The organism is Mycobacterium parmense, assembly GCF_010730575.1.
In the GTDB taxonomy this organism is placed as follows: domain Bacteria; phylum Actinomycetota; class Actinomycetes; order Mycobacteriales; family Mycobacteriaceae; genus Mycobacterium; species Mycobacterium parmense.
Map to the genome: position 1 here is coordinate 4,452,316 of NZ_AP022614.1, position 53,233 is coordinate 4,505,548.

The 53,233-nt window shown below is 69.7% G+C and carries 61 protein-coding genes and 4 tRNA genes (2 of these 65 running past the window's edge); 35 read left to right on the forward strand and 30 right to left on the reverse strand.

The window, feature by feature from the left end; translation table 11 throughout:
* Positions 1–779, reverse strand: the 5' portion of a protein-coding gene (locus G6N48_RS20490) for an NAD(P)H-quinone oxidoreductase (protein ID WP_085270891.1). The gene continues 196 nt to the left of window position 1, outside the view; 779 of the gene's 975 nt are visible here — the first part of the coding sequence; the start codon lies at positions 777–779; its stop codon lies beyond the left edge, outside the window.
* A 38-nt stretch (positions 780–817) separates the two neighbouring features.
* Here G6N48_RS20490 and G6N48_RS20495 point away from each other — a divergent pair.
* A tRNA-Ser gene (locus tag G6N48_RS20495) sits at positions 818–904 on the forward strand.
* A gap of 17 nt (positions 905–921) precedes the next feature.
* Here G6N48_RS20495 and G6N48_RS20500 read toward each other — a convergent pair.
* The 4 genes from G6N48_RS20500 to G6N48_RS20515 are packed head-to-tail and all read right to left on the reverse strand — an operon-like array spanning position 922 to position 4,382.
* Positions 922–2,028, reverse strand: coding sequence for an Rv2629 family ribosome hibernation factor (locus G6N48_RS20500; RefSeq protein WP_085270850.1), 1,107 nt, complete (start codon positions 2,026–2,028; stop codon positions 922–924).
* A 50-nt stretch (positions 2,029–2,078) separates the two neighbouring features.
* Entirely contained in the window at positions 2,079–2,270 is a 192-nt protein-coding gene (locus G6N48_RS20505; RefSeq protein WP_085270851.1) for a hypothetical protein, read from the reverse strand.
* Positions 2,271–2,299: 29 nt separating this feature from the next.
* Positions 2,300–3,538 (reverse strand): lipase LipE, encoded by a 1,239-nt coding sequence (gene lipE, locus G6N48_RS20510; protein ID WP_085270852.1) that lies wholly within the window; start codon positions 3,536–3,538, stop codon positions 2,300–2,302.
* A gap of 19 nt (positions 3,539–3,557) precedes the next feature.
* A complete protein-coding gene (locus tag G6N48_RS20515) occupies positions 3,558–4,382 on the reverse strand; it encodes a crotonase/enoyl-CoA hydratase family protein (protein WP_085270853.1) in 825 nt (274 codons plus the stop codon).
* Between the two features lie 23 nt (positions 4,383–4,405).
* Between G6N48_RS20515 and G6N48_RS20520 the strand changes: the two genes are divergently transcribed.
* A complete protein-coding gene (locus tag G6N48_RS20520; protein ID WP_179969893.1) occupies positions 4,406–4,990 on the forward strand; it encodes a TIGR03086 family metal-binding protein in 585 nt (194 codons plus the stop codon).
* 8 nt (positions 4,991–4,998) lie between these two features.
* Here the strand turns inward: G6N48_RS20520 and G6N48_RS20525 are convergent, their stop codons facing one another.
* Positions 4,999–5,460, reverse strand: a complete 462-nt coding sequence (locus G6N48_RS20525; RefSeq protein WP_085270855.1) for a DUF4334 domain-containing protein — start codon at positions 5,458–5,460, stop codon at positions 4,999–5,001.
* Entirely contained in the window at positions 5,457–6,536 is a 1,080-nt protein-coding gene (locus G6N48_RS20530) for a pyridoxal phosphate-dependent aminotransferase (RefSeq protein WP_085270856.1), read from the reverse strand. Before G6N48_RS20530 ends, G6N48_RS20525 begins: the two co-directional genes overlap by 4 nt.
* 88 nt (positions 6,537–6,624) lie before the next feature.
* Here G6N48_RS20530 and G6N48_RS20535 point away from each other — a divergent pair.
* From G6N48_RS20535 to G6N48_RS20545, 3 genes are all read left to right on the forward strand, one after another.
* Positions 6,625–6,713, forward strand: a tRNA-Ser gene (locus G6N48_RS20535).
* A gap of 42 nt (positions 6,714–6,755) precedes the next feature.
* A tRNA-Arg gene (locus G6N48_RS20540) sits at positions 6,756–6,828 on the forward strand.
* Positions 6,829–6,924: 96 nt separating this feature from the next.
* Entirely contained in the window at positions 6,925–7,092 is a 168-nt protein-coding gene (locus G6N48_RS20545; protein WP_179969894.1) for a hypothetical protein, read from the forward strand.
* Positions 7,093–7,132: 40 nt separating this feature from the next.
* Here the strand turns inward: G6N48_RS20545 and G6N48_RS20550 are convergent, their stop codons facing one another.
* Genes G6N48_RS20550 through G6N48_RS20560 form a run of 3 tightly spaced genes read right to left on the reverse strand, consistent with a single transcriptional unit; the run spans position 7,133 to position 9,199 of the window.
* On the reverse strand, positions 7,133–7,666 hold the full coding sequence (locus G6N48_RS20550) for a GNAT family N-acetyltransferase (RefSeq protein WP_085270892.1): 534 nt from the start codon (positions 7,664–7,666) through the stop codon (positions 7,133–7,135).
* A gap of 11 nt (positions 7,667–7,677) precedes the next feature.
* Entirely contained in the window at positions 7,678–8,151 is a 474-nt protein-coding gene (locus tag G6N48_RS20555; RefSeq protein ID WP_232066671.1) for a hypothetical protein, read from the reverse strand.
* A 49-nt stretch (positions 8,152–8,200) separates the two neighbouring features.
* Complete coding sequence (locus tag G6N48_RS20560; protein ID WP_085270893.1) at positions 8,201–9,199, reverse strand: phosphotransferase family protein; 999 nt, start codon at positions 9,197–9,199, stop codon at positions 8,201–8,203.
* A gap of 240 nt (positions 9,200–9,439) precedes the next feature.
* Here G6N48_RS20560 and G6N48_RS20565 point away from each other — a divergent pair, with 240 nt between their 5' ends.
* Positions 9,440–10,384, forward strand: a complete 945-nt coding sequence (locus G6N48_RS20565) for a class I SAM-dependent methyltransferase (RefSeq protein WP_085270858.1) — start codon at positions 9,440–9,442, stop codon at positions 10,382–10,384.
* 16 nt (positions 10,385–10,400) lie between these two features.
* Here G6N48_RS20565 and G6N48_RS20570 read toward each other — a convergent pair whose 3' ends face one another.
* Positions 10,401–11,351: a zinc-binding dehydrogenase gene (locus G6N48_RS20570; protein WP_085270859.1), complete on the reverse strand. Its 951-nt coding sequence runs from the start codon at positions 11,349–11,351 to the stop codon at positions 10,401–10,403.
* Positions 11,352–11,430: 79 nt separating this feature from the next.
* Here G6N48_RS20570 and G6N48_RS20575 point away from each other — a divergent pair, with 79 nt between their 5' ends.
* From G6N48_RS20575 to G6N48_RS20590, 5 genes are all read left to right on the forward strand, one after another.
* Complete coding sequence (locus G6N48_RS20575; protein WP_179969895.1) at positions 11,431–11,841, forward strand: MarR family winged helix-turn-helix transcriptional regulator; 411 nt, start codon at positions 11,431–11,433, stop codon at positions 11,839–11,841.
* A 210-nt stretch (positions 11,842–12,051) separates the two neighbouring features.
* Entirely contained in the window at positions 12,052–12,279 is a 228-nt protein-coding gene (locus G6N48_RS28360) for a hypothetical protein (RefSeq protein ID WP_085270861.1), read from the forward strand.
* Between the two features lie 27 nt (positions 12,280–12,306).
* Positions 12,307–12,462, forward strand: coding sequence for a DUF6131 family protein (locus G6N48_RS27750; protein WP_169718455.1), 156 nt, complete (start codon positions 12,307–12,309; stop codon positions 12,460–12,462).
* A 156-nt stretch (positions 12,463–12,618) separates the two neighbouring features.
* Positions 12,619–13,323, forward strand: a complete 705-nt coding sequence (locus tag G6N48_RS20585; protein ID WP_085270862.1) for a response regulator transcription factor — start codon at positions 12,619–12,621, stop codon at positions 13,321–13,323.
* A complete protein-coding gene (locus G6N48_RS20590; RefSeq protein ID WP_085270863.1) occupies positions 13,301–14,848 on the forward strand; it encodes a sensor histidine kinase in 1,548 nt (515 codons plus the stop codon). The genes G6N48_RS20585 and G6N48_RS20590 overlap by 23 nt, the downstream gene beginning before the upstream one ends.
* Positions 14,849–14,857: 9 nt before the next feature.
* Here the strand turns inward: G6N48_RS20590 and G6N48_RS20595 are convergent, their stop codons facing one another.
* Positions 14,858–15,334 (reverse strand): lipoprotein LpqH, encoded by a 477-nt coding sequence (locus tag G6N48_RS20595; RefSeq protein WP_085270864.1) that lies wholly within the window; start codon positions 15,332–15,334, stop codon positions 14,858–14,860.
* Between the two features lie 181 nt (positions 15,335–15,515).
* On the opposite strand from G6N48_RS20595, the gene G6N48_RS20600 reads away from it, so the two are divergent.
* On the forward strand, positions 15,516–17,390 hold the full coding sequence (locus G6N48_RS20600) for an alkyl/aryl-sulfatase (protein ID WP_085270865.1): 1,875 nt from the start codon (positions 15,516–15,518) through the stop codon (positions 17,388–17,390).
* 8 nt (positions 17,391–17,398) lie between these two features.
* Here the strand turns inward: G6N48_RS20600 and G6N48_RS20605 are convergent, their stop codons facing one another.
* Genes G6N48_RS20605 through G6N48_RS20625 form a run of 5 tightly spaced genes read right to left on the reverse strand, consistent with a single transcriptional unit; the run spans position 17,399 to position 22,065 of the window.
* Positions 17,399–18,367 carry an NADPH:quinone oxidoreductase family protein gene (locus G6N48_RS20605; RefSeq protein WP_085270866.1) on the reverse strand — a complete coding sequence of 323 codons (969 nt, stop codon included), beginning with the start codon at positions 18,365–18,367 and terminating at the stop codon, positions 17,399–17,401.
* Positions 18,367–18,987 (reverse strand): TetR/AcrR family transcriptional regulator, encoded by a 621-nt coding sequence (locus G6N48_RS20610; protein WP_085270867.1) that lies wholly within the window; start codon positions 18,985–18,987, stop codon positions 18,367–18,369. The genes G6N48_RS20605 and G6N48_RS20610 overlap by 1 nt, the downstream gene beginning before the upstream one ends.
* Positions 18,968–20,251, reverse strand: coding sequence for an acyl-CoA dehydrogenase family protein (locus tag G6N48_RS20615; RefSeq protein WP_085270868.1), 1,284 nt, complete (start codon positions 20,249–20,251; stop codon positions 18,968–18,970). The genes G6N48_RS20610 and G6N48_RS20615 overlap by 20 nt, the downstream gene beginning before the upstream one ends.
* Before the next feature lie 13 nt (positions 20,252–20,264).
* Positions 20,265–21,023, reverse strand: coding sequence for an SDR family NAD(P)-dependent oxidoreductase (locus G6N48_RS20620; protein WP_085270869.1), 759 nt, complete (start codon positions 21,021–21,023; stop codon positions 20,265–20,267).
* Between the two features lies 1 nt (position 21,024).
* Positions 21,025–22,065: a phosphotransferase family protein gene (locus tag G6N48_RS20625; RefSeq protein ID WP_085270870.1), complete on the reverse strand. Its 1,041-nt coding sequence runs from the start codon at positions 22,063–22,065 to the stop codon at positions 21,025–21,027.
* Between the two features lie 111 nt (positions 22,066–22,176).
* On the opposite strand from G6N48_RS20625, the gene G6N48_RS20630 reads away from it, so the two are divergent.
* A complete protein-coding gene (locus G6N48_RS20630; RefSeq protein WP_085270871.1) occupies positions 22,177–22,797 on the forward strand; it encodes a histidine phosphatase family protein in 621 nt (206 codons plus the stop codon).
* A gap of 45 nt (positions 22,798–22,842) precedes the next feature.
* Positions 22,843–23,895, forward strand: a complete 1,053-nt coding sequence (locus G6N48_RS20635) for a phosphotransferase family protein (protein ID WP_085270872.1) — start codon at positions 22,843–22,845, stop codon at positions 23,893–23,895.
* Positions 23,896–23,905: 10 nt separating this feature from the next.
* On the opposite strand, the gene G6N48_RS20640 is transcribed toward G6N48_RS20635, so the two are convergent.
* Positions 23,906–24,286: a LapA family protein gene (locus tag G6N48_RS20640; RefSeq protein ID WP_085270873.1), complete on the reverse strand. Its 381-nt coding sequence runs from the start codon at positions 24,284–24,286 to the stop codon at positions 23,906–23,908.
* A 99-nt stretch (positions 24,287–24,385) separates the two neighbouring features.
* Here G6N48_RS20640 and G6N48_RS20645 point away from each other — a divergent pair, with 99 nt between their 5' ends.
* Genes G6N48_RS20645 through G6N48_RS20665 form a run of 5 tightly spaced genes read left to right on the forward strand, consistent with a single transcriptional unit; the run spans position 24,386 to position 28,449 of the window.
* Positions 24,386–25,336, forward strand: coding sequence for an ABC transporter substrate-binding protein (locus tag G6N48_RS20645; RefSeq protein WP_085270874.1), 951 nt, complete (start codon positions 24,386–24,388; stop codon positions 25,334–25,336).
* On the forward strand, positions 25,333–26,424 hold the full coding sequence (locus G6N48_RS20650; RefSeq protein ID WP_085270875.1) for an ABC transporter ATP-binding protein: 1,092 nt from the start codon (positions 25,333–25,335) through the stop codon (positions 26,422–26,424). Before G6N48_RS20645 ends, G6N48_RS20650 begins: the two co-directional genes overlap by 4 nt.
* A 1-nt stretch (position 26,425) precedes the next feature.
* Positions 26,426–27,112 (forward strand): ABC transporter permease, encoded by a 687-nt coding sequence (locus G6N48_RS20655; RefSeq protein ID WP_085270876.1) that lies wholly within the window; start codon positions 26,426–26,428, stop codon positions 27,110–27,112.
* The gene (locus G6N48_RS20660) at positions 27,109–27,789 is read left to right on the forward strand and encodes an ABC transporter permease (protein WP_085270877.1); all 681 of its coding nucleotides are present in this window, start codon (positions 27,109–27,111) and stop codon (positions 27,787–27,789) included. The genes G6N48_RS20655 and G6N48_RS20660 overlap by 4 nt, the downstream gene beginning before the upstream one ends.
* Before the next feature lie 60 nt (positions 27,790–27,849).
* Positions 27,850–28,449 (forward strand): putative glycolipid-binding domain-containing protein, encoded by a 600-nt coding sequence (locus tag G6N48_RS20665; protein WP_139825924.1) that lies wholly within the window; start codon positions 27,850–27,852, stop codon positions 28,447–28,449.
* Here G6N48_RS20665 and G6N48_RS20670 read toward each other — a convergent pair.
* Complete coding sequence (locus G6N48_RS20670; protein WP_085270894.1) at positions 28,412–29,356, reverse strand: prephenate dehydrogenase; 945 nt, start codon at positions 29,354–29,356, stop codon at positions 28,412–28,414. The two genes, G6N48_RS20665 and G6N48_RS20670, sit on opposite strands and share 38 nt — an antisense overlap.
* Before the next feature lie 142 nt (positions 29,357–29,498).
* Here G6N48_RS20670 and G6N48_RS20675 point away from each other — a divergent pair, with 142 nt between their 5' ends.
* From G6N48_RS20675 to G6N48_RS20685, 3 genes are all read left to right on the forward strand, one after another.
* Complete coding sequence (locus G6N48_RS20675; protein WP_085270878.1) at positions 29,499–30,020, forward strand: tRNA adenosine deaminase-associated protein; 522 nt, start codon at positions 29,499–29,501, stop codon at positions 30,018–30,020.
* A 12-nt stretch (positions 30,021–30,032) separates the two neighbouring features.
* The gene (locus G6N48_RS20680) at positions 30,033–30,491 is read left to right on the forward strand and encodes a nucleoside deaminase (protein WP_085270879.1); all 459 of its coding nucleotides are present in this window, start codon (positions 30,033–30,035) and stop codon (positions 30,489–30,491) included.
* 29 nt (positions 30,492–30,520) lie between these two features.
* Positions 30,521–30,610, forward strand: a tRNA-Ser gene (locus G6N48_RS20685).
* Positions 30,611–30,999: 389 nt separating this feature from the next.
* Here the strand turns inward: G6N48_RS20685 and G6N48_RS20690 are convergent.
* Both G6N48_RS20690 and G6N48_RS20695 read right to left on the reverse strand, forming a co-directional pair.
* On the reverse strand, positions 31,000–31,572 hold the full coding sequence (locus tag G6N48_RS20690) for a DUF732 domain-containing protein (protein WP_232066672.1): 573 nt from the start codon (positions 31,570–31,572) through the stop codon (positions 31,000–31,002).
* Between the two features lie 23 nt (positions 31,573–31,595).
* Complete coding sequence (locus G6N48_RS20695) at positions 31,596–32,729, reverse strand: cellulase family glycosylhydrolase (RefSeq protein WP_085270880.1); 1,134 nt, start codon at positions 32,727–32,729, stop codon at positions 31,596–31,598.
* A 237-nt stretch (positions 32,730–32,966) separates the two neighbouring features.
* On the opposite strand from G6N48_RS20695, the gene G6N48_RS20700 reads away from it, so the two are divergent.
* Positions 32,967–33,353: a DUF2237 family protein gene (locus G6N48_RS20700; protein ID WP_085270881.1), complete on the forward strand. Its 387-nt coding sequence runs from the start codon at positions 32,967–32,969 to the stop codon at positions 33,351–33,353.
* On the opposite strand, the gene G6N48_RS20705 is transcribed toward G6N48_RS20700, so the two are convergent.
* The gene (locus tag G6N48_RS20705; RefSeq protein WP_232066673.1) at positions 33,343–34,242 is read right to left on the reverse strand and encodes an IclR family transcriptional regulator; all 900 of its coding nucleotides are present in this window, start codon (positions 34,240–34,242) and stop codon (positions 33,343–33,345) included. The two genes, G6N48_RS20700 and G6N48_RS20705, sit on opposite strands and share 11 nt — an antisense overlap.
* 82 nt (positions 34,243–34,324) lie before the next feature.
* On the opposite strand from G6N48_RS20705, the gene G6N48_RS20710 reads away from it, so the two are divergent.
* The 5 genes from G6N48_RS20710 to G6N48_RS20730 all read left to right on the forward strand — a co-directional run bounded on the left by G6N48_RS20710 (position 34,325) and on the right by G6N48_RS20730 (position 39,311).
* Positions 34,325–35,611, forward strand: coding sequence for a sulfotransferase family protein (locus G6N48_RS20710; RefSeq protein WP_085270883.1), 1,287 nt, complete (start codon positions 34,325–34,327; stop codon positions 35,609–35,611).
* On the forward strand, positions 35,604–36,860 hold the full coding sequence (locus G6N48_RS20715) for an MBL fold metallo-hydrolase (RefSeq protein WP_232066674.1): 1,257 nt from the start codon (positions 35,604–35,606) through the stop codon (positions 36,858–36,860). Before G6N48_RS20710 ends, G6N48_RS20715 begins: the two co-directional genes overlap by 8 nt.
* Positions 36,861–36,900: 40 nt before the next feature.
* Positions 36,901–37,872, forward strand: a complete 972-nt coding sequence (locus tag G6N48_RS20720) for an LLM class flavin-dependent oxidoreductase (protein ID WP_085270884.1) — start codon at positions 36,901–36,903, stop codon at positions 37,870–37,872.
* Positions 37,873–37,943: 71 nt separating this feature from the next.
* Positions 37,944–38,225: a hypothetical protein gene (locus G6N48_RS20725; protein WP_163670885.1), complete on the forward strand. Its 282-nt coding sequence runs from the start codon at positions 37,944–37,946 to the stop codon at positions 38,223–38,225.
* Positions 38,226–38,327: 102 nt separating this feature from the next.
* Complete coding sequence (locus G6N48_RS20730) at positions 38,328–39,311, forward strand: D-2-hydroxyacid dehydrogenase family protein (protein WP_085271461.1); 984 nt, start codon at positions 38,328–38,330, stop codon at positions 39,309–39,311.
* Here G6N48_RS20730 and G6N48_RS20735 read toward each other — a convergent pair.
* Genes G6N48_RS20735 through G6N48_RS20745 form a run of 3 tightly spaced genes read right to left on the reverse strand, consistent with a single transcriptional unit; the run spans position 39,242 to position 41,757 of the window.
* Positions 39,242–39,880 (reverse strand): TetR/AcrR family transcriptional regulator, encoded by a 639-nt coding sequence (locus G6N48_RS20735; protein WP_085271462.1) that lies wholly within the window; start codon positions 39,878–39,880, stop codon positions 39,242–39,244. The two genes, G6N48_RS20730 and G6N48_RS20735, sit on opposite strands and share 70 nt — an antisense overlap.
* Positions 39,877–40,659, reverse strand: coding sequence for an SDR family NAD(P)-dependent oxidoreductase (locus G6N48_RS20740; RefSeq protein WP_085271463.1), 783 nt, complete (start codon positions 40,657–40,659; stop codon positions 39,877–39,879). Before G6N48_RS20740 ends, G6N48_RS20735 begins: the two co-directional genes overlap by 4 nt.
* Positions 40,660–40,677: 18 nt before the next feature.
* Entirely contained in the window at positions 40,678–41,757 is a 1,080-nt protein-coding gene (locus G6N48_RS20745) for an NAD(P)H-dependent amine dehydrogenase family protein (RefSeq protein ID WP_085271464.1), read from the reverse strand.
* A 96-nt stretch (positions 41,758–41,853) separates the two neighbouring features.
* Between G6N48_RS20745 and G6N48_RS20750 the strand changes: the two genes are divergently transcribed.
* From G6N48_RS20750 to G6N48_RS20770, 5 genes are all read left to right on the forward strand, one after another.
* A complete protein-coding gene (locus tag G6N48_RS20750) occupies positions 41,854–42,711 on the forward strand; it encodes an SDR family NAD(P)-dependent oxidoreductase (protein ID WP_085271465.1) in 858 nt (285 codons plus the stop codon).
* Between the two features lie 17 nt (positions 42,712–42,728).
* Positions 42,729–43,115 carry a DUF1330 domain-containing protein gene (locus G6N48_RS20755; RefSeq protein WP_085271466.1) on the forward strand — a complete coding sequence of 129 codons (387 nt, stop codon included), beginning with the start codon at positions 42,729–42,731 and terminating at the stop codon, positions 43,113–43,115.
* Between the two features lie 80 nt (positions 43,116–43,195).
* On the forward strand, positions 43,196–44,554 hold the full coding sequence (locus G6N48_RS20760) for a WS/DGAT/MGAT family O-acyltransferase (RefSeq protein ID WP_163670887.1): 1,359 nt from the start codon (positions 43,196–43,198) through the stop codon (positions 44,552–44,554).
* 6 nt (positions 44,555–44,560) lie between these two features.
* On the forward strand, positions 44,561–45,058 hold the full coding sequence (locus tag G6N48_RS20765; RefSeq protein WP_179969896.1) for an NUDIX domain-containing protein: 498 nt from the start codon (positions 44,561–44,563) through the stop codon (positions 45,056–45,058).
* Between the two features lie 71 nt (positions 45,059–45,129).
* Complete coding sequence (locus G6N48_RS20770) at positions 45,130–46,389, forward strand: cytochrome P450 (protein ID WP_085271469.1); 1,260 nt, start codon at positions 45,130–45,132, stop codon at positions 46,387–46,389.
* A 77-nt stretch (positions 46,390–46,466) separates the two neighbouring features.
* On the opposite strand, the gene G6N48_RS20775 is transcribed toward G6N48_RS20770, so the two are convergent.
* The gene (locus G6N48_RS20775) at positions 46,467–47,531 is read right to left on the reverse strand and encodes an ATP-dependent DNA ligase (RefSeq protein WP_085271470.1); all 1,065 of its coding nucleotides are present in this window, start codon (positions 47,529–47,531) and stop codon (positions 46,467–46,469) included.
* Between the two features lie 26 nt (positions 47,532–47,557).
* Between G6N48_RS20775 and ligD the strand changes: the two genes are divergently transcribed.
* Positions 47,558–48,604 carry a non-homologous end-joining DNA ligase gene (gene ligD / locus G6N48_RS20780; protein ID WP_085271471.1) on the forward strand — a complete coding sequence of 349 codons (1,047 nt, stop codon included), beginning with the start codon at positions 47,558–47,560 and terminating at the stop codon, positions 48,602–48,604.
* A gap of 10 nt (positions 48,605–48,614) precedes the next feature.
* Here ligD and G6N48_RS27865 read toward each other — a convergent pair whose 3' ends face one another.
* Positions 48,615–49,361 carry a hypothetical protein gene (locus tag G6N48_RS27865; RefSeq protein WP_179969830.1) on the reverse strand — a complete coding sequence of 249 codons (747 nt, stop codon included), beginning with the start codon at positions 49,359–49,361 and terminating at the stop codon, positions 48,615–48,617.
* A gap of 185 nt (positions 49,362–49,546) precedes the next feature.
* On the opposite strand from G6N48_RS27865, the gene G6N48_RS20790 reads away from it, so the two are divergent.
* A complete protein-coding gene (locus tag G6N48_RS20790) occupies positions 49,547–51,580 on the forward strand; it encodes a glycoside hydrolase family 172 protein (protein ID WP_085270302.1) in 2,034 nt (677 codons plus the stop codon).
* Here G6N48_RS20790 and G6N48_RS20795 read toward each other — a convergent pair.
* The 3 genes from G6N48_RS20795 to G6N48_RS20805 form a co-directional block, all read right to left on the reverse strand.
* Positions 51,577–51,801, reverse strand: a complete 225-nt coding sequence (locus G6N48_RS20795) for a hypothetical protein (RefSeq protein WP_139825868.1) — start codon at positions 51,799–51,801, stop codon at positions 51,577–51,579. The genes G6N48_RS20790 and G6N48_RS20795 overlap by 4 nt on opposite strands.
* Before the next feature lie 63 nt (positions 51,802–51,864).
* The gene (locus G6N48_RS20800; RefSeq protein ID WP_085270303.1) at positions 51,865–52,680 is read right to left on the reverse strand and encodes a rhomboid-like protein; all 816 of its coding nucleotides are present in this window, start codon (positions 52,678–52,680) and stop codon (positions 51,865–51,867) included.
* Positions 52,677–53,233, reverse strand: partial view of a diaminopimelate decarboxylase family protein gene (locus tag G6N48_RS20805; RefSeq protein WP_085270304.1) — the 3' end only. Its footprint extends 775 nt past the window's final position; only the last 557 of its 1,332 coding nucleotides appear in the window; its start codon lies beyond the right edge, outside the window; its stop codon occupies positions 52,677–52,679. The genes G6N48_RS20800 and G6N48_RS20805 overlap by 4 nt, the downstream gene beginning before the upstream one ends.

Here is a 53,233-nt window from a genome sequence, read left to right on the forward strand (position 1 = left end):
CCCCGCAGCGTGGTGCCGATGACGCGCGCCCGCTTGACGAGCAGCTTGCCGATGTTGAGTTCGCCCGTCACGCCGCCCTGCATGCCGATGATGACCAACTGCCCGTCGGCGGCCAGGGCGTCGATGTTGCGGTCCAGGTAGGCGGCGCCGATGATGTCGAAGATCACATCGGCGCCGCCGCATTCCTGCAGCCGTGCCACGAAATCCTCGTCGCGGTAGTTGATCAGGATCTCGGCGCCCAGTTCGCGACAGAACTCGAGCTTGTCGGCCGATCCGGCGGTGACGGCCACCTTCGCGCCCAGCGCCCGCGCGATCTGGATCGCGTGGGTCCCGATGCCGCTCGCGCCGCCGTGCATCAACAGCAGCTGGCCCTTGCCCAGGTGCGCGGTGAGCACCAGGTTCGACCACACCGTGCACGCCACCTCCGGCAGCCCCGCAGCGTCGATCACATCGACGCCCTGCGGGACCGGCAGCACCTGCCCGGCGGGAACCGCGACGTACTCGGCGTACCCTCCACCCGCCAGCAATGCGCAAACTTGTTGTCCCACGGTCCATTCGGTCACACCGGCGCCGCGCTCGGCGACCGTCCCGGACACCTCCATGCCGATGATCTCGCTGGCTCCCGGCGGCGGCGGGTACTTACCGGCGGCCTGCAGCACGTCGGCGCGGTTCACGCCGGCCGCGGCGACCTTGACCAGGACCTCTCCGGGCCCGGCGGAGACGTCGGGCACCTCCTGCCACAACAACCGGTCGGAGGATTCGGCGACGATGGCGCGCATGTCGGCCACGCTACTAGGGCCCCGTTACCCTTAGCAGCGGTGGCGTGGCAGAGCGGCCTAATGCACTCGCCTTGAAAGCGAGAGACGGCTAACACCGTCCGGGGGTTCAAATCCCTCCGCCACCGCCGGTTCGGCCGCAGGGCTAGTGCAGCGCGGGCGCGTAGCGCAGCACCGCTGCGACGCCGTCGGCCGGGGCGATCCGCTCGTCGGTGCGCACCAGCGAGGCCCCCACGGAGATCGCGAACATGGGCAGCGCCTCGTCGGCCCGCAACGTCTTGTCGGGAGCGGCGCCCTGCTCGGACAGCACGTTCTCGTTGGGGGCGACGGTCGTGAGCCTGGCGTCGGCGACCACGGTCGCATCACCGATGTCGCCGATGATCAGCGTGTCCACCGCGCCCTGGCGCAGCGCCGAGCAGACGGCGTCGAGACCCTCGGCGGCCAGCCCGGACTGCCGGCCGATCTCCGCGGTGAATCGCTGCGCCGCATCGTCGATGGTGCGCAGCTGGCGCTTGACGAACTCGGCCTCGATGGCCTCCTCGACCTCGCCGAAGTCGTGACCACTGTGCCGCGCGCCGACCTCGAGCGGCACGGCGAGTTCCCGCAGCCGTTCGGGTAGCGACGCCAGGAGGTCAGAGCGCGACCGCACCTCACCGACCACGAAGACCACCTCGATGGACTTGTCGTCGACGAGTTCGGCCACGCGGTCGGCGACGGCGCGCATGTTCTTGCGGCCGGCTTCCTCGGTGCGCAGCTGAGGGTCACCGTAGCCCGCGTTCTCGGCACCGGCGGCCTTGTGCACCGGGTGACCTTCGCCGTCGACGGTTTCCGCGCGCAGCGTGCCGCCGACCTGGGTGGTGATGTCGGCGCCGCTGTGATCCACGATCACCAGCACGTAATCCGGGTGGTCGTAGCTCAGTTCGAGGATCGGCACCAGATAGGGCAGTGGGGAGACACGGACCACCGCGGCCGCGACGGGCCGGGCCAAATGCTCGTTGATCATCACTTTGTCGGCGCTGGCCACCACCGCGCGCCCGCTGCGGCCGATCGGCGGCCGCAGGTTCATCACCGCGTCGTGGATCTGGCTGACGACGTCGGGCCCGGCGCCCTGCTTCTCGAGGTCCTCTTTGGCCGCCCGCCACCTGAGGTCGAGCTGCGCCTCGGCGTCGTGGGTGTCGCGCGAATCGTCGAAGTACACCGACGCGAACGGTGCCGGCGCATCCATCAGTTTGCGGAAGCGTTGAGAGTCCATGACTTTTCGGGTTGCCCCGCGGGGGCGGGCACAAACCCCGGTCGGGGTTCCTAGTAGCTCCGGTCCCCTTCGCTGTCGTCGAAGAAGTGCCATTCGCCGTCGTGCTCGACTTCGATGCGCCAGCCCAGTTCGTTGCCCTCGACCTTGTTGTCGACGAACCAGGCGTGCGCCTTGTCGGCGCTTTCGATGTCCTCGGTCGCGACGACGTCACCCTTCGGATTGAGCACTCGGTATGTAGCCATTGCCGCAGTGTTCCCACCGAAAGGCATTGTCAACCGGTGGGTATTTCGGCGGCGATCGTGTCCATCAGGGCGGTGTACCGCCGGGCTTCCGGGTCCCGCCCCGGCTTGCCGCTGCTGATCACTCCGGCGGCCAGGCTGCGCGCCGGGTCGGCCCACAACGCGATGTTGACCAGGCCCAGATTGCCGAACGCGTTCGGCGCGTTGCGTCCGAAGGGCCCCCACCTGTTCGTGCCGAGGATGTATCCCGTGCCCCAGCGGGCGGGCTGCAATCCGACCGCGAAATCCGGTCGCAGGCGCCGGCATTCGGTGACGGCGTTGTACATGGTCTCCGGGCTGACCACCCGCACGCCGTCGAGTTCGCCTCCCCGGCGCCAGATCTCGGCGAACCGCGACATCTCGTGCGCGGTCGATACCGTGTTGGACGACGGGATGATCGTGGTGAGGAACAGCGGGGTGTTGGTGATCGGGATCATCTCGTGCACGGTGCCGCCGATCGCCTTGCGGAAGATCTGGGCGACCACGGGCGGCAGCGGGCGCCCGGTGGCGTGGCTGGGCGCGACCAGCGGCAGATCCTGTTGCGCGACACCGAAATTGGTCCACCGAAAGCCCAGCGGGTCGAGGATCTCGGTGGCCAGGATCTCGCGAATCTCCTTGCCGGTGGCCGCGTAGACGATCTCGCGGACCAGCGGGCCCCATGTCAGCGCGTGGTAGATGTGCACCAGCCCCGGCCGGTACAGCGGCCGCAGCTCACTCAGCTTCTGTTGCGCGTATTCGTGGTCATCGGCGCGCCTGACGTCCGGCTTCGGGCCGGTGGGGAAGGGCAGGCCGGCGCTGTGGGTCAGCACGTGGCGGATGGTGATCCGGTGCTTGCCGTGACTGGTGAAGGTGGGGATGTAGTCGCAGACCCGGTCGTCGAGGGAGAACACCCCGCGCTCGACGAGCATGTGGATCACGGTCGCCGCGACGCCCTTGGCCGCCGAGTACACGCAGAACGGGGTGTCCGTCGTCGCCCGGACCTTCTCGGCGTCGGGCGCGTCGGTCGGGGCGTTGCCCCAGCCGTGTCCGATCGCGCGGTTGAGCACCACCCGCCCGCGGTGGCGTAGGCACAGCTGGATCGCGGGGTGAAAGCCCGCCTGGTACCAGTGTCGGGCGGCCCGCCAGATCCGCTCGACGGCCGCGGGGTCGATTTCGCAGTGGTCCTCGTCGGCGATCGCCGTCACCGAGTCCAGGTCGGATGGAACGCGGATCCTGCCGTCGGGTGTCGTCACGTCAGCGAGGGTACGTGTCTCACTCGCCCGTGAACCGTGGCGGACGCTTTTCGAACGTGGCCGTGATGCCCTCGGTCAGGTCCTTGGACGGCAGGAAGGCCGCGTTCCAGGCGGCGACGTAACGCAGACTCTCCGCGACGGCCGAGGCGCGCTGCTGGTCGAGCACGTCCTTGATGCCGTGCACGGTCAGCGGGGGGTTGGCCGCGATCTCCGCTGCGGCGGTGTGGGCGGCGGCCAGCGTCGTCTCGGGGTCCTCGAACACGGCGTTGACCAGGCCGATCTTCTCGGCGCGCGCCGCGTCGATGTCCTTGCCGGTCAACGCGAGCTCGCGCAGGTGCCCGTCGCCCAGGATCATCGGCAGCCGCGCCAGGCTGCCCACGTCGGCGACGATTGCGAGTTTGACCTCGCGCACCGAGAACTTGGCGTCGGCGCTGGCGTAGCGGAAGTCCACCGCTGAGATCAGGTCCACCCCGCCGCCGATGCACCAGCCGTGCACCGAGGCGATGGTGGGGGTTCGGCAGTCCGCCACGGCGGTGATCGCGCCCTGCATCCGCTTGACCTCGGCGTGGAAGCGGGCGCGTGGACCGGCCAGCGCGTCGCCGCCCAGCAGCGGGGTGAACGAACCCCCCATCGCGGGCACGTCCAGGCCGTAGCTGAAGTTCCTGCCGGACCCCGTGATGACGATGGCCCGCACGTCCGGGTCGGCGTCGAGCGCCGCGAACACGTCGGGCATCTCCGACCAGAACGCGGGCCCCATCGCGTTGCCCTTGCCCGGTCCGATCAGCGTCACCTGCGCGACGTGGTCTTTCGTGTCGACGGTGACCGATTCGTATGTTTCGCCCATAGCGAGACCGTAGCGTGGCAAACATGCCTCGTGATCTGCGACCCGGACCTGATTCGCCGCCCACCGACGAGCTGCACAGCGCCGAGGACACGCTCGGGGTGCTGCAGCAGGTGCTGCACACCATCGCCGCCGACGAGATGTCCAGGCAGACCCCGTGCCGGGAGTTCGACGTGACGCAGTTGACCGGCCACCTGTTGGGCTCGATCGCGGCCGTCGGGGGCATGGTGGGCGCGGAGCTTCCGCAGCGCGACGAGAGCGACTCCGCGGAACGGCAGATCATCACCGCGGCGCGCCCCGTCCTGGACGCCTGGCATCGCCGCGGGCTGGACGGCACGGTGCCGTTCGGTGACGGCGAGCTGACCGCCAAGGCCGCGTGCGGTCTGTTGTCGGTCGAGTTCCTGGTCCACGCCTGGGATTACGCCAGTGCCGTGGGCCGCGAGGTGGACGCACCGGAGTCGTTGGCCGAATACGTGCTGGGGCTGGCGCGCAAACTCATCCGTCCCGAGATGCGCGGCCCGGCCGGCTTCGACGCCCCGGTCGACGTGTCGGGCGACGCCGGCGCGCTCGAGCAGCTCGTCGCGTTCACGGGCCGCAACCCGGCGCGCTGAGCGCGCCGCTACACCCGTTCCAGGTAGAAGTAGTAGTACCGGCCGTTGTCGAGCACGCCCTTGCCGTTCATGATCCCCATCACGGCGTCGTCGTCGATCTTCTTGAAGTGGTCGTGCACGGGCTGGCCGTCGTAGACCATCGTGGCGGTGACCTCGCCGCGGAAGCTCTCCAGCCAGAGGCTGGCCTCGCCCTTGCCCATGGCGACGTTGGAGAACTTGTTGCCGTCGGCGTCCACGCAGACCAGCGGCTGCACGTCGGCCACCGACTTGAAGTTCTTGCCGAACCAGCCGGCCTTCTCGAGCTGGCCGTTCATCTTGTGCCCGGTGGCGAACTCGCCGCCCTTCCACTCGCCCAGCATGCCCTCGATGGTCGCCGGCTGCAGCGTCGCCCAGAAGGCGTCGAGCTCGGCGTGCGGAATCTCACCAACGCGTTCCTTGAGCTCGGTGAACTGCTTGCGGGCCAGGTTCATTGAGCACTCCTCACGGTTTGGTGGGCGATCCAGTCGCGGGCGAACCGCAGCAGCGCGTCGTTCTCGTCGGGCGCACCGATGGTGACCCGGACGCCCTCGGGCGCGAACGGGCGGACAATCAGCAGTGCCTCGGCGGCGCGCCGCACAAAGTCCGCGGTCCGGGTTCCCAGCGGCAGCCACACGAAGTTGGCCTGGGTCGGCGGCATGTCGTAGCCGGCGTCGCGCAGGTCGGCCGCGACCCGGGACCGTTCGGCCACCAGGGCGTCGGTGCGGGCCATCAGCTCGTCGGCGGCTTCCAGGGATGCGATGGCGGCGGCCTGCGAGATGCTGGCCACCGAGAACGGCACGTAGACCTGGTCCAGCGCCGTGATCAGGTCCGGGTGACCGACCGCGTAGCCGATGCGCAGCCCCGCCAGCCCGTAGGCCTTCGAAAAGGTCCGCAGCACAACGATGTTGCCGCGGCTGCGGGCCAGCCGCAACGAGTCGGGCGCCATGCCGTCGCGGATGTACTCGACGTAGGCCTCGTCGATGGCGACGACGATCTGCGGCGGGACGGCCTCGACGAAGCGGCTCAGCGCGTCGGGGTCGACGACCGTGGACGTCGGGTTGTTGGGGTTGGCGATGAAGATCAGCCGGGTCCGCTCGGTGATCGCGGCGAACATCGCGTCGAGGTCGTAGGTGTGGTCTGTCAGCGGGACCTTGACGGGGATCGCGCCGGATATCTGGACCATCGGCGGGTACAGCTCGAAGCTGTGCCAGCCCATCACGACCTCGTCGCCGGCCGCTGAGGTGATCTGGACGAGCTGCTGGCACAGGCTGACCGATCCGCAGCCCACCGCGACGTGCTCGGGGCCGAAGCCTTGGCCGAGGTGTCCGGCCAGGGCGGCCTTGAGTTGCACGCAGGCGTTGTCGGGGTAGCGGTTGACGTGGTCGGTGCCCCGCTCGATGGCCGCGCGGACGCTGGGCAGCGGGCCGAACACAGTCTCGTTGCTGGCCAGTTTGATTGAACCCGGCGCGCTCTTGCCGGGCACGTAGACGGGAAGCCCGACCAGCTCGGGGCGCAGGCGGGCGGTCACTTCGACAGCATATGTCGGGGCTGTGTACGCTATCCCTCCGGCGGTCCGGGAGACCGGGAAGGGGTCGGGTACCCTCAGAAAGTCCAATGGAGGCGTGCCAGAGCGGCCGAATGGGGCTCACTGCTAATGAGTTGTCCCCCTCAAAGGGGACCGGAGGTTCAAATCCTCTCGCCTCCGCTGAGTTGGTTTGACAGATGTACGAACGACAACTGAACACAAGCGCCCGTAGCTCAACGGATAGAGCATCTGACTACGGATCAGAAGGTTAGGGGTTCGAATCCCTTCGGGCGCGCTCATCACCAGCGCCTTTGCTGCATCTCCGAGAAGTCCCGAATAGTTCATGCGGCGTGTGTTGCTGTCTGCACGGGACGGGGATAATGTGCGGCGCATGACCTCGATCAGCAGCGCGCAAACAACGGTGACTCGTCTCGGCGGCGGCGGTGGCCGCTTCGGTGGCGGTGGCGGCTTCGTCGGCGGCGGCGGCGGTTTCGTCGGCGGTGGCGGTGGATTCGTCGGCGGCGGCGGCGGTTTCGTGGGTGGCGGCGGCGGCCGCTAGGTCCCCGCGCCCTCTCATCGCCGGCGCAACGACAGCGCCTCTAAACGATGGGGCCGGGTGCGATCTGCTCGGCGCTGCCCAGCAGATCGAGTTGCATCCACGCCACGTCGTGCCATTTTCCGTGCTTCCATTCGACGCTGCGGTACAGGCCGGCGTCGGTGAAGCCGAATGACCGGTGGAATCCGTTGCTGGCCTCGTTGGGCTGGGTGATGCCGGCGAAAGCCTGCCGGTAGCCCCGCTGCGCCAGCCGGTTCATCAGCTGCGCATAGAGCGCGCGGCCGCAGCCGCCGCGTTGGTGGCCGCCGTCGACGTACAGGCCGGTCTCCACCGACCATCGGTAGGTGGCGAGAGATCTCATCGCGTGGGCGTACGCGAAACCGACGATCTGATGGTCGCGTTCGGCGACGAGCCACTCGTGCGCGACGCGGTGCGCGGCGATGCGTGCGGCCATCTCGTCGACGGTGGGGGCCTCGAGTTCCCAGCTGACCGCGGTTTCCAGGACGTAGGGGCGGTAGATCGCAACGCAGCCCTCCGCATCGTCGGGGGAGGCCGGACGCACGTTCCAGGCGCCCACCGCCGGCACCGCTACGGGCGCGGCTGGAACGGGCCGCGACGGGGCGGCTCGGTCACGGTCTGGGTCACGGTGCTGGTTTCGGTGCTCGGCGCGACCGTGGACGTGCTCGGCGCGACCGTCGTGCCGGTGTCGGTGCTCGGGGGCGGAGCCGTTTCGGTGACGGTCTGCGTCGGCGCACCGCCACCGCCGCCCCCGCCGCGGTGTCGCGGCGCCTCTTCGGCGGTGGTGGTGGGCGCCACGGTGGTGGTGGGAGCCGGCGTGGTGGTCGCGGGGCTTTTCGCCGGAGCTCCGGCCGTGAGCTTGACCACGGCGAACACGACGGCGGCCAGCACGATGACGCCGATCGCACCGGCGGCGATCAGCGCCGCCGGACGGCGGTACCAGGGCGTCGGCGGCTCGGGCCCGGGCTGGGGTTCGGAGTACCCGCCATACCGCGCGGCCGCGGTTGGCTCGGAGTAGTAATCGGGTTCCTCGGGGTACGGCACGACAGCAAATCGTAGTGCCTCACCGCGCACAGGCAACCGCGTGGCCGCGTCAGCCTTGGCCGTCGATCAGGCGCAGCGCGCGTTCGAACAGGTGCACCGTGGCGGCGTGCAGCTGGTCGCCGACGGTCTTCTCGGCCTTGCCCGCGCAGGCCCGCGCCAGCGTCCCCTCGATCACGATGCCCAGCTTGAAGCAGGCCAGCACGGTGTACCAGGTGAGCTGCGAGAGGTCGCGGGTGGTGTTGGCGGCGTAACGCTCGAGCAGCTCGTCGGTGCCGGCCAAACCGTCGTGACCGCCCAGCGCGTGGCTGAACACGCTGGACCCGTCGGGCTGGCGCCAGGTGGCCAGCAGCCAGCCGAGGTCCAGCAGCGGGTCGCCGATGGTGCACATCTCCCAGTCGACGATGGCGACCACGTCCGGCCCGGTGCGGGAGAACATGACGTTGGCGGCGTGGTAGTCGCCGTGCATGATCCCCGGCGTCCAGGCCGTAGGCCGGTGGCGCTCGAGCCAGTATGCGACCCGGTCTACCCCGGGGATGTCCGGCCCGGGGTAGTTCTCGTATTCGCGATAGGACTCCAACTCTGAAAGCCAGCGCGGCACTTGGCGTTCGAGGAAGCCGTCCGGTTTCCCGAAATCGCCGAGCCCGACGGTGACATGGTCGACGGCCCCGAGGTTGGCCAGCGCGTCGGCCATCGACAACCCCATCCCGTGCCGCACGCCGGCGTCGCCCGCGTGCAGCGCGGGCAGCCCCTCGCCGGCGTTGAACCCGTCGACCGGCTCCATGAGGTAGAACACGGCGTCACCGAGCACACCGGGGTCGTCGCAGGTGGCAATGAGGTGCGGGTGGGGCACGTCGGAGCCGGCCAGTGCGGCAAGGACTTTCGTCTCCCGCAGGATCACGCTGTTGCTGCGCGGACGCAGGTGGCGCGGGCCTCGCCGCAACACGTAGGGCCGCCCGGCCCGCGTGAATCGCAGCATGACGTTCTGCGTCCCCCCGGTGACGGCGCCGACGTCGTCCAGGGGGCCCTCGCCGAGCCCCTGGCCCGTCATCCACTCCGCGACGGCCTCGAGGTTCACCCCATCCACGGTCGGCCCCTGGTCTGCGCGGCGCTGCGCGGACACTTCCTGCGGCGTGCGTGTCATCGCGGCACTCCTCTGCCAACCCGGAGGTCTGGCGACCTGTGGGGCGTCTGGGAAAATGGTAGGTCACCGGCTGCGCGCCGCCGGGCCCCGGCCGGGCCTGGAACAATAGTGTGCGGAACTAACTGTCGCGCTGGGAAGGAAACTGCGATGCCGCGGACCGACAACGACTCCTGGGAGATCACTCAAAGCGTGGGAGCCACCGCGCTCGGTGTCGCCGCGGCCCGCGCCGCGGAGACCGAAAGCCCGAACCCGCTGATCAAGGACCCCTTCGCGCGGGTCTTCGTCGACGCCGCGGGCAAGGGCATGTGGAGCATCTTCGCCGATCCCAAACTGCTGGCCCAGGCGATCGAACTCGAACCGGACGTTCAGTCGCGCGTTCAGCTCATGATCGATTTCATGGCCACCCGGACGGCCTTCTTCGACGAGTTTTTCCTCGGCGCGGCCGGCTCGGGGGTCAGGCAGGTGGTGATCCTCGCCTCCGGCCTGGACGCACGCACCTGGCGGCTGCCGTGGCCCGACGGGACCGTCGTCTACGAACTCGATCAACCCAAGGTGCTGGACTTCAAGATGAACACGCTGCGCGAGCACGGCGCGCAGCCCAGGGCCCGCCTGGTGAACGTCGCGATCGATCTGCGTCAGGATTGGCCGAAGGCCTTGCAGGAAGCGGGTTTTGATCCGTCGCTGCCGGCGGTGTGGTCGGCCGAGGGGTTGGTGCGGTACCTGCCGGCGCAGGCGCAGGACCTGCTGTTCGAGCGCATGCACAAGCTGAGCGTCCCCGGAAGCTGGCTGGCCTCCAATGTGCCCGGCCAGGGTTTCACCGATCCCAATCTGATTGAGCGGCAACGCCAAGACGAACAGCGCCTGCGGGCGGCCGCCGCGAAGCTGGTCGACGCCGAGGTGACCGACTTCGGCGACCTGTGGTACCCCGAGGAGCGCACGCCGGTCGACGGCTGGCTGCGCGACCACGGCTGGGACGTCTCGGTGGCGACCTTCCCGGAACTGATGGCTCGCTACGGACGGAGCATTCCGGCCGCGGTCGAGGGCGCGATGCCGCCAACGCTGTACGTGTCCGCGCAGCGCCGCGCGGACTGAATCGGGCGCCCCGCGCTCACGGCGTGATCACCACCCGTGCGTCGGTGGCGGTGCCGTTCCACACCGCTCCGACGTCGGTGAGCGGCACTACGCGAACGTCCACATCGAAAGCGCCTTTGGTGATCTCCTCGATCATGCCCGGCATTTCGGCCAGCATGTCGACGCCGGACACCGATCCCTGGCCGCTGCCCAGGATCTGTAGACGCGCGGCACGCAAAGCTGCGGAAGGGATTTCGGCCGTGGAGCCGGCGACCGAACCGACCTCGATCCATGCGAGCGGTTTTGCCGGGTCGGTTCGCTTGCCGGCGATGCCGGCCATCAGGGCCGACGTGATCGGACCCCAGAGGTAGTCGATCACGACGTCGACGTCGCGGGCCAGTTCGGCGAGATCGCCTGTGTTGGAACCTCCATCGAGTCGGAAGGTGTCATCGGCGCCCAGGCCGGCGAGTGTCGCAAGCCGCTGGGCGTCGCGTCCGGCCCCGATGACGCGGCCGGCGCCGAGGTGTCTGGCGACCTGCACTGCCATGCGGCCGGCGCTGCCGGTGGCGCCGAGGATCAGCACCGTCTGGCCCGGCTGGAATTCGATGCGCCGGCGCAACGCGATCCACGAGGACATCACCGGGTTGACGGCCGCGGCCACCAGGACGGGGTCGGTGTCGCCGCGCAGAGCGAGGCTGCGGCGCCGGTCGACGACGGTCTGCTCGGCCATGGCGCCCATGGTTGTGTCGGGCAGGACGAAGTAGAGCAGGGTGCCGTCGGGCGCGCGTCCCACGCCGTCGATTCCGGGCACCAGGGGGAGTTCACCGCGGCTGGTGTAATGCGAGCCGTCCGCCTGGGCACGAACGCGCGGGTGCAGTCCGGTGGCAATCACGTCGACGATCACCTCGTCGGCGCTCCGCGGGGTGGGACTGGGGAATTCGCGATAAGCCGGGGGGCTGTCGAATGCGGTGACGACGGCTGCGTGCATGGCGGCCCCTCCTCAAAATAGATGGTATTACGAACTAATCTAGATGGCACTACGAACTAACGCAAGTTATGGTGGAGCCATGGATCTCGCGGACGAACTCATCGACGACCTGGTGCAGGTGTCATTTGCGGTGACCGCCGCGCTCAGCCGCGTTGCCGCCGAACACGATCTGTCACTGACGCAGCTGCGCGTCCTGGGGATCCTGCGCGACCGTGAGCCGACGATGGCCGAGCTGGCAACCCACCTCGGGCTCGAACGCTCGACCGTCAGTGGGCTCATCGATCGCGCTGTGCAGCGTGGCCTGGCGCGCAAGACGACGCATCCCGGCGATGCCCGATCCGTACGCGTCAGCCTCACGACAGAGGCAAGGCGGCTGATCCCCCCGATCGTCGCCGACATCGGCGCGCTGATGGAACCGCTGACCGGCCGGCTCACCGCGAGCGAACAAAAGCGCCTGATCGCCCTGCTGGACAAAGCGCTCGACCACTAGGGTCTTCGGACCGCGACAATCTGGCTCTCGCGGGCGTCGGCGAGGCGGGCCGCTGCATGGCTTGACGAGCATTCCCGCGGTGAGCCGCGTCGCCGCTCTATCGCAACGACGCGCGGAGGAGTTGAATTAATGGGGCCGATGTTTAGACATGAGTCAAATGGGAATAGTTAGGCCCACGGGAAGTCCTTCCCGAGCACAACGGAGGTCACGATGCGTGGTCGCGGAATAATCGGCGTGATTGTCCTGGTGTGGTTGCTCATCGGAGTCATCGCGGCTTGGCAGCGCGATTACTTCAAGGGCGGTCCGCAGAACTGCGTGACAGCGGGAAACATCGCCTTGACTGTCGTCGCAGGGCCTTTGAATTACGCGGGTGTCAACCCGAAGATCAAGGACTGCCATGTTCCCCAACCCAGTTCAATGCCGGCAGTTAGCTATTAACCAACCTCTCACATAAAGGAAGTTGACATGATCGTCGTAGGTGCAATCCTTCTCGTCCTGGGATTTGTCTTCGGAATTCACTTGTTGTGGGTGCTTGGCATCGTCTTGCTCGTCATCGGCGCGGTGCTGTGGATCATGGGCTCGGTCGGGCGCCCGGTCGGCGGCCGCCGCTACTGGTACTAACGGCCGACGGGCCGCAGCGAAGCGCGTGACTGCCCGGCAGTCACGCGCTTCGCTGCGTTTCACAGGACACGCATAGTAATGGCATAGCCTCGGCCCATCCGGCCGCGGATACTGGATCTTGTGACGCAATCTCGAGCCTCGACGGAGCGGGTGGTCATGTGCCGCGCCGACGGAAAACCCATCAACGTCCTCGTCGTAGACGACGAAGCAGTCCTCGCCGAGATGGTCTCCATGGCACTGCGATACGAGGGCTGGAACATCGCCACCGCAGGGGACGGCTCGGCGGCGATCGCCTCGGCACGCGCCCAGCGTCCCGATGTGGTGGTTCTCGACGTGATGCTGCCCGACATGAGCGGGCTCGACGTGCTGCGCAAGCTGCGCGAGGAGAACCCGCAGCTGCCGGTGCTACTGCTGACCGCCAAGGACGCGCTGGAGGACCGCATCGCGGGGCTGACGGCCGGCGGCGACGACTATGTCACCAAGCCGTTCAGCATCGAGGAGGTCGTGCTGCGGCTGCGGGCGCTGCTGCGCCGCACCGGCATTGCTACCGTCGACAGCGGCGCGCAACTGGTGGTGGGCGACCTGGTGCTCGACGAGGACAGCCACGAGGTGACGCGCGCCGGCGAGACGATCTCGTTGACCTCCACCGAGTTCGAGCTGCTGCGGTTCATGATGCGCAATTCCAAGCGAGTGCTGAGCAAGGCTCAAATCCTCGACCGGGTGTGGAGTTACGACTTCGGCGGCCGCTCCAATATCGTCGAGCTCTACATCTCGTATCTGCGCAAGAAGATCGACAACGGTCGCGAACCCATGATCCACACGCTGCGCGGCGCGGGTTATGTCCTCAAGCCCGCCCGCTGAGAGCGGGTCGCGACTTCCGGCCAGAACACCGCGGGCCTGGTCCCTGCGGCTGCGGCTGCTCGTCGGGCAGGTCGTGGTGCTGGCCGTCGTCTGCGTCGGGATCACCGCCGCAACCGAATTGGCGCTGCTCCATCACCTGGTGGCGCAGCTCGACGGCCAGCTCGCCGGCACCTCGTTCCGCTCGGCCCTGATGTATCCGGAGCCGAATCGGCCTGGCTGGCACCATGAGTCGCACTTCTATCCGCGACCGGGTCCCGGGCCGCGGTTTCTCGACGCCCCGGGCCAGCCCGCCGGCATGGTCGCCGCGGTGGTCAACCACGGCAGGACGGTCGACGCGGGTTACCTGACGAGCAGCGGCGCTCGCGCCGCGTTGACCCCCACGGCGCAAACACAACTCGAGCAGATCGCCGGCAGCCGGACGCCGGTGACGCTGGACCTCGACGGTCTGGGCCGATACCGCGTCGTCGCCGCCCCCAGCCGCAGCGGGGACGACATCATCGTCACCGGACTCGCGATGTCCAACATCGACGCCACCCTGATGCGGATGCTGGTGATCTTCGGGATCGTGACCGTCATCGCGCTGGCCGCCGCGACCACCGCCGGCGCCTTCATCATCAAAAAGGCACTGGCGCCCCTGCGCCGAGTTGCCCAAACAGCAAGCGAGGTAGTCGAATTGCCGCTGGACCGCGGTGAAGTCGAGCTGCCGGTGCGGGTGGCCGAACCCGACGCCAACCCCGCCACCGAGGTCGGCCAACTCGGTTCGGCGCTGAACCGGATGCTCGACCACATCTCGGCGGCGCTGTCGGCGCGACAGGCCAGCGAGACCAGGGTCCGCCAGTTCGTCGCCGACGCCAGTCACGAGCTGCGCACGCCGCTCGCCGCGATCCGCGGCTACACCGAGCTCACCCAGCGCATGGACCGCGACGGCGGCGACCGCGAGGCCATCGCCCACGCGATGAGCCGGGTGGCTTCGGAGACGGAGCGGATGACGCGGCTCGTCGAGGACCTGCTGCTGCTGGCGCGCCTGGACTCGGGCCGGCCGCTGGAACGCGAGCCCGTGGACCTGTCGCGGTTGGCGGTCGACGCCGTCAGCGATGCGCACGTCGCCGGGCCGGATCACCAGTGGGAGATCGATCTGCCCGAAGAGCCGGTGGTGATACCCGGTGACGCGGCGCGGCTCCATCAGGTGCTCACCAACCTGCTCGCCAATGCCCGCGTCCACACCGGCGCGGGCACCGTCGTCACGACGCGGCTGACGGCCGAGCCGTCGCAAACGGTGTTGCGGGTCATCGACAACGGACCCGGCATCCCGCCGTCGCTGCAGACCGAGGTGTTCGAGCGATTCGCCCGCGGCGACTCCTCGCGGTCGAGAAAAGGCGGCAGCACCGGGCTGGGGCTGGCCATCGTGTCCGCCGTCGTCAGGGCGCACCACGGCACCATCTCGGTCGACAGCTCACCCGGGCACACCGAGTTCACGGTGCGGTTGCCGACCAACGGGTGGCAACCGCCCGCAGCTAATCCATGACCTCGTTGCTCAGGGGCAGGTCACATCGATCTCGAAGGGCTTGTTGACGGGCTGCATCGGGTTTGCCATGTCGACGCCGGTCGCGGTCCCCGTGATCTTGTAGCTGTTGCCGTTCTTGTCCGCCGAGGCGTTGCCCTGGCCGTTGGCGGCGTATCCGAGCGTCACGCCGTTGACGTTGCCGAGCCCGACGGACTTCACCTGGGGCGGGTTGGCGTCGGTGAGCACGGCGGCGATGCCGGTCGCCGCGCCGCCGATCGCGATGTCGACGTTGCCGCCCACGGTCGAGCATACGACCGAGCCGCTCACGTTCTGGTCCTTGCCGTCGATCAAGACCTTGGTCGGGGAAGCTCCGCCGGCCGCGGCCGCTGTGCCGGCACTCGAGCTGGTTCCGGAGCTCCCGGTGCTCGACTTGTTGCTGGAACAGCCGGTGAGTCCCACGGCCAGAATCGCCGTTGCGGTCACCGCGACCGCTAATCCACGCTTCACGTGTGCTCCTTTGCCCGATGTTTGCGGCCCTCGTCGCTGAGGGTCGTCTGGGGAAGTATGCAAGTTTGCGGGAGGCAACTTCTACCGTTCCGGGCAAATATTTCAAGTTTCACTGAACGGTTGCCCAGATTGGGCCGGAATCCGTTCGCCGGCGCCATGTGGCGATGGCAATGTATTTCCGATGGAGCACAAACCCCCCACCGCGGCCATCGAGTCGGCGAATAACCGCCACGACCTGCCATTTCACGACGAGACGGACTTTCGCGACGCCGACCGCGGCTTCATTGCTGCGCTGTCCCCCTGCGTGATCCGGGCCGCCGACGGCCGGGTGGTGTGGGACAACGACGCGTACTCCTTCCTGGGCGGCCCGGCGCCGTCGTCGGTGCACCCGAGCCTGTGGCGGCAGTCGACGCTGGCCGCCAAGCAGGGCCTCTACGAGGTGGTGCCGGGCATCTACCAGGTGCGCGGCTTCGACCTGTCGAACATTACCTTCGTCGAGGGCGACACCGGGGTCATCGTGATCGACCCTCTGGTGTCCACCGAGGTGGCCGCCGCGGCACTGGCGCTGTACCGGACCCATCGCGGCGGTGAGCGCCCCGTCGTCGCGGTGATCTACACCCACAGCCACGTCGACCATTTCGGCGGCGTTCTGGGAGTGACCTCCCAGGCGGAGGTGGACGCGGGCGCCGTCGCCGTGCTGGCGCCGGAACACTTCATCGAGCACGCCGTGCAGGAGAACGTCTATGCCGGTCCGGCGATGACGCGCCGCGCGACGTACATGTACGGGACCCTGCTGCCGCGCGGGCCGCACGGCCAGGTCGGGTGCGGGCTCGGCCAGGCGCCGTCGACCGGCGAGGTGGCCGTCATCGTCCCCACCGTCGACATCCGCGAGACCGGCGAGAAGCACACCGTCGACGGCGTCGAGATCGAGTTCCAGATGGCTCCGGGCACCGAGGCGCCCGCCGAAATGCATTTCTACTTCCCGCGTTTCCGGGCGCTGTGCATGGCCGAGAACGCCACGCACAATCTGCACAATCTGTTGACCCTGCGTGGCGCCCTGGTGCGCGACCCGCACGCGTGGTCGGGATACCTCACCGAGGCAATCGACGCGTTCGCCGAGCGTGCCGACGTGGTGTTTGCCTCGCACCACTGGCCGACGTGGGGCCGGGACAACATCGTCGAATTCCTGTCGCTGCAACGGGACATGTATGCGTACCTGCACGACCAAACGCTGCGCCTGCTGAACCGGGGATTCACCGGGGTCGAGATCGCCGAGATGTTCCGGATGCCGCCGGCGCTGGAGCGGGCCTGGCACACCCACGGGTACTACGGGTCCGTCAGCCACAACGTGAAGGCCGTCTACCAGCGCTACATGGGCTGGTTCGACGGCAACCCGGGCCGGCTGTGGCCGCACCCGCCGGAGGCGCTCGCGCCCCGTTACGTCGACGCGATGGGCGGCATCGACCGTGTCGTCGAGCTCGCCCAAGCCGCGTTCGACTCTGGCGACTTCCGCTGGGCGGCAACCCTGCTGGATCACGCGATCTTCACCGACGCCGGCCACACGCCGGCCCGGGCGCTGTACGCCGACACGCTGGAGCAGTTGGCCTACGGCGCCGAGAACGCGGTGTGGCGCAACTTCTTCCTGAGCGGTGCGACGGAATTGCGCGGCGGCAATTTCGGCACCGCCGTCACGGCCGCGTCGATGTCGATGGCCAAACAGCTGACGGCGGAGCAGATCTTCGACAGCCTGGCCCTGCGGGTCGACGGGCCGCGGAGCTGGGACCTCGACATGGCCATCGACATCACCTTCGCCGATTCGGCGACCAACTACCGCCTCGCCCTGCGCAACGGAGTACTGATCTACCGCAAGGTGGCCGCCGACCCCGCGACGGCAACCGTCACGGTCAAGCCGGACAGCAAGTTTCGGCTGCTGCTGGTGGCCATGGGGGACTTCAGCTCACCCGGGCTACAGATGTCCGGCGACCCGACGGCCTTGCAGACGTTCCTCGGCGTCCTCGACGAACCGGACCAGAACTTCAACATCGTGACGCCGTAGTACCGGCCTCAGGTGACGTCGATGATCACCTTGCCCAGCACCTTGCGCTCGGCCACGTGCCGCAGCGCCGCCGCGATCTGGGCCAGCGGGAAACGCGCACCGATGTAGGGCCGGACCGTGCCGGCCGCGAACATGTCCGCCAACTCGCGCACGTCGCGGTCGGCCTCGTCGGGGTGGTCACCGGCGAAGGTGCGGATCTCCATGCCGCGCACGCAGATGCCCTTGAGCAGAACGAGGTTGAGGGGGATGGCCGGGATCGTGCCGGCGGCGTAGCCCAGTGTGACGAAGGTGCCGCCCCGGGCGAGCCCGCGCAGCGCCGGCTCCGAATACGAACCGCCGACCGGGTCGAGGACCACGCGGGCCCCGTCGCCGGTGAGCTCCCGGATGCGTGCCTTCAAGTCCTCCCGGTCGTAGTCCACGGTGGCCTCGGCGCCGCGCCGTCGGCACAGGTCGAGCTTGCGCGGACCCGACGCCGCCGCCAGCACGCGGGCCTTCATAGCCACCGCGAGGTCTACCGCGGCCAGCCCCACTCCGCCGGCGGCGCCGAGCACCACCACCCAATCCCCTTCTGCCACCGGGGCAACCGACCGCAGTGTGTGGTAGGCGGTGCGGTAGGTCACACCGAAGGCCGCGGCCGACGCGAAGTCGGCGTCCTCGGGCACCAGCGTCGCCTGGCCCGCGTCGAGAAGAGCCTGCTCGGCGAACGCCCCGAAGGTGGTTCCCGCCACCCGCTGCCCCGCGACGAACGGGGTGCCTTCCCCGGCGGCGATCACCTCGCCGGCGATCTCGTTGCCCGGGATGAACGGTGGCGGAATCTTCACCTGATACTTGCCGGCGATGAACAGCACATCGGGGAAGTTGACCGCCGCGGCGTGGACGCGGACCAGCAGCTGGCCCGCGGCCGGCACCGGCTCGTCGACGTCCTCGATCACGAGATCTTCGGGGGTGCCGTAGAAGTGGCACACGGCGGCCCGCATCAATGCGCCCCCAGCCCGCCCAGGCAGAATCGCACCACGTGGGCGATGTCGCCGGGCCCGGGCCGCTCGGCCGAACCCACGAAGCGCCGCATGGTGGCGGCGGTGCAGCTGAACACGGCGTCGACGTCGCGGTCGACGTCGACGCTGCCCAGCGCCGCGACGGGCGCGACGAGCAGATCGCGCAGCGGCCGCATCATTTCCTGTTCGGCTGCGCGCCAATCGGATCCGGCGGACATCTGTCCGGCCGCAGCGCGGCTCATGCTGATCAGGTGCGGGTCGGCCACCTGCGCCAGCGTGCCCTCGATCCAGCGCACGACCTGATCGCGCGGCTTGGATTCCTTGGCCATCTGGTGCTCGAGGTAGGACACGACGATGGCCACCCCGCGCTCCATCACGGCCAGGATCAGGTCGTCCTTGCCGGCGAAATAGCGGTAGAACGCCTTGTTCGACGAACCGGCCTCGGCGACGATGTCGCTGACCCGGGGCGGTTCGGGCGCGGACCGTTCCATCACCCGGACCGCGGCGGCCAGGATGCGTTCCACCTCCTCGGTGGCCTCCCGCTGGCGGTCGTCGAGTGCCCGCTCGACTGCCGCCGTGACCCTATTGCCCAATGAGCTCACCGTATTTGGCGCGTGCGGCCGCCCGGCGGACGTCGAGCATCTCACTCGGCCAGTCACCGTCTTCGGCCTCGTACCCTTTCAACAGCATCCGGGCCAGGTTGACCTTGTGGGCCTCCGTCGGTCCGTCCGCCAGCCCCAGGGCGATGCCGCCCAGCAGCACGTTCACCAGCGGCAGCTGGTCGGTGAGCCCCAGGGCGCCGTGGACCTGGATCGCGCGCAGCGCAATCGATTTCAGCACCTGTGACGCCAGGATCTTGCAGGCGGCGATCTCCGTGCGCGCGGCGCGTTCGTCGCCGTTGTCGATCAGCCATGCCGCGTGCAGCACCGTCAGGCGAAACGGGATCAGCTCGGTGTAGGAGTCGGCGACGAATTCCTGGACCAGCTGCTTGTCGGCAAGGGAGCTGCCCTGGGTGAAGCGGCTTTTCGCGCGCCGCGACATCATGTCGACGGCGCGCTGCGCCATGCCGATCGAGCGCATGGCGTGATGCAGGCGCCCGCCCGCGAGCCGGGTTTGCAGGATCACGAAACCCTGGCCCGGCTCGCCGAGCAGCGCATCCGCAGGCACCCGGACCCCGTCGTAACGCACCAGCGAATGGCCCGGTTCGTGCGGGTCCGCCCCCACCAGATGGTGGTCGGCCTCCACGATCAGCCCCTCGGTGCCGGCCGGGATCAAAAACGTCGACGCGCCGGTGTGGACCGGGGCGTCGGGGTCGGTGATGGCGACGACGATGAAAAACGATGCGACGGAGGCGTTGGAGGAGAAGTACTTCCGGCCGGTGATCACCCAGTCGTCGCCGTCGCGGACGGCGCGGGTGGTGAACACCCGCGGATCGGCGCCGCCCTGCGGTTCCGTCATCGAGAAGCAGGAGAAGATCTCCCCGGACAGCAACCCGGCCAGGTACCTGTCCTTCTGGTCCTGCGTGCCGAAGCGGGCGATGATCTCCGCGTTGCCGGTGTCGGGCGCCTGGGTCCCGAACACGATCGGTGCCCACGGGCTGCGCCCCAGGATCTCGTTGATCAGCGTCAGCTTGACCGCGCCGAAACCCTGGCCGCCCAGCTCCGGGCCCAGGTGCGGTGCCCACAGGCCCTGGTCGCGCACCTGCTGTTTGAGGGGGTCGACGATTCGGCGGCGCTCGTCGTCGAGGGGCAGGAACTCGCAACCGGGGAACAGCACCCCGAGCGGTTCGACCTCCTCGTGGACGAATTCGCGCACCCAGTCGAGCTTCTTCTCGAACTCCGGTTCGGTGGAAAAGTCAAAAGGCATGGGCACTCCTGGGTCAGGGGATTCCGCCGTCGGCCCGCAGGATCGAGCCGGTGGTGAAGCTGGACGCATCCGACGCCAAAAACAAAGCAGCGCCCACTATTTCGTGCGGGTTGCCGGCGCGTTTGAGGAAGAGATGGCCGAAGCTGTTGCCGCCGCCCAAATCCCAGGCCTTGCTGACGTCGGTGAGGAAGGGCCCGGCCATCAACGTGTTGACCCGCACGGTCGGGCCGAACGCCTGCGCCAGCCCCTCGGTCATGGCGTTCAGGCCGGCCTTCGCCGCGGCGTACGGGATGATCCCGGCGTTGGGGCGCAGCGATCCGGTCGAGCTCACGTTGATGATCGACCCGCGTCCCGCGGCGACCATCCGCTCGCCGACCAGTGCCGACAACCGGAAGGGGCCCTTGAGGTTGAGGTTGACCACCGCGTCGAAGAGCTTCTCGGTGACGCTGCTCAGCGTGTCGTACAGCGGTGACATGCCGGCGTTGTTGATCAGCGTGTCGATCTTGCCGAACCGGTCGTAGGTCGCGTCGACCAGACCGTCGAGTTGGTCCCAGCGACCCACGTGCACCTGATAGTGCATCGCCGCACGCCCGGTCTGGTCCTCGATCTCCTTTGCGGTGGCCACGCAGGTGTCCATGTTGCGGCTGGCGACCACCACATCGGCACCGCAGTGCGCGGCCGCGAAGGCCATCTCGCGGCCCAGGCCGCGGCTGCCGCCGGTGATCAGGATGACGTGGTCGGTCAGATCGAAAAGGCGGTCTGCATAGCCCATTTCAACGCTCCCCGCCCGACCGGGCCAGCTCGGCGGCGGTGCTGATCAGCCTGGGGATCATCGCCCCGAAAGCCGCGTGGATCGAGGAGTCGACCTCGCCGGTGCGCACGCCCGCCGCGTAGGTCTTCTCGAGCACGATGCCCAGCTTCCAGTTGGCCAGCACCAGGTAGTAGTCGATGTTCTCGCATGCCAGGCCGCTGACCTTCTCGTAGTGCTCGAGCAGCTCGCTGCGGGGCGGCATGCCCTTCATGTCCAGGTAGAACCCGTCGTCGCTGGGGTTTTCGCCGTCGTAGCCCAGCAGTGCCCACGCGAGGTCCAGCAGCGGGTCTCCGACGGTCGTCATCTCCCAGTCCACGATCGCAGCCAGCCGCGCGGGCGCCCCGTGGGCGAACATCACGTTGGCGAACTGGTAGTCGCCGTGCATGATGCCCGGGGTGTAGTGCGTAGGCCGGTTGCGTCGCAGCCAGTCGGCGGCCTCGTCGAGGCCGGGGAGCTCGCGGACCTTGTAGGCGTCGAGGAAGGCCAGCCAGCGGTCGACCTGGCGCTCGTGAAATCCGTCCGGGCGGCCGAAGCCCTCGAGGCCCTGGGCGCGCCAGTCCACCCGGGCGAGCTTGGCGGCGCCGTCGACGAGCTCGAAAGCCAGTGCGCGCCGGGCCTGCAAGTCGGTGTCGAACGGCGGCTGCCACCCGCCGTCCATCGGGCTCCAGCCGTCGATCGCCGCCATGACGTAGAACGGCATGCCCAGCACGGAGCCGGTGTCGTCGGCGGCGATCAGCGCGGCGTGGGGTACGTCGGTGCCCGACAGCGCCCGCACCAGGCGGATTTCCCGCAGCAGGCCGTCGATGCGGGCGGTGTCGGCGCGGGCACCGGGCATGCGCAGCACCATGCGCCGGCCACCCCGTTCGATGAGGTAGAGGGTGTTCTGCGACCCACCCTTCAGCGGGACGAGCCGCGGTTGCTCACCCTGACCCGGCGCGGCGGTGGCGTCCAGCCAGCGGCCCAGGGCGCCCGCGTCCAGGGCGGCCTCGCCGGCTTCCGTCATAGCTCGCACACCTTACTCTCCCGGCTGAGAATAGCATTCTCCACATGGGAAACAAGGCCGCCGTGTCCGCGTGCGAGGCTTGTCGGGAGCTATCGGGCGACAGGGAGAACTATGCAACTGCTTCTGGTCCGGCACGCCTTGCCGCTGCGCAGCGAACACGGCGAGGGCGCCGACCCCGACCTGTCGGCCGAGGGGTGGGCGCAGGCGGAGCGGCTGCCCGGGGCGCTCGCGCGGTTTCCCCTCTCGCGGGTGGTCAGCAGCCCGCAACGGCGCGCCGTGCAAACCGCCGAACCGGTCGCGGCCGCGCGTGAGCTGGCCGTCGAGATCGAGGATCGCTTCGCCGAGTACGACCGCGACCTGCCGGTGTACATCCCCGTCGAGCAGATCAAGGCCGAACGGCCCGACGAGTGGGCGCGCATGGCGCGGGGCCACCTGCCGAGCGCGGTCGACGAGAACGCGTTCCGCGCCCGCGTGCGGACGGCGGTCGGCGACCTCGTTGCCGCCGCGGACCCCGAGGACACGGTGGCGGTGTTCAGCCATGGCGGGGTGATCAACGTTGTGCTGCACGAGATATTGGGGACGGCCCGGCTGTTGTCCTTCCCCATCGACTACGCCTCGGTCACGCGGCTGCTGTTCTCGCGATCCGGTCAGGCGTCGGTCGCGGCGGTCAACACCACCGAGCACGTGTGGGACCTGTTGCCGCGCAACCGGCGGGGTAAGCAGGTCCGCTGACGGGCTTGTAGTCCGTCGCCCGAACGGCGGTGGTAAACAAGTCCGGTGACTTCCGCTGACCAACTCGAAGGTCTGGACCTCGCCGCGCTGGACCGGTATCTGCGTTCGCTCGGCATCGGCCGCGAGGGCGAGTTGCGTGCAGACTTCATCTCCGGTGGCCGCTCCAATCTGACGTTCCGAATCTATGACGACGCGACCAGCTGGCTGGTGCGGCGCCCGCCGCTGCACGGGCTGACCCCCTCGGCGCACGACATGGCCCGCGAGTTCCGGGTGGTCGCCGCGCTGCGGGACACGCCGGTACCGGTGGCGCGCGCGATCGCGCTGTGCCAGGACGACGCGGTGCTGGGCGCCCCGTTTCAGATCGTCGAGTTCGTCCCGGGCCAGGTGGTGCGCCGGCGCGGCCAGCTCGAGGCGTTCAGCCGCACCGTCATCGAGGGGTGCGTCGACTCGCTGATCCGGGCGCTCGTCGACCTGCACGGCGTCGATCCGGACGCCGTCGGCCTGGCCGACTTCGGCAAGCCCAGCGGCTACCTGGAGCGCCAGGTGCGGCGCTGGGGCTCGCAGTGGGCGCTGGTCCGGCTGCCGGAGGACCGTCGCGACGCCGACGTCGAACGGCTGCACACCGGCCTGCGCGACGCCATCCCGCAGCAGAGCCGGACGTCGATCGTGCACGGCGACTACCGCATCGACAACACCATCCTGGACGCCGACGACCCGACCAAGGTGCGCGCCGTCGTGGACTGGGAAATGTCGACCCTGGGCGATCCGCTCAGCGACGCGGCCCTGATGTGCGTGTACCGCGACCCGGCGCTGGACCTGATCGTCAACGCCCAGGCGGCGTGGACTTCGCCGCTGTTGCCGACGGCCGACGAGCTGGCGGACCGGTACTCGCTGGTGGCCGGCCTGCCGCTGGCCCACTGGGAGTTCTACATGGCGTTGGCGTACTTCAAGCTGGCCATCATCGCCGCGGGCATCGACTTCCGCCGGCGGATGTCGGACCAGGCCCGCGGGCTGGGTGACACGTCCGATCACGCGCCCGAGGTGGTCGCGCCGCTGATCGCCCGCGGCCTGGCCGAGCTGGGCAGGCTGCCCGGCTGAGCGCGCGCCCCTAGCGTACGGCCGCCGCGTGGTGCTGCTTGGCCGCCCGCCGCAACTGGATGATTCGCGCGGTGCCGGCGGCCACGGTGATCAGCCCCCCGACCACCGCCGCCAGCAGGATCGCGACCCCGAGCGGCAGGGTCCAGTGCCACGCCAGGAACGTGAAGGCCGCTGACGTCGTGTTCTGGGTGATGAAGATCAACAGCACGATCAGGGTCAGGAAACCGACGGTCAGCGACGACCACAACGCTCCCGCGCGGGTGAACGCGACGGCGGGTTCCCTGGACTTCGCACCGGGCTTGGACGGCGGCGGCGGCGGCCCTGGCTGCGCAGACTGTTGGGGCTTTTGCGGCGGCTGCCCCGGGGAGGCGGGGCTGTTGGGGCTGCTCATAGTGTCATCTTTGTCCCATCCAGCCGAGATTGAAACCAAACGGCGCAACCGGCCCGCATCTGACGGCGACGCGGCAGTCCTGACGTTAGTGTCGGCGGTATGAGGTTGCCGCGCCGTGCGCCCAGCGCGATCGTCCGGGTGGCCCACTGGCTGGCGGCGCTGTGTCTTCTCGCCGCCTGCAGCAATGTTGACCCGCTGGGGGTGCAGGCCCGCAGCCCGAAATCGATCGTGGTGGGCTCCGGGAACTTTCCGGAATCGCAGATCGTCGCCGAGATCTACGCGCAAGCGTTGCAGGCCAACGGTTTCGACGTCGGAAGGCGCATGGGCATCGGCAGCCGCGAGACGTATATCCCGGCGCTCGAGGACCATTCCATCGACCTGGTTCCCGAATACATCGGAAACCTGCTGCTGTATTTCGCCCCCGAGTCCACGGCAACCGTGCTCGACGCGGTCGAGGCGGAACTGTGGCGGCGCCTGCCCGGCGACCTCGCCATCCTGACGCCCGCGCCCGCCTCCGACACCGACACCGTGACGGTCACCGGCGCGACGGCCAACGCGTGGCACCTGAAGACCATCGCCGACCTGGCGCCGCACTCGGCCGGCGTCAGATTCGGGGCACCGTCGGTGTTCCAGACGCGGCCGGCCGGCCTGCCGGGGCTCGAGCGCAAGTACGGACTGAACATCAGCCCGGCCAACTTCGTCGCCATCGAGGACGGCGGCGGCGCGGTGACCGTGCGGGCCCTCCTCGAGGGGAAGGTGAACGCCGCCGACGTCTTCAGCACGTCGCCGGCCATCCTGCTGAACCATCTCGTCGTGCTCGACGACCCATGTCACAACTTCGTGGCCGGCAATATTGTGCCGCTGGTCAATTCGCGGAAGAACTCCGACCGGCTCAAGGAGGTCTTGGACTCGGTGTCGGCCAGGCTCACCTCCCAGGGCGTGGCGGAGCTCAACGCGCTGGTGGCCGGAAACTCCGGAATGGACCCGGCCCAGGCGGCGCGACAGTGGGTGCGCGCCAACGGCTTCGAACATCCCATGGACAGCCCGTGATCGTCTTCGACCGCGTCAGCAAGGTCTTCACCGACGGGACCGCCGCACTCGACGGGCTGAACCTCGAGGTGCCGACCGGCAGGCTGACGGTCTTCGTCGGCTCCTCGGGCAGCGGCAAGACCACGGCCCTGCGAATGATCAACCGGATGGTGGAACCGACGTCGGGCACCATCACCGTCAACGGCGCGGACGTGGCTGGCGTCGACCCGGTGAAGCTGCGTCTGGGAATCGGCTACGTCATCCAGAACGCGGGCCTGATGCCCCACCAGCGGGTGATCGACAACGTCGCAACGGTTCCCGTCCTCAAGGGGCAGTCCCGCCGGTCCGCCCGCGCGGCCGCCTACCAGGTGCTCGAACGGGTCGGGCTGGACCCCAAGCTGGCCACCCGCTACCCGGCGCAGCTCTCCGGCGGCGAGCAGCAGCGCGTCGGCGTGGCGCGCGCGCTGGCTGCCGACCCGCCGATCCTGTTGATGGACGAGCCGTTCTCCGCCGTCGACCCGGTGGTCCGGCACGAGTTGCAGAACGAGATCCTGCGGCTGCAAAGCGAATTGCAGAAGACCATCGTCTTCGTCACGCACGACCTGGACGAGGCGCTCAGGCTCGCCGACCGGGTCGCGCTCTTCAAGGGCGGGCTGCTGCAGCAGTACGACGAGCCCGAACGACTGCTCGCGCGGCCCGCCAACGACTTCGTCGCGAGGTTCATCGGCCTCGGCCGGGGCTACCGCTGGCTGCAGCTGATCGACGCCGCCGGGTTGCCCCTGCACGACGTCGAACGCGTCGCCGCGGACGAACTTCCCGACCGCCCGCAGGGGGACTGGGCCGTGGTGGTCGACGACGCGGGCGCGCCGGTGGGCTGGATCGACGCGGAGGGCCTGCGGCGTTGCCGCGCGGGCGCGTCGTTGTCGGAGAGCATGAGCGGCGTCGGCTCACTGTTGCGTCCACAGGGCAACCTCAGCCACGCGCTCGACGCGGCCCTGTCGTCGCCGTCGGGCGTGGGCGTGGCCGTGGACGACGGCGGCAAGGTGATCGGCGGCGTGCTGGCCGCCGACGTCCTGGCCGCGGTGGAGGCGTTGCGGGGGCGGAGCTGACGTGCACTATCTACTCACCCACCGCGACCAGGCGTGGGCGCTGACGGTGATCCACCTGCGGCTGTCGCTGCTGCCCGTGCTGATCGCGCTGGCGATCGCGGTGCCGCTGGGTGTGCTGGTGCAGCGCGCCCCGCTCGCGCGGCGGCTGACGACGGCGACGGCCAGCGTGGTGTTTACCATTCCCTCGCTGGCGCTGTTCGTGGCGCTGCCGACGATCATCGGCACCCGCATCCTCGACGAGGCCAACGTGCTGGTCGCGCTGGCGGCCTACACGGCCGCCCTGCTGGTGCGCGCGGTGCTCGAGGCGCTCGACGCCGTGCCGGCCCGGCTGCGCGACGCCGCGATCGGGCAGGGCTACCCCCCGCTCACCCGGATACTCAAAGTCGAACTGCCGCTGGCTATCCCGGTTCTGGTCTCCGGGCTGCGGGTGGTCGCGGTGACCAACATCGCGATGGTGTCGGTGGGCGCGGTGATCGGCATCGGGGGCCTGGGCACCTGGTTCACCGAGGGCTACCAGACCGACAAGAGCGATCAGATCGTCGCCGGCATCATCGCGCTGTTCGCGATGGCGATCGTCGTGGACGCCCTCATCCTGCTGGGCGGCCGCCTGGCCACGCCCTGGACGCGCGCCGGGCGCGCCGTCCGGAGACGGCCGACCGCGGCCCCGGTGGTGGGCGGCGCGCGATGAACTTCGTCGCCGAAGCGCTCTCCTACCTGCTGACCGCCGCCAACTGGACCGGCCCCGTCGGGCTGGCGGCGCGCACCCTGCAGCACCTCGAGTACACGGCCGCAGCGGTGGTCGCGTCGGCGCTCATCGCCGTCCCGATGGGCATGATCATCGGCCACACCGGCCGCGGCGCGCTGCTGGTGGTCGGCGCGGTCAACGGCCTGCGGTCGTTGCCCACGCTGGGCGTGCTGCTGCTCGGTGTGCTCGTGTTCGGGCTCGGTGTGGGCCCGTCGCTGGTCGCCCTGATGCTGCTGGGTATTCCCGCGCTGCTGGCCGGCACCTATGCCGGCATCTCCAACGTGGAGCCGGCGGTGGTCGACGCCGCCCGCGCCATGGGGATGACGGAGCCGCAGGTGCTGCTGCGCGTCGAGCTGCCCATCGCGCTGCCGCTGGTCCTCGGCGGGTTGCGCAACGCGACGCTGCAGGTGGTTGCCACCGCGACGGTGGCCGCCTACGCCAGCCTCGGCGGGCTGGGCAGGTATCTGATCGACGGGATCGCGCAGCGCCAGTTCCACCTGGCGCTGGTCGGTGCGCTGATGGTGGCGGCGCTGGCGCTGGTGCTCGACGGCGTGCTGGCGGTGGCGGTGTGGGCGTCGGTGCCCGGCACCGGCCGGCTGCGCAAACCCGTCGTGACGTGAGACTGGACGCACTTTCCGGGCAAGCCCGCGACGGCTTCGGGGACGCTCTACGGTAGACGGGTGAACGCAGCCTCCTCTGATCCGACTCGACGCGTGTGGCAGGCGATGCTCACCTGGCGCGCGCAAGATGTATCCCGCATGGAGGCCGTCCGAATTCAGTTGTCCGGCAGGCGGATCCGAGCCAACGGCCGCATCGTGGCGGCCGCCACCGCCACCAACCCCGCCTTCGGCGCCTACTACGACCTGCAGACCGATGAGACGGGCGCCACCAAGCGGCTCGGGTTGACGGTCACGACGGCCGAGCGCGAACGCGTGCTGTCCATCGCGCGCGACGAGGAGAACATGTGGCTGATCACCGGCCACGACGGCGACCGCCGCGCGGCTTATGACGGCGCGCTGGATGTGGACGTGGTCTTCAGCCCGTTCTTCAACGCCCTGCCCGTCCGCCGGTTGAGCCTGCACGAGCGCCCGGACTCGGTGACGCTGCCGGTGGTCTACGTCAACGTGCCGGACATATCGGTCACCGCGGCAGCCGTCAGCTACACCAGCGAAGGGCGCCGCGACGGGATCAAGCTGCGCTCCCCGGTGGCCGACACCACGGTCAGCGTCGACGAAGAGGGCTTCATCGTGGACTATCCAGGACTGGCAGAGCGGATCTGATCACCCCGCCCGCGCGTCCCGCGGCGGCCAGTTCGTCGCGCCAGTTCTCCGCGCCGATGATGACGTGGAAGATGTCGGAGCGCGGGAAGTTGTCGTAACGCGTCCGCGCGGCGTGACCGGCGTCGACGAGTTCGGCCACCGAATCGTGGGTGGCCAGCGACTCGCGGGCGCGGCCCAGCAGTTCCATGGCCCGATCGGCGGTGTGTATCAGCTGCCCGGAGTTGCCCTCGCACATCGCGCGGACCAGGTCAGGGGCGGTGGCCGCCACCCGGGTGGCGTCTCTGAAGGACCCCGCGGCCAGCGCGAACGCCAACGGAATCTCCCCGGCGATGATCGCCAGCGCCTCGGCGAGCAGGTGCGGCAGGTGCGAGATGGCGGCCGCCGCGGCGTCGTGTTCGTCGGATTTGGCCGGCACCACCTCCGCGCGGCAGTTCAGCGCCAGCGTCATCACCATCGACCACACCTGGGGATCGACGTGGTCGTCGACGCTGACGACCCACGGCGCCCCGGTGAACAGGCCGGAGTGGCCGGCGGCCCACCCCGAATGCGCGGTACCCGCCATCGGGTGGCCGCCGACGAAGCGCTCCCGCAGGCCGGCCGCGGTGACCGCGTCGAGCACCGCCCCCTTGACGCTGGTCACGTCCGTCAGCGGGCAGCCGGGCGCCACCTCCGCGATGTGGGCCAGCATGTTCGGCAGCGCCGGCATCGGCACGGCCAGCACGATCAGCGCGCCGGTCTCGGCGGCGCGGTGCAGCGTGCCGGTCAGATCGGTGGTCGCGTCGAAACCGTCGGCGATGGCCCCCTGCGCGCTTTCCACCGAGCGGTTGTACCCGAACGCTTCCCGGCCGGCCGCCGCCAGGGCGCGCATGATCGACCCGCCGATCAGGCCGAGCCCGAGCACGCACACGGGCTGCTGAGGAACGACGTCGGCCACCGTCCAAGGTTGGCACAGTGCGGGGTCGGCGTTGCCTCCGGCCGCCGCCTCGCCACGGCGTGTGCGGCGCCTGCTTCTGGTCAGGAAGCCTGGTCAGCGACTAGCGTAGGCGGCCATGGGAGCTCAACGGGCCTCAGCCCAGGGCCTGTCCGCAGACACGCCGGACGGCTTTGGGGTCGCGGTCGTGCGCGAAGAAGGCCAGTGGCGCTGTTCGCCGATGTCCGCCAAATCCCTGACGAGTCTCAACGCCGCCGAGACCGAGCTGCGCGAACTGCGCAGCGCCGGAGCGGTGTTCGGGCTCCTCGACATCGACGACGAGTTCTTCGTCATCGTCCGCCCGGCGCCCTCGGGCGCGCGGCTGCTGCTGTCGGATGCCACCGCCGCGCTGGACTACGACATCGCCGCCGAGGTGCTGGACAAGCTCGATGCCGACCTCGATCCCGACGACCTCGAGGATTCCGAGCCCTTCGAGGAGGGTGACCTGGGCCTGCTGGCCGACATCGGGCTGCCCGAGGCGGTGCTGGGCGTCATCCTCGACGAGACCGACCTCTACGCCGACGAGCAGCTGGGCCGCATCGCCCGGGAGATGGGGTTCGCCGACGAGCTGTCGGCGGTGATCGACCGCCTCGGCCGGTGACCGCGGCCATCGGTGCGCACTGACGAAGACCTGATCCGTGCGGCGCTGTCGGTCGCCGCGACGGCCGGCCCCCGCGACGTGCCCGTCGGCGCGGTGGTGATCGGTGCCGACGGAACCGAACTCGCGCGGGCGGTCAACGCCCGGGAGGCCCTGGCCGATCCGACGGCGCACGCCGAGATCCTGGCGATGCGCGCGGCGGCCGCCGTCCTGGGCGACGGCTGGCGGCTGCAGGGCACCACGCTGGCCGTCACGCTGGAACCGTGCACCATGTGCGCGGGGGCGCTGGTGCTGGCCCGCGTGGCGCGCCTGGTGTTCGGCGCGTGGGAACCCAAGACCGGCGCGGTCGGCTCGCTGTGGGACGTGGTCCGCGACCGCCGCCTCAACCATCGCCCTGCGGTGCGCGGCGGCGTGCTCGCCCAGGAGTGCGCCGCGCCGCTGGAAGCGTTCTTCGCCCGCCAGCGATTGGGTTGAGCGGCGGGCGGTTCGGTAAGCTGCTCCGCGGTGGCGTGTCCGAGCGGCCTAAGGAGCACGCCTCGAAAGCGTGTGACGGCTAAAACCGTCCGAGGGTTCAAATCCCTCCGCCACCGCCAAAGCTCTCAGGCTCTCTCACCGGCCGAGGACTCTGCGGCCGTCGCGAGGCTCTGGGCGGCTTCGTCGTCCCGGATCGCGCGGATCCGCCCAGCCTGCCAAAATGCTGTCACCGCTGTAACCAGCGGCGACCGAGCGCCGTCGGCTGCCAGAGAGAAGGAATCCCGACATGAAGACGCCAGTATTGATGGCCTGCGCAGCCCTAGCGGCAGCGGTGACGTGGACGGCTCCGTCGGCCCCGGCGACCACTCCCTATTGCGATTCGCTCCCGCCCCGGGACGCTCGCGAATGCAATTGCGGCTTCGACTTCGCCCCGGGCACTCCGGAACTGCACGACTGCCTGTACGGGAATGCGGGGGCGCCCAAACCCAGCCCCACCCCGTAACACCCGTCAGGGCACCGTCCCGACCATGTCGTTGTGCTGCGGGCAGTAGGTGTGCACCGAGATCGTCACGTAGGTGTCGGCGTGCTGGCCGAGCGACGGATTGCTCCCCTGGAACGCCGCGACGATCTGCGGCACGGTCATGCCCTGGTCGATGTCCTGGCAGACCAGTTTGCCGTTGTAGATCGCGGCGTCGGGGTTGGCGAACGAGATGCCCTGGTCGTTGAGCTTCTGCACGTAGGCGTTGTCCTGGTCGGGAGTGGACGCGATCGACGACGGAGCCGAAGTCGGCGCGGGCGTGCCGCTCGGCGACGCGGCGGCGTCGCCCTTCGACGGCGAGGACGAAGAGCCCCTGTCATCGGGGCCGCCGGGGCTCATCAGCCAGAAGGCCACCATGATCACGCCGGCCAGGGCCAGGCCGCCGGCGAACAGCGCGGCCGCCCTGCGCCAGGTGTCGCGCCACGACTGGCGCTCACCCGCCGGGGCGCTCGCGGCGGGGGCGTCGTCGCCGCGCGACCACGCCAGATTGGCGGCGGCCGTCTCGTCGGAATTCTCATGAGCCGCCGGGACGGGCTCGGGCATGACGGAAATGCTAGCCGCCCGCCTCAGGCCTGGCTTCCGGCCAGCCCACGCATGGTCAGGCCCTCGTTGTCCTGGAACGGCCGTCCGTCGGGGCGCAGCAGGTCGTGGAACCAGACCTTCGGGATCGAGGTGTACGGGTGATCCCAGGAATCCCAGGGAAAGTAGGTCTGCGTCTTCCCGGCGACCAGGCCCCAGTTGATGGCGCCGACGTTGTGACGCTTGGCCACCGGCAGGATCGCCTCCACGGTGCTGCCTTTGGTGCGGGCCATGTACTCGGTGCACAGGACCGGCCGGCCGAGCGGGGCGAGCTCGGCGATCCGGGACTCGAATCCCGCGGGCTCGGCGTAGGAATGGAACGTGATCACGTCGGCGTTCGCGAGCTGGAAGTCGCTGATGGGGCTGCGGCCCTTGGGTTCTCCCCAATCACCGCGCCAGACGCCGCTCGTCAGCGGCTGACCGGGGTCCACGGCGCGGGCCCAGCGGAACACCTGCGGGAGCAGGTTCTCCACCAGCTGCTCCTTGTCGCTGCGCTCGGCGCTGCGATATTGGCGCGCCGGGTTGTCGGGCTCGTTCCACAGGTCCCAGCCCAGCACGCGGTCGTCGTTGCGGAACTGGGTGAGCACGCCGGTGACGTAGTCGCGCATGACCGCGGCGTAGCGGGGGTCGCCGAGCCGTTCGGCGCCCGGGCTTTGCACCCAGCCCGAGTTGTGCACCCCGGGTCGGGGGCCGCGCTGTCGCCCCGCCCGCGGCGCCGGGTCCCAGCAGGAGTCGAAGAACACGAACAGCGGCTTGATGCGGTGGCGGCCCGCGATGTCGACGAACTGGCCCAGCCGCGTCTGGAAGCCGCGCGGATCGGCGGCCCAGAGCTGGTCGTGCAGGAATACCCGCGCCGTGTTGTGCCCGTAGAACCGGGCCCAGCCGAGCTCGGTGTCGATGCGGCGCGGGTCGAAGGTGTCGGGCTGAAACATCTCCAGCTGGTTGATGGCGTTCGACGGAATGTAGTTCGCACCGACGAGCCAGCCTTGCGCCTGGTACCAGCGGTTGGCGCGATCGGGGGACCACCGGCCGGCCTCTTCGGCGCGGGCGCGCGGCGCTCGGCTCAGTGCTGCACCGGTGGCCAGGAGTAGCGGCAGTTTCAGGGCCGTTCGACGGTGCACGCTGTGACGATAAGTTTGGCGGGCTCACTAACCGTGGAGCCACAATCGGGCGTCGAAAATCGTTATCGACTCGTCACCTTGGGCCACTCGGAGTCCGCGTTCGCCCGCGGCGCGCCGTCCTTCGTTTTCTGGCCCGGCGCCGCGAAGGTGCGCGCTGAGCAGGAGGGACGATCGTCGCCTCACCTTCGACCGCGAAGTCCCGTCGAACTTCACCCCAAACAGCGCAATACTGAAGGCGTGCCTGATCGCAACGTGCTAGGCGGGTCGCTCCAGCCATGCGGCAACGAACCGCTCACCGGTTACTACCGCGACGGCTGTTGCTCGACAGGTCCCGAGGATGTGGGCCGGCACACCATATGTGCGGTGATGACCGCCGAATTCCTGGAGCATCAGCGCTCCATCGGCAACGATTTGCTGACGCCGATACCGGAATACCGGTTTCCGGGTCTGCTGCCCGGCGACCGGTGGTGCGTCACCGCGCTGAACTGGCTGCAGGCCCACGAGGATGGATGTGCCGCCCCGGTGGTGCTGGCCTGTACCCACGAGCGAACGCTCGAGGTGGTGCCCCTCGAGGTGCTCGAGGAGCACAAGGTCGACGTTCCCGACGACCTGGCTAACCTCTAGGCCCCGCGACCCGCGACTCGATGCGCCGCGCCGCGGCGCGCACCTGCCTGCCCAGTCGCCCGACCTGGGCGGCCGTGAGTTCGGCGAACGGCGCGGCGCCGATCGACATCGACGCGATCCCGTCCTCGTCGAGGATCGGCGCCGAGACGGTGGCGATGCCGTGCCTGCCCTGGCCGGCGAGCTCGCCGGCCACGAAGTCGATGACCGTGAGGTCGGCGAAGGCGCGCGCGAGCCGCGCGGTGATGGCATCGGGCTCGCCGTCACGCCCGAGCGCGCGCAGCGCGGTGTACACGCGTGCGTATTCGCGGCTGAGCCGGTCGACGGCATAGCCGCGCTCGCGAATCTCGTCGAGCACGGCGCCGATCCGGCGGGATAGGGCCGCCGATGGCCTGCCGATGCCTTCGAGCCACGTCCGCCGCGAACCGGCGGTGGCGAACGCGGCGTAGTCGCGGCCGAACGGCGCGACCAGCGGCATGCGCAGGCCGCGCTCCACCCCCATCCCGGACGCGGATTCACCGGCGCTGTCGACCACCACGATGGCGTTGCCTTCGCGGCGGGCGAGGAACGCCTGAGTCCCGGCGTTCTCGGCCAGCTCTCGGAGCACCCCGTGGAACCTGCGGTCACCGGCCGGGCCGGTCAGCGACGCGATGCCCGGCCCGCAACAGTAGGTGGCCGCCGCGGCGTCGCGCAGTACCCAGTCGTGCACGGCCAGCGTGGCCAGGATGGCGTGGCCGGTGGCCCTGCTGATGCCGAGTTCGCGGGAGATCTCCGCCAGGGAGAAGGCCCGGCCGGGCTGCGACGCGAGCAGTTGCATGATCGCGACGACGCGTTGCGTCGGCGGGGACGAGGGTTGACGAGGCGTCTGCACCGAGGCTACCGTCTGTGTCACATTTCGAATGGTACGTCGAATATTCGACACCACGGAACATTCGCCACCGGGCATGGTCGACACGGGTCGAGGAGGCGGTCGCATGGGCGCGGCAGGCTTCGGGGTCGGCGACATCCCCGACATCGACTTCGACGACCTGACGTCGCCGCGGCTGACCGACGTTCAACGCCAGATCCTGGAGTACACCGAGGCCAGGCCCGTCGAGTTCGACATCGACCGCATGCTGGCCGAGGCGATCGCCGCGGCCGGCGTCGGTGACCCCGACGGCATCGACGACGCCGGCGGCTTCGGGGACCGGCTCCGCGCGCACGTCGGGGCGATCGAGGCCGACGAGGGGCTGCGCCAGCTGACCCGCGGGTCGCTGCGGCAGCGGATAGTTCGCCTGCTGCGCAACCGGATATCACTGACCGACCTCCTCGAGCGGTACCCCGAGATCGAGTCCATCGAGATCGAGAAGCCGTTCATCGTGGTGGGGATGCCGCGCTCCGGCACCACCCATCTGGTGAACCTCATCGCCGCCGATCCCGGCCGGCGCGCGTTGCCCTACTGGGAGAGCCAGGAGCCCGTCCCGGCGCGCGGGCAGGGACCCGGCGTGTCCGGCGTCGACCCCCGCTACGCACGGGCCAGAGCCGAACACGACGCGTTGATGGCCAGCGCGCCGGTGGTGGCCGCCATGCACGACCGCTACCCGGAGGCGATCGAGGAGGAGGTGGAGCTGCTCGACCTCGACCTGGCCGCCTACGTGCTGGAATGGCATGCGCGCGTGCCTGGTTGGCGCGATTGCTACCTGCTCTTGGACCAGACCCGGCACTACGCATACCTGCGAAAAGTACTGCAGGCGTTGACTTTCCTGCGCGGACCGCGAACCTGGGTCCTCAAGAGCCCGCAGCACTGCGAGCAACTCGGCCCGCTGATGGCCACCTTCCCGGATGCGACGGTGGTCTTCACCCACCGCGACCCGGTCGCGGTGATCCAGTCGACGATCACGATGATGGCCTACTCCGACCGGCTGCGCCGCACCAGCATCGACCCGCAGTGGCTGCTGGCCTACTGGACCGACCGGGTGCACCGCCTGCTCGGCGCGTGCGTGCGCGACCGCGACCTGGTGCCCGCCGAACGCAGCATCGACGTCGGCTTCCACGAGCTCAACGGCAGCGAGCTGCCGCTGCTCGAGGAGCTCTACCGGCGCGCCGGATCCGAGGTGAGCTCGAAGGCGCGGGAGGGCTTCCGTCGTTACCTGGACGGAAATCCGCGCGGCAGGCACGGCCGCATCCGTTACGACCTGCGGCGGCACTTCGGTGTCTCGCCCGACGAGCTGCGCGGCCGGTTCGACTTCTACTTCAACAGGTTCGAGGTGCGCGATGAGTAGCGACGCCGAGCAGAGCGAGCCGGTCTACCGGAGCAGGCCGGGTGCCGAGGCCATGCGCCCCGCGGCCGCCGAGCGTGCCGAGCGGATCGCCCCCGGGCTGTGGTGCTCGCCCGGCCTGTCGAACGCCTACCTGCTGACCACGGCCGACGGGCGGGTGATCGTCAACACCGGGATGGGTTTCGAGGGGCCGGTGCACCGCGCCAACTTCGACGCAGTCGACGCCTCGCCGGTGCGGTACATCATCTTCACGCAGGGCCACGTCGACCACGTCGGCGGACTGGACAGCGTGCGCGACCCCGGGACAACGGTTGTCGCGCAGGCGAATTGGCGTGCGTGGCGCGACGACAACGAACGCCTGATGCCCTACCGCGCCGCCCGCAGCGCGTTCGCCTTCAAGGACACGCTGGCGAAGGGCATCGGCGCGATCCAACGGCGCGTCGGCAGCAAGCGCCTGCCCGGCCAGAGCGTGCCCGTCGTGGACCTCGACTTCGAGGACACGCTCACCCTCGAGGTCGGTGGCCGGCGGCTGGAGCTGATCTCCGTGCCGGGCGGGGAAACCACCGACTCACTAGTGGTCTGGCTGCCCGACGAGCGAATCTGTCTGTGCGGTAACACCTTCGGTCCCGTCTTCGGACACATGCCCAACCTCGTCACCGTCCGTGGCGACCGGTACCGCGACGCGCTGACGGCGATCGCGTCCGTGGAGCGGGTGCGCGACCTGAAGCCCGAGCTGCTGGTGACGGGCCATTTCGAGCCCATCGCGGGACGGGGGCGCATCGATGCCGAGCTGACCCGGCTGCGCGACGCGCTCCGGCACGTCCACGACCAGACGGTGGCAGGCATGAACGCCGGCAAGGATGTCCGGACGTTGATGCGCGAGATCACGCTGCCGCCGGACTGCGACGTCGGTGAGGGTTACGGCAAGGTGGCGTGGGACGTGCGGGCCGTCTGGGAGAACTACTCGGGCTGGTTTCACCACGAATCCACCACGGAGCTCTACCCTGTCGGCTTCGACGCGGTCGCCGCCGACGTCGTCGAACTGGCCGGGGCCGCCGCGCTGGTGGACCGCGCCCGGGCCCACCTGCGCGCCGATCGCCCGCTGCACGCGATCCACCTCGCCGAGCTCCTGCCCGCCGACCACCCGGACGCACGCGGCGTGCTGCGGGAGGCGCACGAGAGACTGCTGGCCGCGAGCGCCAACTTCTGGGAAAGCGCCTGGCTCAGAGAGCAACTGGCGAGGAACTCATGACGGCGCCTCGCACCGGCCCCGCGATGACGGGAGGCGGGACGTGCTGCTGACGGTGCTGCGCTTCAATTTCGCCTCACCGCAAGGTGATCCGCGCACGCAGAACCGGATCCTGTCCACCGCGCTGGAACTGGCCCAGTGGGGCGAAGCCCACGGCTTCACGTCCGTGAGCGTCGACGAGCACCACTCGACCGGCCACGGGTGGAGCTGCAACCCGATCATGGCCGCGGCGATGTTTCTGGCGCGGACCTCGAGGCTGATCGCCAGCGTCGACTGCGCACTGGGACCGTTGTGGAACCCGGTCCGGCTCGCCGAAGACATCGCGCTGGTCGACAACATGAGCCGTGGCCGGTTGCACACCACGGTGGGCCTCGGCTACCGCACCGTCGAATACGATGCTCTCGGAGCCGATTTCGGCGACCGCGGCGCGTTGATGGACAATCTGGTCGAACGCATGCTGTCGGTCTGGGCCGGCGCCGGCGCGGACGCCGGGATCTGCACGGGCACCTGGACCCGTCCTCATCCGCCGCTGTATGTGGGGGGCGGCGCGCGCGCCACTGCGCGCCGGGCGGCGCGTTTCCGGCTGCCGCTGAGCCTGGCCGACCACCTGCCCGACATCGCCGCCTACTATCGCGGCCTGTGCGCCGACGCGGGGATCCCGCCGCTCGTCCTGATGCCCGGGCCGGTCAATCGCGGGATGATCTACCTGCACGAGGACCCGGACCGTGCCTGGGCCGAACTCGGTGACCACATCCTGTGGGAGGCGGTCACCTACGGCCAATGGTCCACCGACGCGCGTTCGTACATGCACATCCCGGGGGTGCGAACGCTCGACGAGGTCCGGGCATCGGGACGGTACCGCTTCCTGACCCCCGAGGAGTTGATCGCGGAGATCCGGGCCGCCGACGACTACGGGCCACTGGTCATGCACCCCCTGGTCGGCGGCATGCCCGCCGACGAAGCGTGGAAGTCCGTGCAACTGCTCGCCGACAAAGTTCTGCCCGCGTTCACCTGACGCCCGTGTCAACACCCGGGGATCGGGTATCTGCCATCGCGTAAGGCATTCACGACCAAGATGGGGGATCGATGAAATCTCAAGTCAAGAGCGCCGTCGCGCTGATCGGCGGTGCCGCAGCGATCGGCCTGGCGATCGCGTCCGGCAATGGTTGCGCCGCGGTCACGCTCGCGGACAACACACCCGCAGCGCCACCGATGACGTCGTCGAACCCGGCGCCACCGCCGCCGCCGGCCCCGGCGCGGGTGCCGTCCGGCGGCGGGTACTCCGACTGGGGAACTTCCGGTGCGGCCGGCGGCGGGGCCGGCGGCGGCGGGGGCGCCGGCGGGGGTGCCGGCGGGGGCGGCGGCTGAGCCGCCGTCTGGTTGTCGGGCGCCGCGGCGTTGCGGGGGCGAACGTGCACGGCGTGACGCGCTTCGCCCCCCTTCGCGCCGGGGCATGCCACCATGAGGGTGATGGCTGACCGCAGGCCCAGGGTGGCGATACTCGACGACTACGCCGGCGTGGCCCTCACCGTTGCCGACTGGTCACCGGTGCAGTGCAGGGCGCGGGTCACGGTGTTCGACCGCCATCTGGGCGAAGAGGAGGCGGCCGAGGCGTTGCGCCCCTTCGACGTGCTGTGCACCCTACGCGAACGCATGGCGCTGCCGCGCACGCTCATCGAGCGGCTGCCGAACCTCAAGCTGATCACCATTGTCGGGGCAAGCCTGCCGAACCTGGACATGGCGGCAGCCGCCGAGCACGGCGTCCTCGTGGCGCACTCGGACTTCACCCATCCGCGATTCCGCGCCGCGCGCGACGCGACGCCCGAACTCGCCTGGGGCCTGCTGATCGCGACCGTGCGCAACCTGGCCGAAGAGCATCGCCGGATGCGTGACGGCGGGTGGCAGAAGACCGCGGGGATGACGCTGTCCGGCAAGACCCTCGGCCTGCTCGGACTGGGCCGGGTCGGCAGGCGCATGGCGCAGTACGCGAAAGCGTTTGGCATGGAGGTCATTGCGTGGAGCCAGAACCTCACCGAGGACGGAGCCGCGGCCGCCGGCGCTCGGCGGGTCGATAAGGCGGCGCTGTTCGGGGAATCCGACGTGGTCTCCGTCCACGTGGTGCTGTCCGAGCGCACCCGGGGACTGGTCGGCGAATCCGAGCTGGCGCTGATGCGGCGGCACGCCTACCTGATCAACACGTCGCGGGGGCCCATCCTCGACGAGGCCGCCCTGATCGCGGCGCTCGATGCCGGGCGAATCGCCGGCGCCGGGCTCGACGTCTACGACAGCGAACCGCTGCCGTCGGATCATGCCCTGCGCAGGCTGGCGAATGTGACGCTGTCACCCCATTTGGGCTACGTGACGCGAGAGATGCTGGGCGCCTTCTATTCCGACTCCGTCGAGGCGGTGGTGGCCTGGCTGGACGGGGCGCCGGTGCGGGTCACGCGCCAATAGGGACTCTTGACCGCCTCGAGCGCATCGGTGACATAACGGTCCAGCGGCCGCGGCGCCATGGCCTGGCGCACCCATTGCTGGAAGGCGAAGTCGGCTGCGGCGAAAGCGAGTTGCACGAGCAGCCCGGGCCGGATGTCGGCGTCGGCGCCGATGCCCATGCGTTCGCCGATGAGCTTCATCGCGCGCTCCCTGTCGGCCGGTGTGTGGATCGTGACCTTGTCGAGCAGGCCGGGTGCGGCCAGCAGGGCCTCCCGCCACCGCTGGCAGTCGGCCTCGTCGAAGGAGCGGGTCCGGGTGATGATGGCGTTGGTCAGCGCTACGTCGGGCGGTTCGCCGGCCGGCCGGCGTTCGAGCAGGTTCACGATCGCGGCGCCGCCGTGCCTGACGGGCGCCAGCAGCAGTTCCTCCTTGGCCGGCACGTACCGGAACAGGGTGCGAGGCGAAACCCCTGCGGCGCCGGCGATTTCCTCGGTCGTGACCGCGTCGTACCCGCGCTCGGTGAACAGGCGGAACGCGGCCCGGCTGATGTCGGCCCGGATCTGTGCGCGCTGCCGGTCGCGCAGGTTCATCGAAAGCAGCCGATCCCGCCGTCGACGTGAATGGTCTGCCCGGTGATGAACGTCGCGTCGGTGCCGAGCAGGAAGGCCACCAGCGCGCCGACGTCGGTGCGGACGTCGCCGATGCGCTTCATGGGAATGCGCCGGAGGGCCTTCGCGTAATCGTTGGGCGCGAACGACTTCCACAGTTTGACACCGTCGGACTCGGCGAACGGGCAGACGACGTTGACGCGGATGTTGTCGCGCCCCCATTCCAGGGCGGCGACCTTGGACAGCCCGCGGATGCCCTCCTTGGCCGCCGCGTAACCGCCCCACCTGGGCTCGCCGCCGGTGCCCGTCCCCGAACCGAGGTTGACGATCGATCCGCCGCCCGCCTCGACCATCAACGGGTGCACCGCCTGCATGAGCAGGAAGGTCGCCCGCGGGCCGACGTCGTAGCCGAGCGCCAGGTCCTCGACGGTGATGTCGACGAACGCCTTCGGTTCGTTGGTGGCGATGGCGTTGTTGACCAGGCCGTGCACCGCGCCGAACGCATCGGCCGCGGCCGACGCGATCCGCCCGGCGCTGTCGGGGTCGCGCAGGTCGGCCACCAGCATCTCGGCGTGGCCCAGGGCCGCGAGCTCGGCGGTGGTGGCGGCCAGCTTGTCGCCCTGGATGTCGACCAGCAGCACGCGGGCACCGCGTTCCAGCAGTGCGGCGGCGACACCCTTGCCCACCCCCTGCGCGGCACCGGTGACGATCGCGGCGTGGCCGCGCATCGAGGAGGCGTGGGTGTACCCGGGTGTGGTCATGTCGGTCACCGCAGCGCGTTATGCCGTCGCGACGCCGGGGGCGGGGCGTCCCGCAAACAGCGGCAGGTCCAGATAGGTCTTGATGCCCGGCGCGGCGGCGCAGACGTCGGGGATGGCGTTGACGCAGTGGTTGGCGGTGGCCACCACGCCCGGATTCTTCACCAGCCCTTCGGCGATGGTTTCCGGTTGCAGCCCCTTGAAGGTGAGGCTCACGGTGGGGTCGCCGGTGATCTCGACCTCGAAGCGCTCCCCGAGCCCACCGAAATTCCAGGCCGGTTCCAGGTTCTCCTCGCCCATCAGCCAGTTCACCGCGGCCGTGATCACCGGCTCGCCGTCGACCAGGGCCTGCCAACGAAACCTGCGGGCGGCCACCGCTCCAGCCGTGATCGGGAACGGTTCGTAGTCGATGTCGGCGGTCGCGACGGCGACGTCCTGGATGGTCCTGATGTTCGGTTCGATGCGAAAACCCATGCGGTCGGCGATCATTCGCACCGACTGCTTGAATCCCGCCTCAAGCAGTCCGGCCATCGGCCCTTGCGTTGCCTCCTCGGGGGTGCCGCCGAAGCCCATGATGTGGCGCACCACGTCCGGCGCGTTGTAGGTGCGGATGTCCGAGAACTCTTCGGCGCGAACGTGAGTGACCGCCGAGGAGAGCGAGGACAGCATGAGGGGGAACCGCTCGGTGATGCCACCGGGGTGGATCCCCGAACCGTGCAGCGTCACACCGCCTTCGATCGCGGCGTCGGCGACGGCCCGGTGGCGCTTGTTGTCCGGGTCCGGATACACCCATCCGACGGGGGTGACCACGTTCTTGCCCGACCGCAGGATCGCCACGACCTCGTCGTCGTTGGGGATCAGCGGGCTGTACATCACGCAGTCGGCGTCGAGGGCCAGCACCTCGTCGATGCTGTTGGTGGCCCGCACCCCTAGCGCGCCGATGCCGAGGATGTCGCCGACGTCGCGGCCGTCCTTGTCCGGGGAGTGCACCCAGCAGCCGGCCAGTTCGAGGCCGGGATGGTTCAGCACGCACTCGATGGCGGCCTTGCCGACGCCGCCGGTCGCCCATTGGACCACACGGAGCTTGGACGGGTTGCTCATCGATGACCTCCCGTGGCTTTACACGCCGGCGACTGGACTGGCACAGTATGACCGGTTGACAGTGGCTGTCAATCGGCTGGTGCGGAGGGTTCGGTGATGAGCGTCCTCGACGGCAAGATCGCGATCGTCACCGGCACCAGCCGTGGCGTGGGGGTCGGCATCGCCCACGAACTGCTCCGCGCCGGTGCCACGGTGATCGGCTGCTCGCGCTCGCCGCTGGACACCATCCCCGGCGTGGAGCCGCAGTGGGCGGACCGCGCTTTCCAGCAGGTGTGCGACCAGGGCGACTGCCGCTCGATCGACTCCTTCGTCACCGACGTGGTCGGCGCCCACGGCCGGGTCGACATCCTGGTCAACAACGCCGGGGGCACTGTTCCGGCGCCGCACGTAGAGGCCATTCCCGAACTGGTGCAACGCATTCAGGGCGCGCCGGCCAGCGCCGACGAGTTCGAGCGCACGGCGCTGTTTCACGCCTTCGCGGTGCAGATGAACCTCATCAGCCCGCTGTGGTTCGCCATCCGCGTGTACCGGCAGATGCGCACCCAGGACGGCACGGGCTGTGTCATCAACATCTCCAGCGGCGCCGGACACCCGGCGGGATCCCCGACGCTGGTCTCCTACGGCGCGGCCAAGAGCGGCCTCAACCACCTGACCCGCTCCCTGGCCGAGGAGTGGGGACCCGTGGTGCGGGTCAACTGCGTCGCGCTGGGCCCGACGATGACCGAGAACTTCCGGTCGTTCGTGCTGCCCAAGGACGACCCAACGGGCGCAGAATATTTCGCCGCGGTCCCCATGCGGCGGGCCGGCGAGCCGGCCGAGGTCGGCAGGATCTGCGTGTTCCTCGCGAGCGGACAGGCCGACTTCGTCAACGGCACCACCATCGAATGCGACGGCGGCATGCTGCCGGGCGTGCTGTACGACGCGGGCCTCAAGACCATCACCGACCTGCTTTGACAGACAAGGAGATTCGCATGAGCAGCTCGCTGGAACCCACCCCGGATCAGTTCGCGGCGTTGATGGCGCGACCGGCGGACGCGCCGGTGGTGATGGTGAACCTGCTGAAGTTCGCCGGACCGGACGGGCGCCGGTCCTACCAGCAGTACGCGCTGGAGGTCGCCCCCCACATCGAGCGCGTCGGCGCCACCGTGCGGTACGCGGGCACCGCACCGGCCTACGTCATCGGAGACGGCGAGAAACCCTGGTGGGACGCGATTCTCATCGTCGAGTACCCGACGCCGCAGGCCTTCGCCGACATGGTCACCACCGACGAATACGCAAAGGTTCACCAGCACCGCGCGGCCGCGCTGGAACGCGGTGACCTGATCGCGACCTCGGTGTGGTCGGTGGCCGCCGACTGACGCGCCCGGCCGGCCGGCCGCTCCGGCAACCAGCCCGCAGAAGCCTTCGCTTTATGTCCGGCAGGGCGTCTAATGAGTGGATGGAACTGATGATGCCCACCGACTCGGTCTTCTTGCTGGGCGAATCGCGCGAGCACCCCATGCATGTCGGTGGTCTGCAGTTGTTCGAGCCGCCACCGGACGCCGGCAGCGACTTCGTCCGCGAGTTCTACGACGGCCTGGTCGCCCAGCGCGAGTTCCAGCCCACCTTCCGCAAGCGCCCGGCGACGTTCTGGGGCGGTATCGCGAACCTGGCCTGGGCTTACGACAAAGACGTCGACATCGACTATCACGTCCGCCGTTCGGCGTTGCCGTCGCCGGGACGCGTCCGTGAACTGCTCGAGCTCACTTCGCGATGGCACAGCAGCCTGCTCGACCGGCACCGGCCACTGTGGGAGACGCACGTCATCGAGGGACTCAAGGACGGCCGGTTCGCCGTTTACACCAAGGTCCACCACGCACTGCTCGACGGAGTCTCCGCGCAGAAGCTCATGCAGCGCGCCTTGTCGAGCGACCCCGACGACCGCGAGATCCGCGCGCCCTGGACCATGCCGAAGCGCAAGCGCAAGGGCCGCCCCCCGTCGTCCGCGTTGAGTTCCGTCCTGCACACGGCGGGATCCCTTGCGGCACTGGCACCGTCGACGGTGTCACTGGCTCGCGCGGCCCTGTTCGAGCAGCAGCTGACCATGCCCTTCGGGGCGCCGCGCACCATGCTCAACGTCAAGATCGGCGGCGCCCGCCGGTGTGCCGCGCAGTCGTGGTCGGTGGACCGGATCAAGGCGGTCAAGAGGGCCGCGGGTGTGACCCTCAACGACGTCGTCCTGGCGATGTGTTCGGGTGCGCTGCGCTATTACCTGCTCGAGCGAAACGCGCTGCCGGACACGTCCCTGCACGCCATGGTTCCGGTGAACCTGCGCACCGAGGCCGAAGCCGACGCCGGCGGCAACCTCGTCGGCGCCATCCTGTGCAACCTCGCCACCGACGTCGAAGACCCGGCGAAGCGTCTCGAAGTCGTAGCCGAGTCGATGCGCAACAACAAGGACGTGTTCTCGCAGCTGCCGAGGATGCAGGCGCTGGCGCTGTCCGCGGTCAACATGGCAGCGCTGGCCCTGGCGGCGTTCCCGGGGTGGGTGGCCTCCACGCCGCCGCCGTTCAACCTCGTCATCTCGAACGTGCCCGGACCCACCGAGCAGCTGTACTACGGGGGCGCCCGGCTCGACGGCAACTACCCGTTCTCCATCGTGCTCGACGGCCAGGCGCTGAACATCACGCTGGCGGGCAACGCGGACAACCTCGACTTCGGTCTGGTCGGGTGCCGGCGCAGCGTGCCGCACCTGCAGCGGCTGCTGGCGCACCTGGAGTCGTCGCTGAAGGACCTGGAACTGGCCATCGGAGTCTGAGGCGCCTTGACAACGCAGGGGCCCAAACGCAGTGCCGGCGTGCTGTTGTACCGGATCCGTGACGCCGCCGTCGAGGTGCTGATCGCCCATCCCGGCGGCCCCTTCTGGGCCCGCAAAGACGAAGGCGCATGGTCGATCCCGAAGGGCGAGTACCGCGACGGTGAGGATCCCTGGGCGGCCGCGCGGCGCGAATTCCGCGAGGAGCTGAGCCTTTCGGTGCCGGCGGGGCCGCGCCTGGACCTCGGTGCGCTCAAGCAACCCGGGGGGAAGGTGGTGACCGCCTTCGCGGTCGGCAGCGACCTCGACGTCACCGACGCGCGCAGCAACACCTTTCTCATGGAATGGCCGAAGGGTTCGGGCACCATGCGGGAGATCCCCGAGGTCGACCGGGTCGCCTGGTTTAGCGTGGCGGAGGCGCGCACCAGGCTGCTGAAGGGTCAGCGCGAATTTCTCGATCGATTGATGACCCGTCCGGAGTTGGCGGGCTTATCCGAAGGGACCTGACATGCAGACCATCCGTACCCCTGACGAGTTCCTGCGGCGCTGAGCATCCGCGGCGCGGGCACAATGTGGGCATGACGACCACGCCCACCCGGCGCGCCGACTCTCAGGGCCTGCTGCTCGAGCTGCTGGACCCGGCCAACCGCGCCGACCCGTACCGGCTGTACACCCGGTTCCGTGACCTCGGGCCGCTGCAGATGCCCGGGGCGGGCCTGACCGTCTTCTCCAGCTTCCGGCACTGCGACGAGGTGCTGCGGCATCCGTCGTCGGGCAGTGACCGCACCAAATCCACGCTGTGGCAACGGCAGAGCCAGGTCTACGTCCAGGCCCTGCAAGCCGCCGGTGCGAAGGTGCCGCAGCCCTCGCCGCCGGGATTCTTATTCCTCGATCCGCCGGATCACACGCGCATGCGCGCACTGGTCAGCAAGGCGTTCGCGCCGAAGGTGGTCAACGCGCTGCGATCGGACGTCGGCGCCCTGGTGGACGGGCTGCTCGACCGGATCGTGGAGAAGGGCGAGTTCGACGTCGTCGAGGACTTCGCCTACCCGCTGCCGGTGGCCGTGATATGCCGCCTGCTCGGCGTGCCGCTGGAGGACGAGCCGCAGTTCAGCCACGCCTCGGCGCTGCTCGCGCAGTCCCTGGATCCGTTCGTCGCGTTCACCGGGGCGCCGTCGGACGGCATGAAGGACCGGATGCAGGCCGCCATGGGGTTGCGGGAATACCTGCACGCGTTGATCGAGCGGCGCCGCCGCCGGCCCGGCGACGACCTGCTGTCGGCGCTGATCGCGGTGGAGGAGTCCGGTGATCAGCTGACCGAGGTCGAGATCGTGTCGACGTGTGTGCTGCTGCTGGTCGCCGGCCACGAGACGACGGTGAATCTGATCGGCAACGCGATCCTGGCGATGTTGCGCCGGCCCGCGCAGTGGGCGGCGCTGGCTGCCGACGCCGCCCGCGCCCCGGCCGTCATCGAGGAGATCCTGCGTTTCGACGCGCCCGTGCAGATGGTCGGCCGAATCGCCCTCGCCGACATGGAGATCGGCGGCGTGGAGGTGACCGCGGGCGACGTGATGATGCTGCTGCTGGCCGCCGCCCACCGCGACTCCGCCGAGTTCGACCGGCCCGACGAGTTCGACCCGGACCGGGAAACGTTTCGCCACTTGGGTTTTGGTCGGGGCATGCATTACTGCATCGGGGCTCCGCTGGCGCGCCTGGAAGCCGGCCTGGCCCTGTCGGCGCTCGCGGCACGCTTCCCCGGCGCCCGGCTGGGCTGCGAGCCGCGGTATAAGGCCAACGTCACGCTGCGCGGACTTTCGGCCCTGACGGTCGCGGTGTAGCCCCCCGTTCCCGCGAGCGCGCGTGTCTGTACCGCGACACGCCGATGCTTGCGTACGTTTGCGGACGCTCGCCGGGCTCAGCAGAGGCCGGGCACGATGTCGCCGAGGCTGAAAGTGATCGGCTGCTCGAGCTGTTCGTAGGTGCACGAACGCGGGTCGCGGTCCGGGCGCCACCGATTGAACTGAGCGGTATGGCGGAACCGACGGCCCTCCATGTGGTCGTAGCGGACCTCGACGACGCGCTCGGGCCGCAGCGGTACGAAGGAGAGGTCCTTTCCGGCGTTCCAGCGGGAGAACTCGTTCTTGCGCGGGGTGCGTTCGCCGGCCTCGTGGGCGGCCCAGTTCCACGGGTGGCCCTCGAAGTCGGTGACCAGCGGCGCCAGCTCGGTGAACAGCCGCCGCCGCTGCGCCATCGGGAAGGCGCCGATGACGCCGACCGACGCCAGCTGTCCCTCGTCGGTGTAGAGGCCAAGCAGCAGCGAGCCGATCGAGTCGCCGCCGGACTTGTGCACGCGATAGCCGGCGACCACGCAGTCGGCGGTCCGCTCGTGCTTGATCTTGAACATCACGCGCTTGTCCGGTTGGTAGGTGACGGTCAGCGGCTTGGCGATGACGCCGTCGAGCCCGGCGCCCTCGAATTCGTCGAACCAGCGCCGTGCGGTCTGCGGGTCGGTGGTGGCGGGCGTGACATGGATCGAGGGACCCGAGCCCGCGAGCGCGTCGACGAGCGCGGCGCGCCGCTCGGTGAACGGCCGCCGCGTGTAGTCGTCGGATCCGAGCGCCAGCAGGTCGAAAGCGATGAACGACGCCGGCGTCTTCTCGGCGAGCATGCGCACCCGCGAGGCGGCCGGGTGGATGCGTTGTTGCAATGCCTCGAAGTCCAGGCCGTGCTCGGTTGCGATGACGATCTCCCCGTCGATCACGCAGCGCGGCGGTAACTCCGCCGCGACCGCCGCGACCAGCTCGGGGAAGTAGCGCGTCATCGGCCGCTCGTTGCGGCTGCCCAGCTCGACCTGATCGCCGTCGCGAAAACAGATGGAGCGAAACCCGTCCCACTTCGGTTCGTACGACGCGTCGGGCGGGATCGATCGCACCGACTTCGCCAGCATCGGCGACACCGGCGGCATCACGGGTAGGTCCATAGCCTGATTGTGCTGGAATCTCTCGTATGGCTGCTGCAGAAGAGCTGGACGTCGACGGCGTTGCGGTGCGCCTCACCAATCCGGACAAGGTGTATTTCCCCAAGCTGGGTGCCAAGGGCAGCAAGCGGCGGCTCGTCGAGTACTACCGCACCGTGGCCGTTGCAGCCGCAAGCCCGATGCTGGCGACACTGCTCAACCGGCCCACGCACCTGCAGCGCTTCCCCGACGGCATCGACGGCGAGGAGATCTATCAGAAGCGCGTTCCGCAGCACCATCCCGACTACCTGGAGACCTGTCGGGTGACCTTCCCGTCGGGACGCACCGCCGACGCGCTGAAGGTGACCCACCCCGCGGCGATCGTCTGGGCGGCGCAGATGGGCACCGTCACGCTGCACCCGTGGCAGGTCCGGTGCCCGGACACCGACCACCCCGACGAGCTGCGCATCGACCTGGATCCGCAACCCGGGGTGGCCTTCACCGAGGCGCGTGCGGTGGCCGTCGACGTGCTGGCGCCGCTGCTCGACGAACTCGGCCTGGTGGGCTATCCGAAGACGTCCGGGGGCCGCGGGATTCACGTGTTCCTGCGGATCGCCACCGACTGGGATTTCGTGGTGGTGCGCCGGGCGGGCATCGCCCTGGCCCGCGAGATCGAGCGCCGCGCGCCCGACGCGGTCACCACGTCGTGGTGGAAGGAGGAGCGCGGCGCTCGAATCTTCATCGACTTCAACCAGAACGCGCGCGACCGCACCATGGCCTCGGCGTATTCGGTGCGGGCCACCCCGATCGCGACGGTGTCGATGCCGCTGACGTGGGACGAGCTGGCCGGCGCCGAGCCGGACGACTACACGATGGCCACCGTGCCCGAGCTGGTCGAGCGCCGCGACGACCCCTGGGCCGCAATGGACGACGTGGTTCAGTCCATCGCGCCGCTGCTGGAGATGGTCGAGGCCGACGAGGAGCGGGGCCTGCGCGACATGCCCTACCCGCCGAACTACCCGAAGATGCCGGGCGAGCCGAAACGGGTTCAGCCGAGCCGGGATACGGACTTGAAAGGCAGGGACAACCCGAAGTGACCGCGCGAGCCTAGTTGTCCGAGCCCGGCGGTGCCGGCGCACCCGGAGGCCCTGGAGGCGGGGGCGGAGCCCCCGGGGGCGGGGGCGGCGGTGCAGGTGCGGCGGGCGGGGGCGGTGCCGCGGGAGGCGCGGGGGCGGGTGGCGGTGCGGCCGCTGCCGGGGCTGCCGCGGCCGGTGCCGGAGCCACCACCGCAGGCGCCGGAGCGGGAGCGACGGCGGGTGCGGGAGCCACCACCGCGACCGCGACCGGCGGCGGGGCCACGACGGCCGGCGGCGGAGCCACCACCGCGGGAAGCGGGGTGATCAGCGCGGGGTCCGGGGTTGCCACCACTGGGTCGGGAGTCACCACGACCGCGGGATCGGGGGTTGCCACGACGGGCGCCGGGGTCGCCACGACGGGCGCCGGGGTCGCCACGACGGGCGCCGGGGTGACCACGATGGGCGCCGGGGTGACCACGACGGGCGCCGGGGTGACCACCGGTGCGGGGGTGATCACCGCCGGGACCGGGGTAGCCACGATGGGCGCCGGGGTCACCATCACGGGTACCGGAGTTGGCGCCACCGGCATCGGGGTGACGACCACCGGCACCGGTGCCACCGTCGGGACGAAGGGGCAGTCCGGGGCGGGGGCGTGGGCGGTGGCATCGGCCACGGCGGCGGGCGCCGCAGCGTCCAGGAGGAAACCGGCAGTCAGCGCGGAGCCGGCGGCCAGTCCCAGGCCCGCCGCGATACCGCGACGACGTGACTTGTCGGTCATGCTCGAATCCTCCGGATTTCTGATGAGACCGCGGCTGTAATGCCTACGCGGAGCATACCGAGGATGAGCCCCAATTAGAACTGTGTGTACTAAAAGTTTTGCATTTATTTCGTCTGCCCGACTTTTGGTCTGCCCGGGCGCCGCAGTGGCGAGATGCGCGGCGGAAAAAAGTAGCCTTTGTTCCTATGCCGGTGGCCGTTCGGGCGTGGACCGCGATCCTCGTGCTGCTGAGCGCGGTCGCCGGCGTTCCGGTCGCGGGCGCCACGCCGGCCGGGCCGCAGCCGGCCGGCGGCACCGAAACGCTGGTCGGCTGGGACAGCTTCCGCCGGCTGGACCGCTTGCCGTACCTGAGCCCGGAGACCGAGGCGCTGCAGATATCCAGCTTCGACCGCAGCGGGGGCAACTTCGACTTCTCCACCGGTAACAAGAACGGCAGCGGCGGCTGCCTGACCTCCGGCGGCGCGGGCTGCGTCGTCGCCGAGGATCACGGCGCCGGTGAGGTGGACTCCATCTGGTTCACCCGCGACGGCGGCGACGTGACCCGGATGGGCAACATCCGCGTCGAGCTGGACGGGCAGCCCGTGGTCGACACGCCACTGCAATCGCTGGTGAACGGCGCGCTCGGGGCGCCGTTCGTGTGGCCCCTCGTCGCCGATGCCACCCAGTCGCCCGGCGGCGTCTACGTCAAAGTGCCTATGCCATACCGACATTCGATGCGCATCAGCATCGCGTCGCATCTCGAGTATTACCACGTGGCCTACCGCCGCTTTCCGACCGCGGACGGCGTCGCCACGTTCACGCCGTCCGACCCCGCGCTCGACGTGCTCGCGACGTTGCGGGCGGCGGGGACCGCCGACCCCAAGCCGGCCAACCAGGCCGGCGTGCACGACAGTCGAATCGTCGATGTGCCCGCCGGCGCCGCGCAGACCATCGCCGAATCGACGGGCTCGGGCACCCTGTCGACGCTGTGGCTGCGCATACCTGAACCGACCGATCGGTTGCTGGCCGGCCTGCGCCTGGAGATCGAGTTCGACGGCAGAAACCTGGTGGACTCTCCCCTCGGAGAGTTCTTCGGCGCCGGGCTGGGCTCCAACAGCGTGCGCTCGCTGATGTTCGCCGCGATCCCGCAGCCCGGGGGATCGTTGGCGCTGGCGGCGTGGTGGCCCATGCCGTTCGCCCGCAGCGCCCGCGTTCTGCTGGTCAATACCACCGACATTGCCGTCGCGGGGATCGCCAGCGACGTCGCCACCACGCCGGACCCGCAGTGGGCGCCGGCGCTGGCCAGTGGCCGGGCGGGCTACTTCACCGCGCGTTCCCACGCCGGTCCGACGGCTTTCGGGCGGGACTGGTCGTTCGCCGACGAGTCCGGCCACGGCAAGTTCGTGGGCGTCAGCCACACCATCCGCGGTGCCCGGACCAAGACGTCGTTCAGCGACGACGCCCCCTTCTTCCTCGAGGGAGCCGAACGTGTCTACACGGACGGCTCCGCGTCTCCGCAGTGGTACGGCACCGGCACGGAGGACTTCTACGAAGGGGGCTGGTATTTCAAGAACGGCACCCGCTTTTCCAACCCGCTCAACGGCCAACCCGATCAGCGCACGGCGGCCGGAGGGTGCGCGGACTACTGCGTCGCGGTCTACCGGCTCATGCTCGCCGACGCCGTCGACTACCACTGCGCGCTCCGGTTCGGCATCGAGCACGGCAAACGCAACCTGGTCCAGGCCGACTACAGCTCCACCGCCTTCCTCTACACACAGCCGGACGACACCATCACCACGGTCGACGAACTCGATCCGACCGATCCCGGCAGCCGGGCTCTGCACGCATACACCGACTCCGACGCCACCGAGGAACTGCTGGCCAGTTCATACGAAGGCACCGACGACCTCCTGCCGGTGATCGGGATGGTCCGCAGCACCCTGGCGCCGGTCACGTTCCGCGTCCACATCGGCCCCGACAACCACGGCGTGCTGCTGCACCGCACGTCGGACCAGGCGACCGGCTATCAGTCGGCGGACGTGGCCGTCGACGGTACGGCCGCCGGGAACTGGCTGCAGCCGCGCAGCAACGACGCGCATCGTTGGCTGGGCGACACCTACCTCGTGCCGGCAGCCATGACCGCCGGCAAAGCCGAAATCGCGGTCACGCTCGCGCCGACCCCGGGCTCCCCGCCGTGGACCGCCGGCCGCTACCGTGCCGAAACGCTGGCCGCCGGCTAGGGGCCCGGGGGCGGCGGATCCGGCCGCAACAGGTCACACGGCACCCAGATGCGCTGAAAGGTCCAACACATCTGGTCGGCGGGCGGATCGTCGACGCCGACGTCGGGCCCGGGTGGCGGTGGTGGGGGGTCGGCGCGCGCCGCGGGCGGGCCGGGCGCAGCCCACACGGCCGCCGCGAGGGCCAGGGCGACCAGGGGGCGACGACGTGACGTGCGAATCACCGGCAACCTCCGACTGCGGCAGAGAGCATCCAGTCTCTCAGCCCGGGCACCGGGACGTGACCGTTATCCGCCCACCGGAGCGAGGATTCCCGCCGACCGCAGCGCCCGGCCGGTAAAAAAGGCGATCAGCATGCCCACGCCGCCCGCGATCGGGCCCGACGTCGACCACCCCGCCAGCACGAAGTAGCCGAACGCCGCGCCGGCGGTCAGCAAGGCCGCGTGCGCCGGCGTCCACGAAGCGATGGTGCGCAACCGAAACGACAGGCCGATGCCCAGCAGCAGCGCCAGCACATGGCCCACGGCGGTGAAGTCGCCGCCAAGGGTCGCCACCCCGGCGACGCCGACCCAGCCACCGACCCAGGCCGCCCGCCAGCGCGTGGGGATCGACGCGGTAAGGGCGCCCAGGACGCACACCGCGCCGTAGCTGATGCCCACGTCGGAGGCCCGCGCGATGGAGAACGGCAGCCATCCGGTTTCGACCGCGACGACCAGTCCCACCGCGACGATCAGCGTCGCGCCGATGTGCCCGACGGCGAACGCGAGCACCAAACCTCTACCGCGCCAGATGAGTTCGCCCAACGCCAGCAGGCACACCAGTCCCGGCAGCCAGTAGAAGATATGGTCGCCGCCGTCGACGAAGGCGCTGCCGACCAGGGTTCCCAGGTGCCCGTGCGCCAAGTTGTGCAGGTTGGTGCTCATCTGGCTGACCACGAGTTCGCGGGCGTGCGGCCCGAGCCTGGTCAGGGTGAGCGACACCGCGAGCAGCGCCACGGCGTAGACGGCCGTCACGCGCACCGACACAGCGTGCGACCAGGTTCGCGCGATGATTTCGGACCGGCGGTTGGCCTGCTCGGGGACAGGTTCGACGCTCAAAGTCATCGGCCACCGGATTCGCGGCCGGACCAGCCGCAGTCACGCCCCAGCAAGTCGGCGACGGTCTCGCGGCGCACCAGTTCGCGGGAACGGCCGCCGGCGACCGCGACCAGCGGGGGGCGGCCCACCAGGCTGCGGCTCGACGCGATCGAGTGGTGGTAGGCGCCGGTGCCGGCGACCGCCAGCAGATCGCCGGGCCGGACGTCGGCGGGCACCGGGACGTCGCGGGCGATCGCGCCGCCCGTCTCGCCGTTGCGGCCCACCACGGTGACGCGCGCGGTCGGGCAGGACCGGGGCCGATTCGCCAGTGCGACGGCGTGCTCGGCATCGTCGGCGGCCTGGTCGGTGCCGTCGACCGCGACGAAGATGCCCCCGCCGGGCTGGTGCTTGACGGCGATCACCCGGTACAGGGTGATCCCGGCGTGCGCGGCGATCCCGCGGCCGACCTCGAACACGACCCGCGGGCGGGGGAAGTCGTGCTCGGCACACGCAGTTGCGAGCGCGGTGTCGACGACGCCCCCGAGCGCGCGCAGCTGCGGCTCCGCGTCGCCGTAGGTCG

Bases quoted from the DNA above. Each gene is read 5' to 3' on its own strand.
- G6N48_RS20565 (WP_085270858.1), top strand. From the start codon at position 9,440: ATGCCGCGGACCGACAACGACTCCTGGGAGATCACTCAAAGCGTGGGA.
- G6N48_RS20590 (WP_085270863.1), top strand. From the start codon at position 13,301: ATGTCCTCAAGCCCGCCCGCTGAGAGCGGGTCGCGACTTCCGGCCAGA.
- G6N48_RS20500 (WP_085270850.1), bottom strand. From the start codon at position 2,028: ATGGACTCTCAACGCTTCCGCAAACTGATGGATGCGCCGGCACCGTTC.
- G6N48_RS27865 (WP_179969830.1), bottom strand. From the start codon at position 49,361: ATGACCGACAAGTCACGTCGTCGCGGTATCGCGGCGGGCCTGGGACTG.
- G6N48_RS20620 (WP_085270869.1), bottom strand. From the start codon at position 21,023: ATGGGCTATGCAGACCGCCTTTTCGATCTGACCGACCACGTCATCCTG.
- G6N48_RS20645 (WP_085270874.1), top strand. From the start codon at position 24,386: ATGAGGTTGCCGCGCCGTGCGCCCAGCGCGATCGTCCGGGTGGCCCAC.
- G6N48_RS20515 (WP_085270853.1), bottom strand. From the start codon at position 4,382: ATGGGCGAAACATACGAATCGGTCACCGTCGACACGAAAGACCACGTC.
- G6N48_RS20800 (WP_085270303.1), bottom strand. From the start codon at position 52,680: ATGACTTTGAGCGTCGAACCTGTCCCCGAGCAGGCCAACCGCCGGTCC.
- G6N48_RS20770 (WP_085271469.1), top strand. From the start codon at position 45,130: ATGACGACCACGCCCACCCGGCGCGCCGACTCTCAGGGCCTGCTGCTC.
- G6N48_RS20740 (WP_085271463.1), bottom strand. From the start codon at position 40,659: ATGACCACACCCGGGTACACCCACGCCTCCTCGATGCGCGGCCACGCC.
- G6N48_RS20735 (WP_085271462.1), bottom strand. From the start codon at position 39,880: ATGAACCTGCGCGACCGGCAGCGCGCACAGATCCGGGCCGACATCAGC.
- G6N48_RS28360 (WP_085270861.1), top strand. From the start codon at position 12,052: ATGCGTGGTCGCGGAATAATCGGCGTGATTGTCCTGGTGTGGTTGCTC.
- G6N48_RS20560 (WP_085270893.1), bottom strand. From the start codon at position 9,199: ATGACGGGCCAGGGGCTCGGCGAGGGCCCCCTGGACGACGTCGGCGCC.
- G6N48_RS20730 (WP_085271461.1), top strand. From the start codon at position 38,328: ATGGCTGACCGCAGGCCCAGGGTGGCGATACTCGACGACTACGCCGGC.
- G6N48_RS20745 (WP_085271464.1), bottom strand. From the start codon at position 41,757: ATGAGCAACCCGTCCAAGCTCCGTGTGGTCCAATGGGCGACCGGCGGC.
- G6N48_RS20640 (WP_085270873.1), bottom strand. From the start codon at position 24,286: ATGAGCAGCCCCAACAGCCCCGCCTCCCCGGGGCAGCCGCCGCAAAAG.
- G6N48_RS20630 (WP_085270871.1), top strand. From the start codon at position 22,177: ATGCAACTGCTTCTGGTCCGGCACGCCTTGCCGCTGCGCAGCGAACAC.
- G6N48_RS20625 (WP_085270870.1), bottom strand. From the start codon at position 22,065: ATGACGGAAGCCGGCGAGGCCGCCCTGGACGCGGGCGCCCTGGGCCGC.
- G6N48_RS20755 (WP_085271466.1), top strand. From the start codon at position 42,729: ATGAGCAGCTCGCTGGAACCCACCCCGGATCAGTTCGCGGCGTTGATG.
- G6N48_RS20750 (WP_085271465.1), top strand. From the start codon at position 41,854: ATGAGCGTCCTCGACGGCAAGATCGCGATCGTCACCGGCACCAGCCGT.
- G6N48_RS20525 (WP_085270855.1), bottom strand. From the start codon at position 5,460: ATGAACCTGGCCCGCAAGCAGTTCACCGAGCTCAAGGAACGCGTTGGT.
- G6N48_RS20710 (WP_085270883.1), top strand. From the start codon at position 34,325: ATGGGCGCGGCAGGCTTCGGGGTCGGCGACATCCCCGACATCGACTTC.
- G6N48_RS20605 (WP_085270866.1), bottom strand. From the start codon at position 18,367: ATGCGGGCCGCCGTGTGCCACTTCTACGGCACCCCCGAAGATCTCGTG.
- G6N48_RS20675 (WP_085270878.1), top strand. From the start codon at position 29,499: ATGGGAGCTCAACGGGCCTCAGCCCAGGGCCTGTCCGCAGACACGCCG.
- G6N48_RS20725 (WP_163670885.1), top strand. From the start codon at position 37,944: ATGAAATCTCAAGTCAAGAGCGCCGTCGCGCTGATCGGCGGTGCCGCA.
- G6N48_RS20570 (WP_085270859.1), bottom strand. From the start codon at position 11,351: ATGCACGCAGCCGTCGTCACCGCATTCGACAGCCCCCCGGCTTATCGC.
- G6N48_RS20715 (WP_232066674.1), top strand. From the start codon at position 35,604: ATGAGTAGCGACGCCGAGCAGAGCGAGCCGGTCTACCGGAGCAGGCCG.
- G6N48_RS20690 (WP_232066672.1), bottom strand. From the start codon at position 31,572: ATGCCCGAGCCCGTCCCGGCGGCTCATGAGAATTCCGACGAGACGGCC.
- G6N48_RS20600 (WP_085270865.1), top strand. From the start codon at position 15,516: ATGGAGCACAAACCCCCCACCGCGGCCATCGAGTCGGCGAATAACCGC.
- G6N48_RS20615 (WP_085270868.1), bottom strand. From the start codon at position 20,251: ATGCCTTTTGACTTTTCCACCGAACCGGAGTTCGAGAAGAAGCTCGAC.
- G6N48_RS27750 (WP_169718455.1), top strand. From the start codon at position 12,307: ATGATCGTCGTAGGTGCAATCCTTCTCGTCCTGGGATTTGTCTTCGGA.
- G6N48_RS20520 (WP_179969893.1), top strand. From the start codon at position 4,406: ATGCCTCGTGATCTGCGACCCGGACCTGATTCGCCGCCCACCGACGAG.
- ligD (WP_085271471.1), top strand. From the start codon at position 47,558: ATGGCTGCTGCAGAAGAGCTGGACGTCGACGGCGTTGCGGTGCGCCTC.
- G6N48_RS20505 (WP_085270851.1), bottom strand. From the start codon at position 2,270: ATGGCTACATACCGAGTGCTCAATCCGAAGGGTGACGTCGTCGCGACC.
- G6N48_RS20575 (WP_179969895.1), top strand. From the start codon at position 11,431: ATGGATCTCGCGGACGAACTCATCGACGACCTGGTGCAGGTGTCATTT.
- G6N48_RS20790 (WP_085270302.1), top strand. From the start codon at position 49,547: ATGCCGGTGGCCGTTCGGGCGTGGACCGCGATCCTCGTGCTGCTGAGC.
- G6N48_RS20585 (WP_085270862.1), top strand. From the start codon at position 12,619: ATGTGCCGCGCCGACGGAAAACCCATCAACGTCCTCGTCGTAGACGAC.
- G6N48_RS20775 (WP_085271470.1), bottom strand. From the start codon at position 47,531: ATGGACCTACCCGTGATGCCGCCGGTGTCGCCGATGCTGGCGAAGTCG.
- G6N48_RS20760 (WP_163670887.1), top strand. From the start codon at position 43,196: ATGGAACTGATGATGCCCACCGACTCGGTCTTCTTGCTGGGCGAATCG.
- G6N48_RS20545 (WP_179969894.1), top strand. From the start codon at position 6,925: ATGACCTCGATCAGCAGCGCGCAAACAACGGTGACTCGTCTCGGCGGC.
- G6N48_RS20660 (WP_085270877.1), top strand. From the start codon at position 27,109: ATGAACTTCGTCGCCGAAGCGCTCTCCTACCTGCTGACCGCCGCCAAC.